The sequence below is a fragment of the Kineococcus siccus genome (genome assembly GCF_009906795.1).
GTDB lineage: Bacteria > Actinomycetota > Actinomycetes > Actinomycetales > Kineococcaceae > Kineococcus > Kineococcus siccus.
The window spans coordinates 1-56,456 of sequence record NZ_JAAALN010000005.1 but is presented as its reverse complement, the minus strand read 5'-3'; the positions used below and the strand labels follow the sequence as shown (position 1 = coordinate 56,456).

The 56,456-nt window shown below is 75.5% G+C and carries 53 protein-coding genes; 18 read left to right on the top strand and 35 right to left on the bottom strand.

Annotated features, from left to right (window positions below):
- Together GTR02_RS01860 and GTR02_RS01855 are read left to right on the top strand one after the other, a co-directional pair.
- Positions 1-956, top strand: a 956-nt coding sequence (locus GTR02_RS01860) for a serine hydrolase domain-containing protein (protein ID WP_166605766.1), incomplete at its 5' end; no start/stop codon positions are given.
- Between the two features lie 46 nt (positions 957-1,002).
- Positions 1,003-1,164, top strand: a complete 162-nt coding sequence (locus GTR02_RS01855; RefSeq protein ID WP_166605765.1) for a hypothetical protein — start codon at positions 1,003-1,005, stop codon at positions 1,162-1,164.
- Between the two features lie 29 nt (positions 1,165-1,193).
- On the opposite strand, the gene GTR02_RS01850 is transcribed toward GTR02_RS01855, so the two are convergent.
- Positions 1,194-1,694 (bottom strand): hypothetical protein, encoded by a 501-nt coding sequence (locus GTR02_RS01850; RefSeq protein ID WP_166605778.1) that lies wholly within the window; start codon positions 1,692-1,694, stop codon positions 1,194-1,196.
- A 402-nt stretch (positions 1,695-2,096) separates the two neighbouring features.
- On the opposite strand from GTR02_RS01850, the gene GTR02_RS01845 reads away from it, so the two are divergent.
- The 4 genes from GTR02_RS01845 (at position 2,097) to GTR02_RS01830 (ending at position 6,518) form a co-directional block, all read left to right on the top strand.
- On the top strand, positions 2,097-3,122 hold the full coding sequence (locus GTR02_RS01845; RefSeq protein WP_338073515.1) for a bile acid:sodium symporter family protein: 1,026 nt from the start codon (positions 2,097-2,099) through the stop codon (positions 3,120-3,122).
- Between the two features lie 86 nt (positions 3,123-3,208).
- Complete coding sequence (locus GTR02_RS01840; RefSeq protein ID WP_166605764.1) at positions 3,209-4,684, top strand: NCS2 family permease; 1,476 nt, start codon at positions 3,209-3,211, stop codon at positions 4,682-4,684.
- A 69-nt stretch (positions 4,685-4,753) separates the two neighbouring features.
- Positions 4,754-5,791, top strand: a complete 1,038-nt coding sequence (locus GTR02_RS01835; protein ID WP_166605763.1) for a molybdopterin-dependent oxidoreductase — start codon at positions 4,754-4,756, stop codon at positions 5,789-5,791.
- A 115-nt stretch (positions 5,792-5,906) separates the two neighbouring features.
- Positions 5,907-6,518, top strand: a complete 612-nt coding sequence (locus GTR02_RS01830; protein ID WP_166605762.1) for a flavin reductase — start codon at positions 5,907-5,909, stop codon at positions 6,516-6,518.
- Here the strand turns inward: GTR02_RS01830 and GTR02_RS01825 are convergent.
- From GTR02_RS01825 to GTR02_RS01805, 5 genes are read right to left on the bottom strand one after another with little or no spacing between them, the layout of a single operon-like run.
- A complete protein-coding gene (locus tag GTR02_RS01825; RefSeq protein ID WP_166605761.1) occupies positions 6,515-7,468 on the bottom strand; it encodes a nucleoside hydrolase in 954 nt (317 codons plus the stop codon). The two genes, GTR02_RS01830 and GTR02_RS01825, sit on opposite strands and share 4 nt — an antisense overlap.
- 35 nt (positions 7,469-7,503) lie before the next feature.
- Positions 7,504-8,274, bottom strand: a complete 771-nt coding sequence (locus GTR02_RS01820) for an aldolase/citrate lyase family protein (protein WP_166605760.1) — start codon at positions 8,272-8,274, stop codon at positions 7,504-7,506.
- Positions 8,271-9,062, bottom strand: coding sequence for a nitroreductase family protein (locus tag GTR02_RS01815; protein WP_166605759.1), 792 nt, complete (start codon positions 9,060-9,062; stop codon positions 8,271-8,273). The genes GTR02_RS01820 and GTR02_RS01815 overlap by 4 nt, the downstream gene beginning before the upstream one ends.
- A gap of 3 nt (positions 9,063-9,065) precedes the next feature.
- Positions 9,066-9,395, bottom strand: coding sequence for a hypothetical protein (locus GTR02_RS01810; protein ID WP_166605758.1), 330 nt, complete (start codon positions 9,393-9,395; stop codon positions 9,066-9,068).
- 51 nt (positions 9,396-9,446) lie between these two features.
- Positions 9,447-10,547 (bottom strand): oxygenase MpaB family protein, encoded by a 1,101-nt coding sequence (locus GTR02_RS01805; protein ID WP_166605757.1) that lies wholly within the window; start codon positions 10,545-10,547, stop codon positions 9,447-9,449.
- Between the two features lie 197 nt (positions 10,548-10,744).
- Here GTR02_RS01805 and GTR02_RS01800 point away from each other — a divergent pair, with 197 nt between their 5' ends.
- A complete protein-coding gene (locus tag GTR02_RS01800) occupies positions 10,745-11,734 on the top strand; it encodes a P1 family peptidase (RefSeq protein ID WP_166605756.1) in 990 nt (329 codons plus the stop codon).
- A 70-nt stretch (positions 11,735-11,804) separates the two neighbouring features.
- On the opposite strand, the gene GTR02_RS01795 is transcribed toward GTR02_RS01800, so the two are convergent.
- Together GTR02_RS01795 and GTR02_RS24105 are read right to left on the bottom strand one after the other, a co-directional pair.
- Positions 11,805-12,914: a TerC/Alx family metal homeostasis membrane protein gene (locus GTR02_RS01795; protein WP_166605755.1), complete on the bottom strand. Its 1,110-nt coding sequence runs from the start codon at positions 12,912-12,914 to the stop codon at positions 11,805-11,807.
- A gap of 146 nt (positions 12,915-13,060) precedes the next feature.
- A complete protein-coding gene (locus tag GTR02_RS24105; RefSeq protein WP_166605754.1) occupies positions 13,061-14,260 on the bottom strand; it encodes a helix-turn-helix domain-containing protein in 1,200 nt (399 codons plus the stop codon).
- A gap of 261 nt (positions 14,261-14,521) precedes the next feature.
- Here GTR02_RS24105 and GTR02_RS01785 point away from each other — a divergent pair, with 261 nt between their 5' ends.
- From GTR02_RS01785 to GTR02_RS01770, 4 genes are all read left to right on the top strand, one after another.
- Positions 14,522-15,838, top strand: a complete 1,317-nt coding sequence (locus GTR02_RS01785; protein WP_166605753.1) for a M15 family metallopeptidase — start codon at positions 14,522-14,524, stop codon at positions 15,836-15,838.
- A 133-nt stretch (positions 15,839-15,971) separates the two neighbouring features.
- A complete protein-coding gene (locus tag GTR02_RS01780) occupies positions 15,972-16,781 on the top strand; it encodes a glycerophosphodiester phosphodiesterase family protein (protein WP_338073514.1) in 810 nt (269 codons plus the stop codon).
- Entirely contained in the window at positions 16,778-18,160 is a 1,383-nt protein-coding gene (locus tag GTR02_RS01775) for an MFS transporter (protein WP_338073513.1), read from the top strand. Before GTR02_RS01780 ends, GTR02_RS01775 begins: the two co-directional genes overlap by 4 nt.
- 199 nt (positions 18,161-18,359) lie before the next feature.
- A complete protein-coding gene (locus GTR02_RS01770; RefSeq protein ID WP_166605752.1) occupies positions 18,360-18,704 on the top strand; it encodes an RNA polymerase-binding protein RbpA in 345 nt (114 codons plus the stop codon).
- A gap of 167 nt (positions 18,705-18,871) precedes the next feature.
- Here the strand turns inward: GTR02_RS01770 and GTR02_RS01765 are convergent, their stop codons facing one another.
- The 4 genes from GTR02_RS01765 to GTR02_RS01750 all read right to left on the bottom strand — a co-directional run bounded on the left by GTR02_RS01765 (position 18,872) and on the right by GTR02_RS01750 (position 24,246).
- Positions 18,872-19,471, bottom strand: coding sequence for an FxsA family protein (locus GTR02_RS01765; RefSeq protein ID WP_166605751.1), 600 nt, complete (start codon positions 19,469-19,471; stop codon positions 18,872-18,874).
- Positions 19,468-21,108 (bottom strand): apolipoprotein N-acyltransferase, encoded by a 1,641-nt coding sequence (lnt, locus tag GTR02_RS01760; RefSeq protein ID WP_338073512.1) that lies wholly within the window; start codon positions 21,106-21,108, stop codon positions 19,468-19,470. Before lnt ends, GTR02_RS01765 begins: the two co-directional genes overlap by 4 nt.
- Positions 21,109-21,613: 505 nt before the next feature.
- Positions 21,614-23,197 carry an amidohydrolase gene (locus tag GTR02_RS01755; protein WP_166605773.1) on the bottom strand — a complete coding sequence of 528 codons (1,584 nt, stop codon included), beginning with the start codon at positions 23,195-23,197 and terminating at the stop codon, positions 21,614-21,616.
- A 161-nt stretch (positions 23,198-23,358) separates the two neighbouring features.
- Positions 23,359-24,246, bottom strand: coding sequence for an SCO4651 family lipoprotein (locus GTR02_RS01750; RefSeq protein WP_166605750.1), 888 nt, complete (start codon positions 24,244-24,246; stop codon positions 23,359-23,361).
- A gap of 214 nt (positions 24,247-24,460) precedes the next feature.
- Here GTR02_RS01750 and GTR02_RS01745 point away from each other — a divergent pair, with 214 nt between their 5' ends.
- A complete protein-coding gene (locus GTR02_RS01745) occupies positions 24,461-25,393 on the top strand; it encodes a 5'-3' exonuclease (RefSeq protein WP_240894888.1) in 933 nt (310 codons plus the stop codon).
- On the opposite strand, the gene GTR02_RS01740 is transcribed toward GTR02_RS01745, so the two are convergent.
- From GTR02_RS01740 to GTR02_RS01705, 8 genes are all read right to left on the bottom strand, one after another.
- Positions 25,386-28,211, bottom strand: coding sequence for a DEAD/DEAH box helicase (locus GTR02_RS01740; protein ID WP_166605749.1), 2,826 nt, complete (start codon positions 28,209-28,211; stop codon positions 25,386-25,388). The genes GTR02_RS01745 and GTR02_RS01740 overlap by 8 nt on opposite strands.
- 94 nt (positions 28,212-28,305) lie before the next feature.
- The gene (locus GTR02_RS01735) at positions 28,306-29,217 is read right to left on the bottom strand and encodes a diacylglycerol kinase family protein (protein ID WP_166605748.1); all 912 of its coding nucleotides are present in this window, start codon (positions 29,215-29,217) and stop codon (positions 28,306-28,308) included.
- 12 nt (positions 29,218-29,229) lie between these two features.
- Entirely contained in the window at positions 29,230-30,051 is an 822-nt protein-coding gene (gene tatC, locus GTR02_RS01730) for a twin-arginine translocase subunit TatC (protein WP_338073510.1), read from the bottom strand.
- A 29-nt stretch (positions 30,052-30,080) separates the two neighbouring features.
- On the bottom strand, positions 30,081-30,356 hold the full coding sequence (gene tatA / locus GTR02_RS01725; protein WP_166605770.1) for a Sec-independent protein translocase subunit TatA: 276 nt from the start codon (positions 30,354-30,356) through the stop codon (positions 30,081-30,083).
- Positions 30,357-30,361: 5 nt separating this feature from the next.
- Positions 30,362-30,691 carry a hypothetical protein gene (locus tag GTR02_RS01720; RefSeq protein WP_166605747.1) on the bottom strand — a complete coding sequence of 110 codons (330 nt, stop codon included), beginning with the start codon at positions 30,689-30,691 and terminating at the stop codon, positions 30,362-30,364.
- Between the two features lie 72 nt (positions 30,692-30,763).
- Positions 30,764-31,102: a hypothetical protein gene (locus tag GTR02_RS01715; protein ID WP_166605746.1), complete on the bottom strand. Its 339-nt coding sequence runs from the start codon at positions 31,100-31,102 to the stop codon at positions 30,764-30,766.
- 219 nt (positions 31,103-31,321) lie between these two features.
- Positions 31,322-32,341, bottom strand: a complete 1,020-nt coding sequence (locus GTR02_RS01710) for a WYL domain-containing protein (protein WP_166605745.1) — start codon at positions 32,339-32,341, stop codon at positions 31,322-31,324.
- A complete protein-coding gene (locus tag GTR02_RS01705; RefSeq protein WP_205708439.1) occupies positions 32,338-33,453 on the bottom strand; it encodes a WYL domain-containing protein in 1,116 nt (371 codons plus the stop codon). The genes GTR02_RS01710 and GTR02_RS01705 overlap by 4 nt, the downstream gene beginning before the upstream one ends.
- Positions 33,454-33,519: 66 nt before the next feature.
- Between GTR02_RS01705 and GTR02_RS01700 the strand changes: the two genes are divergently transcribed.
- Complete coding sequence (locus GTR02_RS01700) at positions 33,520-34,641, top strand: DUF3866 family protein (protein WP_166605744.1); 1,122 nt, start codon at positions 33,520-33,522, stop codon at positions 34,639-34,641.
- A gap of 69 nt (positions 34,642-34,710) precedes the next feature.
- Here GTR02_RS01700 and GTR02_RS01695 read toward each other — a convergent pair whose 3' ends face one another.
- From GTR02_RS01695 to GTR02_RS01655, 10 genes are all read right to left on the bottom strand, one after another.
- Positions 34,711-35,112: an FKBP-type peptidyl-prolyl cis-trans isomerase gene (locus tag GTR02_RS01695; protein WP_166605743.1), complete on the bottom strand. Its 402-nt coding sequence runs from the start codon at positions 35,110-35,112 to the stop codon at positions 34,711-34,713.
- Positions 35,113-35,134: 22 nt separating this feature from the next.
- Positions 35,135-36,148, bottom strand: coding sequence for an FKBP-type peptidyl-prolyl cis-trans isomerase (locus tag GTR02_RS01690; protein ID WP_166605742.1), 1,014 nt, complete (start codon positions 36,146-36,148; stop codon positions 35,135-35,137).
- 62 nt (positions 36,149-36,210) lie between these two features.
- Positions 36,211-37,572, bottom strand: coding sequence for a Pup--protein ligase (gene pafA / locus GTR02_RS01685; protein ID WP_166605741.1), 1,362 nt, complete (start codon positions 37,570-37,572; stop codon positions 36,211-36,213).
- An 85-nt stretch (positions 37,573-37,657) separates the two neighbouring features.
- Positions 37,658-38,395 carry a proteasome subunit alpha gene (prcA, locus tag GTR02_RS01680; RefSeq protein ID WP_166605740.1) on the bottom strand — a complete coding sequence of 246 codons (738 nt, stop codon included), beginning with the start codon at positions 38,393-38,395 and terminating at the stop codon, positions 37,658-37,660.
- Positions 38,392-39,282 (bottom strand): proteasome subunit beta, encoded by an 891-nt coding sequence (gene prcB, locus GTR02_RS01675; RefSeq protein WP_338073509.1) that lies wholly within the window; start codon positions 39,280-39,282, stop codon positions 38,392-38,394. Before prcB ends, prcA begins: the two co-directional genes overlap by 4 nt.
- Before the next feature lie 79 nt (positions 39,283-39,361).
- Entirely contained in the window at positions 39,362-39,559 is a 198-nt protein-coding gene (locus GTR02_RS22290) for a ubiquitin-like protein Pup (protein ID WP_205708438.1), read from the bottom strand.
- A gap of 114 nt (positions 39,560-39,673) precedes the next feature.
- Positions 39,674-41,290, bottom strand: a complete 1,617-nt coding sequence (dop, locus tag GTR02_RS01670) for a depupylase/deamidase Dop (protein ID WP_166605739.1) — start codon at positions 41,288-41,290, stop codon at positions 39,674-39,676.
- Between the two features lie 61 nt (positions 41,291-41,351).
- Entirely contained in the window at positions 41,352-42,548 is a 1,197-nt protein-coding gene (locus tag GTR02_RS01665) for an ABC transporter permease (RefSeq protein ID WP_166605738.1), read from the bottom strand.
- The gene (locus GTR02_RS01660) at positions 42,545-43,345 is read right to left on the bottom strand and encodes an ATP-binding cassette domain-containing protein (RefSeq protein WP_166605737.1); all 801 of its coding nucleotides are present in this window, start codon (positions 43,343-43,345) and stop codon (positions 42,545-42,547) included. The genes GTR02_RS01665 and GTR02_RS01660 overlap by 4 nt, the downstream gene beginning before the upstream one ends.
- Positions 43,342-44,736 carry an efflux RND transporter periplasmic adaptor subunit gene (locus GTR02_RS01655; RefSeq protein WP_166605736.1) on the bottom strand — a complete coding sequence of 465 codons (1,395 nt, stop codon included), beginning with the start codon at positions 44,734-44,736 and terminating at the stop codon, positions 43,342-43,344. Before GTR02_RS01655 ends, GTR02_RS01660 begins: the two co-directional genes overlap by 4 nt.
- Positions 44,737-44,830: 94 nt before the next feature.
- Here GTR02_RS01655 and GTR02_RS01650 point away from each other — a divergent pair, with 94 nt between their 5' ends.
- Positions 44,831-45,370 (top strand): NUDIX domain-containing protein, encoded by a 540-nt coding sequence (locus tag GTR02_RS01650; RefSeq protein WP_166605735.1) that lies wholly within the window; start codon positions 44,831-44,833, stop codon positions 45,368-45,370.
- 28 nt (positions 45,371-45,398) lie between these two features.
- Here GTR02_RS01650 and arc read toward each other — a convergent pair whose 3' ends face one another.
- Positions 45,399-47,081 carry a proteasome ATPase gene (gene arc, locus GTR02_RS01645; protein ID WP_166605734.1) on the bottom strand — a complete coding sequence of 561 codons (1,683 nt, stop codon included), beginning with the start codon at positions 47,079-47,081 and terminating at the stop codon, positions 45,399-45,401.
- A 275-nt stretch (positions 47,082-47,356) separates the two neighbouring features.
- On the opposite strand from arc, the gene GTR02_RS01640 reads away from it, so the two are divergent.
- The 4 genes from GTR02_RS01640 (at position 47,357) to GTR02_RS01625 (ending at position 51,882) form a co-directional block, all read left to right on the top strand.
- Entirely contained in the window at positions 47,357-48,652 is a 1,296-nt protein-coding gene (locus GTR02_RS01640; protein ID WP_166605733.1) for an aminotransferase class V-fold PLP-dependent enzyme, read from the top strand.
- Entirely contained in the window at positions 48,649-49,554 is a 906-nt protein-coding gene (kynA, locus tag GTR02_RS01635) for a tryptophan 2,3-dioxygenase (protein WP_338073507.1), read from the top strand. Before GTR02_RS01640 ends, kynA begins: the two co-directional genes overlap by 4 nt.
- 15 nt (positions 49,555-49,569) lie before the next feature.
- Positions 49,570-50,721 carry an alpha/beta hydrolase gene (locus GTR02_RS01630; protein WP_166605732.1) on the top strand — a complete coding sequence of 384 codons (1,152 nt, stop codon included), beginning with the start codon at positions 49,570-49,572 and terminating at the stop codon, positions 50,719-50,721.
- A 63-nt stretch (positions 50,722-50,784) separates the two neighbouring features.
- On the top strand, positions 50,785-51,882 hold the full coding sequence (locus GTR02_RS01625; protein WP_166605731.1) for a YihY/virulence factor BrkB family protein: 1,098 nt from the start codon (positions 50,785-50,787) through the stop codon (positions 51,880-51,882).
- Between the two features lie 6 nt (positions 51,883-51,888).
- On the opposite strand, the gene GTR02_RS01620 is transcribed toward GTR02_RS01625, so the two are convergent.
- The 4 genes from GTR02_RS01620 to GTR02_RS01605 form a co-directional block, all read right to left on the bottom strand.
- The gene (locus tag GTR02_RS01620; RefSeq protein WP_166605730.1) at positions 51,889-52,881 is read right to left on the bottom strand and encodes a bile acid:sodium symporter; all 993 of its coding nucleotides are present in this window, start codon (positions 52,879-52,881) and stop codon (positions 51,889-51,891) included.
- 4 nt (positions 52,882-52,885) lie between these two features.
- Positions 52,886-53,995, bottom strand: coding sequence for a tRNA (adenine-N1)-methyltransferase (locus GTR02_RS01615; RefSeq protein ID WP_166605729.1), 1,110 nt, complete (start codon positions 53,993-53,995; stop codon positions 52,886-52,888).
- 32 nt (positions 53,996-54,027) lie between these two features.
- On the bottom strand, positions 54,028-55,203 hold the full coding sequence (locus tag GTR02_RS01610) for a site-2 protease family protein (protein WP_166605728.1): 1,176 nt from the start codon (positions 55,201-55,203) through the stop codon (positions 54,028-54,030).
- 606 nt (positions 55,204-55,809) lie between these two features.
- Positions 55,810-56,456: IS3 family transposase (locus GTR02_RS01605; protein WP_166605727.1), on the bottom strand; the 647-nt coding region annotated here is incomplete at its 5' end.

Sequence of the window (56,456 nt, the reverse complement as noted above, 5' to 3'; positions counted from 1 at the left end):
CTTCCCCCGACCCCGGTCCCCTGCACGGTGCGGCCCGCACCGCGGTGCTCGGGTGCAGCGCGGCCGGCCGCCGGACCGTCAGCGCCGTCGGTGACGCCGACGGGTCGTCCCCCTTCCGCATCGCGTCGCTGACCAAGCCCGTGACCGCCGCCGCCACGGTGCGCGCGCTGGACCGCGCGGGGGCGCCGCTCTCGACGCCCGTCCTGGAGGTGCTGCCGGGCCTGGCCCCCGACTGGCGGGCGGACCGGAGCGTGACCGTGGAGCACCTGCTGGCCCAGACGTCGGGCCTGCGCCCGGCGGTCACGGCGGCCGCCGTCGCCGCGCTGGGGGACGGAGCCGAGGTCGCGGGCGAGGTGGCCCGCCTCGTGGTCGCCGCGGGCAGCGCCCGGCCCCCGGGCCGCCGGTGGGAGTACGACAACGGCAACTACTTCCTGGCCGGCGCCGTGCTCGCGGCCCTGCACGGCACCACCTTCGAGCGCGCCGTCCGCGACCTCGTGCTCGACCCGGCGGGGATGTCGCGGACCACGTTCGCGCCGCCGCCGGATCTGGTGCCGGGCCGCGACGCCGGCCGCGAGGTGGCCGCGCCGGACTACCCGCGGGGGCGGCGGCCCAGCGGGGGGCTGTGCTCGACCGTGGACGACCTGCTCGCCTTCGCCGAGCACCTGCTCGCCGACGAGGCGCTGCTGCGCACCACGGCCGCGGTGCGCACCTCGCCCCACGACGTCGTGGACGCCGGGCTCGGCTGGGCCCTGGGACCGTCGGGCCAGCTGTACGTCAACGGTCGCCTGCCCGGCTACCGCGCCGCCGCGGTGCTGGTGCCGCAGCACGCGCTGGCCGGGGTCGTGCTCAGCGACGACACGCAGGCCCTGCCCGCGGCCGCCGCGGTGCTCGGGGCGTGGCAGCGTGCCGCGACGGGGGACGAGCTCACGGACCTCGTCGTGGGCTACGCGGCCTGACGCGACGGCCGGACACCGGCCGCCGGCGGGCAGCAGGATGGCGGGCATGAGCACCCACGACGTCTCCGCCGCCAAGAGCTACGCCGAGCAGGCCTCCGCGAACGCCGAGAAGCTGAAGGCGGGGACGTGGGAGTCGGTGCAGGCGCTGGCGCTCACGTCGATCGCCCACAGCCTCGCCGCCCTGGCGGAGCGCCCGCCGCGCCCCTGACCGCGCTCGAGACCGGCCGCGCCGGCCCCTCAGTGGCTCTCGGTCCCCCGCCGCGACTCCAGCACCGGGTCCACGAGGCGCTCGACGACGAGCCCGGTGGCGACCGCGGCGACCGCGGCGTGCAGGACCTCCACGACGGCCTCGCCGCGGCGCCACGTGCGGGGCGGTGCTCCGGCTCCCGTGGCGTTCTCGAGCGTCTGGTCGAGCAGGATCCTCGTCACCGTCTGCGCCACGTGCCCGCGCACCGCGACGAGCCCGCTGGCCCGCCAGACCCCGCGCAGCGCGCCGAGGGCCACGCTCGTGCCGACCTGCATCGCGACCGTGGCCGCCACCGGCCGCTCGTCGTCGCCGGGTCGACGGCCGAGCAGCAGCAGCAGGGTCCGGCCGGCGACGTAGGAGGCGGGGCGACCCGTGACCGCCCGCTCGACCGCCTGCCCGGCCGCCATCGCGGCCGCACCGGCCAGGCCGCCGACCAGACCGCGGCCCGCCGCCCGCGCGAGGACGGCTCGACGGCCGCCGGTGGTGTCCATCACGGCGCCACCCTCCCCCGCCGGCCGGCGCGCCGCCACCGCGTGGCGGGCCGTCCGCAGCGGCGCGTCCGCCGCACCCGCACCACCCGCACGGGCCGCCGCCGGTGCGCCGGGCGGCGGTCCCCCGTGTCCGACCTCAGGCGTCGACCACCGCCTCGCTCCGCCGGGGGCGTTGCCGCGCAGCGACACCGGTGGCTGCCGATCGTGCGCTCTGCGGCCGGCCGGACGGACCGCGGCACGGTCGCCGGGCGCACCCCGCGAGGGAGGTGACGTCGTCGACGGTCGGTGCGGGTCTCACCTCGACCTCCCCACCCCGACGCCCACCGCGCCGAGCCTGTCCGCCGGCTCCGCGCCGGTCGCCCGGCTGGGACGCGACGCGCAGCCGTGGCACGCTCGACGACCGTGACGCAGACGAGGACGACGACGGAGGTCGGGACGGGCTCGGCCGTGAGCCGGGTCAGCGGGTTCGTCGGGCGGTGGTTCGCGCTGCTCGTGCTGGCCGCCGGGGCCGTCGCCCTGGCGTTCCCGACCGCCTTCGACGGCTGGTCCCCCGCCGTCCCGTGGCTGCTCAGCGTGATCATGCTCGGGATGGGGATGACCATGCGGCCCGCGGACTTCGCGATCATCGGCCGGCGCCCGTGGGCGCTGCTGCTCGGGGTCGCCGCCCAGTACACGATCATGCCGCTGCTGGGCTTCGGCATCGCCCACCTGCTCGGCCTCGGGTCCGTCCTCACCGCCGGGATGATCCTGGTGGGTGCCGCGCCGGGCGGGACGGCGTCCAACGTCATGGTCTACCTCGCCAAGGGAGACACTCCGCTGTCGGTGGCGATGACGTCCGTCTCGACGCTGCTCGCACCGTTCCTGACGCCGGTGCTGGTCCTGGCGCTGGTCGGGGAGTCCCTGCCCGTCAGCGGCTGGGCGCTGTTCCGCTCGATCGTCCAGATCGTGCTCGTCCCGGTGGTCGCGGGACTCCTGCTGCGCCTGCTGGTGCCCCGGGTGGTCGAGCGCTGCCTCGACGTCCTGCCCCTGGTCTCCGTGCTGGGCATCACGGCGGTGGTGCTGGCGGTCGTCGCCGGCAGCGCCCCGACCCTCCTGGAGGTCGGCCTCCTCGTGGTCCTCGCCGTCGTGCTGCACAACGTCGGCGGGCTCGCGCTCGGCTACGGCGTCGGCCGGCTCACCCGCATGCCGGTCGCCAGCCGCCGCGCCATCAGCATCGAGGTGGGGATGCAGAACTCCGGGCTCGCGGCGGCGCTCGCCACGGTCTACTTCGCGCCCGCGGCCGCGCTGCCCGCCGCGATCTTCTCCGTGTGGCACAACGTGTCCGGGTCGATCCTCGCGACGCGCTGGTCACGACGGCCGGTACCCGCCCCGCTGACGGCCGCGGGCGAGGGCGCGCTCGTCGACGACGCGGGGTCCGCTGCTCGCTGACGGCGCCCGCCCCGGGCGTCTGGCAGGATCCGGGGCGGCCTCGACGTCGCGGCCGTCCCCCGCACGCCGACGCACGAGGTGCTCGCATGGCCACCCAGACTCCTCCGCTGCGCTCCCGCGGAGCGCTCGACCGCTTCTTCCAGATCACCGAACGCGGGTCCACCGTGGCCCGCGAGGTCCGCGGCGGGCTCGCGACGTTCTTCACGATGGCGTACATCGTGGTGCTGAACCCGCTCATCATCGGCACGCAGCAGGACGGGACGGGTTCCTTCCTCGGCGGGGGCAGCGCGCCCGATCTGGCGGCCGTGGCCGCGGCCACCGCGCTGGTCGCGGGGGTGATGACGATCCTCATGGGCGTCCTGGCCAACTACCCGCTCGCGCTCGCCACGGGCCTGGGGCTCAACGCCTTCGTCGCCTTCAGCGTCGCCGCGCTGCCGGACATGACGTGGGCCGACGCCATGGGGCTCGTCGTGATCGAGGGCCTGATCATCCTGGTCCTCGTCCTGACCGGTTTCCGGGAGGCGGTGTTCCACGCCGTTCCGGCCCAGCTGAAGACGGCGATCAGCGTCGGCATCGGCCTGTTCATCACGATCGTCGGTCTCGTCGACGCCGGTTTCGTGCGGGCCGGCAGCGGTACGCCCCTGACCCTGGGCATCGGGGGTTTCCTCGCCGGCTGGCCGACGCTCGTCTTCGTCGCGGGGCTGCTGCTGACGGTCGTGCTGATGGCGCGGGGCGTGCGCGGCGCGATCCTGGCGGGGATCGTCGTGGCCACGGTGCTGGCCGTCGTCGTCGAGGCGGTCGCCCGGCTGGGCCCGCGGCTCGGCGCCGACGGCGAGGTGCGCGACCCCCGGGCCTGGGGCCTGAACGTGCCTGCGCTGCCGGACACGTGGATCGCGCGCCCGGACTTCTCGCTGCTCGGCCAGTTCGACCTGCTGGGTTCCTTCAGCCGCATCGGCGCGGTCAGCGTCGTGCTGCTCGTCTTCACGCTCCTGCTCGCCGACTTCTTCGACACGATGGGGACGATGGTCGCGATCGGCAAGGAGGGCGACCTGCTGGACGCCGAGGGCAACCCCCCGCGCATGCGGCGCATCCTGGTCGTCGACTCGATCGCGGCGGCCGCGGGCGGCGCGAGCGGCGTCTCCAGCAACACCAGCTACATCGAGTCCGCCACCGGTGTGGGTGAAGGCGCCCGGACGGGCCTCGCGAGCGTGGTGACGGGCATCGCGTTCCTGCTCGCGACGTTCCTCGCGCCCGTCGTCTCGATCGTGCCGTACGAGGCCGCGACGCCCGCGCTCGTCGTCGTCGGCTTCCTCATGATGACCCAGGTCAAGGGGATCGACTGGGACGACTTCGAGATCGCGCTGCCGGCGTTCCTCACGATCGTCCTCATGCCGTTCACGTACTCCATCAGCGCCGGCATCGGGGCGGGCTTCGTCTCCTACGTCGTGCTCAAGGTCGTCCGCGGCAAGGCCCGCGCCGTCCACCCGATCCTGTGGGTGACGGCGGCCCTCTTCGTCGTCTACTTCGCCATCGACCCGCTGCGGGAGGCCGTCGGCGCCTGACGGCGCACCGGCCTCGTCGGGATCGGGTCCCACGGCCCCGTGCCGGTCGCCGGGGGCGACACTGTCGGGGTGGACGCGCACCGCACGGCCCGGCCGTGGCTCACCCCGCGCGGCACCAACCTCGCGCTGCTCGTGGTCCTGCTCCTGGTCTACGCCACCGGGGCCGCGTCCGAGGCCACGGGAGCCCCCGGCGGGTGGTGGGTGACCTCGGCCCACGGGGTCGCCGCGCTGGCCGTCCTGGCCCTGCTGCCGCACAAGCGGCGCGTGGTCGCGCGGGGGCTGCGCCGGGCGCGGTCGACGCGGTGGCTGTCCCTGGTCATGGCGGCCCTGCTCGCGACCACCCTGCTCACCGGGCTCGCGTCCGCCACCGGCCTCGTCACCGGCGTGGGCAACCTCGGCATCCTGTGGTTGCACATCGCCGGGGCGCTCGTGGTGCTCCCCCTCGTCCACTGGCACGCCCTGGCCCGGCCCACCCGGCCGCGCCGCACCGACCTCTCCCGCCGCACCGCGCTGCGCGCCGGGGTCCTGGGGGCCGTCTCGGTCGCCGGCCTGGGCGGCACGGAGGTCGCCGTCGCCGCGCTCGAGCTGCCGGGGGCCCGGCGTCGGTTCACGGGCTCGGTCGAGACGGGTCGCCTCGTGCCGGCGCTGCTGCCGCCCACGAGCTGGCTCGACGACCGCGCCCCGACCGTCGACGCCGGGCCGTGGCGGCTGGCGGTGGCCGACGCGGCCGGGACCAGCCACCTGGCCCTGGGTGAGCTCGCCGCGTTCTCGACGACCCGGCGGGTCACGCTCGACTGCACCTCGGGCTGGTACTCCGAGCAGGACTGGACCGGCGTCCCCCTGTCCGCGCTGCTGCCGGACCGGGGTTCGGCGCGCAGCGTCCTGGTGACGTCGCGCACGGGCTACTCCGCGCGGCTGCCGCTGACCGACCTCGACCGGCTCCTGCTGGCGACGGCCGTGGGCGGTGCGCCGCTCAGCGCGCTGCACGGCTTCCCGGCGCGGCTCGTGGCCCCCGGACGCCGGGGCTTCTGGTGGGTGAAGTGGGTGGACCGCGTCGAGCTCAGCAGTGCGCCGCCGTGGTGGCGCCCCCCCTTCCCGCTGACGTGAGCGGGCCGTGCGGCCGGCGGGGCCGCCGACCCCGCCGCCGCTGCGCCCGGGACGGTCCCCGAGGATGGGCCCGGGAGGCGGTTGGCGCCGCCCCGGCGAGGACCAGGAGCTGCTCGTGCGCACCGACATCGACCCGCAGACCGTCGGGCCGGCGGCGTTCTACCGCCTCATGACCGCCGCCGTCGTGCCGCGGCCCATCGCGTGGGTCTCGACGCGGTCGGCCGCCGGCGTCGACAACCTGGCGCCGCACTCCTTCTACACCGTGTCCTCGGTCGATCCCCCGGTCCTGCAGTTCACGTCCGTCGGCCGCAAGGACACCCTGCGCAACGTCGAGGAGACCCGCGAGTTCGTCGTGAACCTCGCGCCCGAGGCGCTGTTCGAGCAGGTCAACGCGACCGGGACGGACTTCCCGGCGGGGCTGAGCGAGTTCGACGAGGTCGGCGTGGCGCGCGAGCCGAGCCTGCGGGTGGCGCCGCCGCGCGTCGCCGGGTCCCCGATCGCGTTCGAGTGCGTGCTGCACAGCACGGTCCTGCTCGGTGACAGCACGGTCGTGTTCGGCCGCGTCGTGCACGCGGCGGTCGCCACCGACGTCCTGAGCGACGACGGGCTGCCCGACGTGCGGCGGCTGGAACCCCTGGCCCGGCTCGGCCGGGACCAGTGGAGCCTCGTGGGTGAGCTGCGGGAGATCACCCGCACGCCGTACGCGGACCGGCGGTCCCGGCCCTAGAGCGTCAGCAGGCGGTCGAGCAGGACGTCGCCGAAGTCCTCCGCGATCGACAGGACGACGCGCGCGCCACCGCGCCGCTCCTCGGCGAAGCCCGTGTAGAGGGCCCGCAGGTCCGCGATCGTCTGTCCCCGACCGGGTCCGTCCGTGTGGTCGACGACGACGGGGACCCGCGGCGCCGAGGTGGGTGTCGCGCCCCCGGCGGCGACGGCCACGGCGAGCGGGTCGTGCAGCGCCGCCGACGGCCGCCCGAAGATCGGCGTGTAGAAGGCGAAGTAGAACTCCAGCATCCGCGCCAGTGCCGTGGTCGCGGGAGTTCCCGCGGCGAGCAGCGCCTCCCGGTGCCGCTCCTCGAAGCGGTGCTGCATGGTCACGTCGAGCCCCACCATCGTGAGGTCCCAGCCGGCCGAGAACACCGCGTGCGCGGCCTCGGGGTCGTTCGCGACGTTGGCCTCCGCGACGGGGCTCACGTTGCCGGGGGCCAGGGCCGCACCTCCCATGACGGTGACGTCGCGCACCAGCCTCGGCAGTTCCGGTTCCAGGCGCAGCGCCAGCGCGAGGTTCGTGAAGGGACCGATCGCGAGGACGCGCAGGCGGCCCTCGTGCTCGCGGGCCAGTCGCACCAGCATCTCCGCGGCCGACTCGCCCCGGAGCGGGGTCGGCGACGTGGCGAGCTGGACGTCCCCGATCCCGTTGCGCCCGTGCACGTGCGGGGCGCCGCCCGCGAAGGGGTGGCTGAGGGGGTCGTGCGCACCGACGGCGACGGGCACCTCGGGGCGGCCCAGCAGGTGCAGCAGGTCGCTGGTGTTCCGGGCGCCACCGGCCGCGGACAGGTTCCCGCTCACGGCGCCGACCCCGACGAGGTCCACCCCCGGCGTCGCCACGAGGTAGGCGAGGGCGAGCGAGTCGTCGATGCCGGTGTCGCAGTCGAGGAAGAAGGGGGTGCTGTCCATGCGCCCGATCCTGCCGCACGGCGGCGGTGCCCGGGTCAGCCCCCGGCGGCCCGCGCACCGCGGCGGACGGCCGTCACGACCGACGCGGCGCCCAGCGACAGCGCCGCCGCGTCCGTGGTCACGACCACCGAGGTGAACCCGAGGTCGAGGAGCGCGCTGCTGCGGTCGGCGGTCGCGCCGAACGCCGCCGCCCGCACGCCGGCGCGGGCGCAGGCCGCGACGACCCGGCGCAGGGGCGCGTCGGCCGCCGGGTCCGCGACGAGGTCGTCGACGTCGCGGCCGAGGGTGAGCGAGAGGTCGAAGGGACCCACGAACACCTCGTCGACGCCGGGGGTGGCGGCGATGTCGTCGACCACCGCAAGGGCCGCCGCCGTCTCGACCATCACCGCGACGCTGACGGCCCGGTTCGCCGCGTCCGCCGCCGGGACGGGGCGAGCGTGCAGCCCGCCCAGCGGCCCCCAGCTGCGCCCGCCCAGCGGGGGGTAGCGGCACGCGTGCACCGCGGCGCGCGCGTCGGCCGCGCTGTCGACCATCGGCACGACCACCCCGTCGGCGCCGGCGTCCAGGGCGCGCCCGATCCACGCGGCGTCGTTGGACGGCGGCCGGACCAGGACCCGGACGCCGTCGTGGCGGCGGCTGCAGACGTCCAGCACCGAGGCGTCGTCGTGCTCACCGTGCTGGGCGTCGAGGCAGATCCAGTCGACGCCCGAGGCCGCCAGCAGGGCTGCGACGGCCGGCGACCGGAGCATCGACCACCCCCCGAGCAGCGGTTCGGCCTCCGGAACTCCCGCGGAGATCCCGCTCACTCGTCCCACCCCTCCTGCGCCTGGTCGCACGTCTCGCGGAACACATACTGGGACAGCCGCTTGCGGTGGTGGCTCGACCAGTCGATGGCCGGGCGCCGCTCCTCGGGCGGCACGTAGCCGATCCGGTAGACGGCCATGAGCTCGAGGTCGTCCGGCACGCGGAGCAGGGCCTCGATCCGCGCCCAGGCGCCGGGCACCTCCATGGGGAACGAGACGAACTGGATCCCCAGCCCGACCTCGGTCGTCGTCAGCCACAAGTTCTCCATGGCGGCGCCCATGCTGAACAGCGAGTAGAACGAGGACAGCTCCCCGGGCCGGTACTCGGCGCGGTCGAGCAGGACCCCCAGCAGCAGGGGGGAACCCGCGACGAGCCGCCGGTTCTCCTCCCCCAGGGTCTGCGGGACCCGCAGGGTGTTCACGAGCCGCTGCCCGCTGCGGGTGAACACCTGGCGGGTGAAGGGGCGCAGCGGTGCGGGCAGCCGGTCGAACAGCATGCCCGAGCGGGTCCGCTCCATCTCCGCGGCGCTGAAGCGGAAGTACCGCTTGTAGCGCTCGAAGAACGTCCCGCCCGCCATCGCCTCGGTCATGGCGTCGCCGCTGATCGCGGCCACGGCCCCGATCGTCGCGGGGTCCTCGACGAGCACGAACCGCCACGGCTGGCTGTTCAGCTGCGAGGGGGCCCGGCCCGCGACCTCCACGAGCAGCCGCTGGTGCTCGGCGGAGACGGGGTCGGGCAGGAACGCCCCGTTGGTCGTGCGCCGGCGCCGGATCGCCTCCAGGAGCTCCACGGTTCAGGCCCGCACGGAACGCAGGGTGGCCGCGTACGCGGGAGCCGCGGTCAGCGCCAGGACGACGTGCCCGCGCGTGCGGGCCGACACGTGCGGGATCGCCGCGAGGGGCAGCGCGGCGGGGAGCAGCGTCAGCAGGGCGCGGTCACGGGTGCGCAGCAGCGCCGCCGCCGCCGCGAGCGACAGGGTCACGGTCGCGACGTAGACGGCGTGGTGCACCCAGCGCGCCCGCGACGTGTCCAGGCGGTGGGTGGCGACCGCGAGACCCAGGGCGCAGTTGGCGGTGTAGCTCGCCGAGGCGGCGGTGACGAGGGCCCTGACCACGGGCGTCATTCCACCACGCGGCTCCCGCCGTGCCGGGTGCAGGTACCGCCGGGCGGCGGGTCAGGACGGCGTCTGCGGGACCGCTCGCTCGAACGGGGCCGCGGAGCCCGGGGCCCCGAGGCCGAAGTCCCGGGCGATCGCGATGTTCGCCTCGATCGCGCGGTCCCACGCGCGCGGGCGCCGCCGCTGGACCGCCCGGTACGCGCGGATCGCCGCCACAGCCGGCGGCACCCCCAGCTGGAGCAGGCCCGTGCGGGGGATGCCCAGGACGTCGGCGAGCTCCGGGCCCTGCATGCGCCGCGCGACGGTCCGCACGAGCACCCGCGCGAGCGGGGCGTTGACCAGGCTGATCGAGGGCAGCTCGCCCGAGATGGCCGTCAGGGCGGCGGACGTCAGCCGCCGGGAGTCCTCCGAGGGTGGCCCGAAGGCGCCGTCGACGCGGTGGAGGAGCCGGCGCGCGGAGGCCGCGTCGGTGACGTCGCCGATGAGCCGCGCGTCGACGCCCAGCAGCCGGCCCACGGGCTGCCAGTACCGGTACACCGAGTGCTGCTCCGCCGGCGTCAGGTCCAGCCCGAGGGCCTGGTCCGCCTGCATCGCGACGTAGGTGAAGTCCAGCCAGGTGCGGGCCATCTCGAGCTGGCTGACGGGGAGGTGGTCGGTGGAGGGGTTGCGGCGCAACGCCCCGCGGCGGACGAGGGCGTGCACGACGCGGATGCCCACGGTCGCGACGAACCCCGGCTGCCCGGGGCGCAACCAGCCCGGGACCATGACCTGGCTCACCCAGCGGGCCGTCTCGCGCAGCCGCTCCAGGACGCTCTCCGTCAGCCGTCCGGTGCTCACGAGCAGCTCGGCGCTGCGCGGCGGCCGGTAGGAGTCGATGAGCGCGCCCGTGCCGAGGTCGAACGCGTGGCCCGACAGCGAGATCGTGAAGAAGGGCCGCGAGTCCCGGTCGTGGACCTCGTCGTCCACGCTGCGCACGGCCGCCTCGGACTCCTCGACGAGCGCGCGGACCGCGGCCGACGCCCCGCGCAGCGCCGCGGCGTCACCCCGCAGAGCGGCCTCGAGCTCGCCGCGCGTCGCCGGGCGGGCGGCGACCTCCTCGGCCACGGCGTCCGCCGCCGGGTCGCCCGCCCGCAGGCTGTCGGCGATCAGTCGCTCCACGTGCCCCCGCTCGTCTCCGCCCTGGTCCCGGGACCCCGGAGGTCCCACCGGGCCGAGCCCGCGACGCCGTCCGGTCGGGTGCGACGCCGTCAGTGCCGTCTTACCCGCCGCCCCGGACCGGGCGCAACGTGAGCTGTGGCACCCGCCGTGCCGCGCGGTCGTTGACACCGGCGACCGGCGCGGGGTCGGCTGAGCCCGTGCCCGACTCCCCCAGCACCGCCGACGCCCTCCCGGCCTCGGCCGGCAGCATCACCGACGTCCCGGGCGTGCGGGTGGGGCAGGTCACCCGGCGCGGCGACGGCTGGCTGACGGGCGTGACGGTGGTCCTCCCGCCCCCGGGCACGGTCGGCGGCGTGGACGTGCGGGGCGGCGGTCCCGGCACCCACGAGACCGACGCCCTCGACCCGCGGACGCTCGTCCCGACCGTCGACGCCGTCGTCCTCACGGGGGGCAGCGCCTACGGCCTCGTGACCGCGCACGGCGTCCAGCGCTGGTGCGCCGAGCAGGGCCGCGGGTTCCGCGTCGGCCCCGGTGCGGGGGAGGTCGTCCCGATCGTGCCGGCGGCCGCCGTCTTCGACCTCGGCCGCGGCGGCCGCTTCACCGCCCACCCGGACGAGGCCACGGGCTACGAGGCCGCGGTCGCGGCGGCGTCGCCGGACGGGACCACGGTGCGGCGCGGCGTCGTCGGCGCCGGCACGGGCGCGCTGGTCGGCCGGCGCTTCAAGGGCGGCGTCGGCACCGCGTCCCTGCGCCTGGACGGTGCCGAGGAGGGTGTGGTGGTCGCGGCCCTCGTCGTGGTCAACGCCGCGGGGTTGCCGATGCCGCCGGGCGCGACCGGCCCGTCGCCGCCACTGGGTCGGTCGCCCGCCCTCAACACGACCATCGGGGTCGTCGCCACCGACGCGGGGCTGGACCCGGCAGAGGTCTCGCGGACGGCCACCACCGCGCACGACGGCCTGGCCCGCGCCCTGGACCCCGTCCACACGATGTCCGACGGCGACACGCTGTTCGCCCTGGCGACCGGTGCGCGGGCCCTGCCGTCCGAACGGGCGGCCCGGGTCGCGAGCCTCGTGCGCGTGCAGGCCGCGGCCGCGGAGGTCGTGCGGCGCGCGGTGCTCGACGGCCTGCTCGCCGCGGAGCCGGTGATGGTCGACGGGCTGGAGTTCCCCGTGTGGCCGGGCGGCTGACCCCGGACGCGACGGACGCCGGCCCCCTCGGGAGGGGACCGGCGTCCGTCGTCAGCGGGGGTTCACCCGGTCAGCGGGAGCCGTCCGGGCTGGAGGAGACGGTCGGGCGACCGTCCGTCGGGTCGGAGGCGTCGTCGGTCGCCGAACCGGTACCCGTGGAGGCGGTTGCGGTGGAACCGGTTCCGGTGGGGGCGTCCGGGCCGTCGGCCGGGCCGGCGGTCACCTGCTCGTCGTCGGACCCCCCGGTCACCGGGGCGGGCTTGCGGAGGCTGAACACGATGGCCCAGGTGAGGGCCACGACGATGACGATGAGGCTCATCCAGCTCGGGATGTGCGGGATCGACTCGCTGATGATCTCGTGCCCCGCCTGCAGGAACAGCTTCACGCCGATGAAGGCGAGGATGAAGGCGAGGGCCTTGGACAGCAGGTGGAAGCGCTCGAGCATCCCGGAGAGCAGGAAGTACAGGGCCCGCAGACCCAGGATCGCGAAGGCGTTGCTGGAGTAGACGATGAACGGGTCGGACGTGACCGCGAGGACGGCGGGGACGCTGTCGACGGCGAACACCAGGTCGGCGGCCTCGATGGCCACGACGACCGCGAGCAGCGGGGTGCCGAAGCGCTTGCCGGCCTCCTTGATGAAGAACTTCGTGCCGTGGTACTCGTCCTTCATCGGGATGACGCGGCGCAGCAGGCGGACCGCCAGGCTCTTGCCGGGGTCGACCGACTCGTCGTCGCCCTTGAGCATCTTGAACGCGGACCAGATGAGGATCGCGCCGAAGACGAACAGGACGGCGGTGAAGCGCTCGACGATCGCCACGCCGGCGCCGAGGAAGATGCCGCGGAACACCAGGGCGCCGAGGACACCGAAGAACAGGACGCGGTGCTGGAACTCCCGCGGGACGTTGAAGTACCCGAAGATCAGGGCGAAGACGAACAGGTTGTCGACCGAGAGGCTCTTCTCGAGCAACCAGGCCGTCGTGTAGTCGACGCCGGCCTGCGTGCCGAGCGTCGCGAAGACGACGATGCCGAACGCGATGGCCAGACCCACCCACAGCGCGCTCCACTTGGCCGCCTCGCGGAAGCCGATGACGTGGGCGCCACGGTGGGCGAGGAGGTCGATGGCCAGCATCACGACGATGATGGCGCCGAGCGCCAACCACGCCCAGAGGGGGACGTCCACGGGATCACTCCTGGAGGTCTGTGTTCGCGGGCCTTCCGCCCCCCCATCGTCTCCCGGCGGCGCCGATCCCGCGGGGTCGGTGACAGGAACCGTTCCGTCGGTCTGGTTGCCGGGACCCGGCAACCGGGCGCCTCGCGCCGGTCGCGTCAGTCCTCGTGCGGCGTCGCCCAGCCCAGGGCCCGGGCGGCCAGCACCGCGGCCTGCAGCCCGAAGCGGTCCTGGGGACGGGTCGGGTCCACGCCCGTCAGCCGGCGCACGCGGGCCAGGCGGTAGGTGACCGCCCGCACCGACAGGTGCAGGCGCCGGGCCGTCTCCGTGGCGTTGCCGCCGGTGTCGAAGTAGGTCTCGACGGTGGCCAGGTAGGGCTCGGGCCCGCCGCGGACCTCGCGCAGCGGGGCCAGGACCGACTCGACCAGGTCCCGGGCGGCGGCCCGGTCGCGCAGGAGCACCTCGAAGACCAGGAGGTCGGCGGCGTCGGCGACCGGTTCGCCCAGCCGCAGGCGCTGGCCCAGGTCCAGGGCGCGCCGCGCCTCGTCGTAGGAGCCGACGACCGCACCCGGACCGCTGCCGGGCCGGCCCACGCCGGCCCGCCACCGCCGCTGCTGCGCAGGGCCGAGCACCTCGCGGACGCGCGCGCAGACCTCCGCGACGGCCACGCGGTCGGGTGCCGAGAAGACGACCACGAGGGCGCCGTCCTTCGTCGCGACCAGGGCGTCGGCGTCGGCCGCGCTGCCCTGCAGCCGCCGCTCCACCGTGGTGACGGCCGCCGTACCGTCCGCGAACGGCTCGGCGGCCCGCACCACGAGCACCGCGTGCGGGCCCGACAGGTCGAGGCCGAAGCGCTGGGCCCGGCGCAGCAAGCCGAGGACGTCGGCGGTGCCGGCCAGCAGGTCGTCGACGAACTCCCGGCGGTCGGACTCCTCACGGCGCACGAGCTGGCGACGGGCCAGCTGGTAGCCCTCGGTCAGCGCGGCCACCGCGTCGTCGGTCGCGCGCAGCAGCACCTCCCCGGCCGTGACGACGGCCTGCGGGTCCTCGGCCGCGGCCTGCACGACGGGCAGCCGCCGCCACAGCCGCCACGCGGCGGAGAGGTAGAGGTCCAGCAGGGCCCGCAGGGCGACACCGCCGCCGGCCGCGTCCTCCCCCACCCGCCGGTAGCCCCGGACGCGGCTCGCCGGCAGCCGGCGACCGGCGGCGACGGCCCGCCAGACGGCGTCCAGGAAGTCGTCGAGCAGGCCCGCGTCGATGCCGCCCGCGTCCTGGGCCGCCGCCTTCGCCACGGTGTCGAGCACCTCGCGCGGGGGTTGCTGGGATCCGGCAGTCGCCCCGGCGGCCTGGTCGCTCACACCGTCAGCCTCCCAGCTGCGCGAGGGGCCGCGGTGGCTCCCGGCACGACCCGCGCCTCGTGACTGTGCGTGTGAATCTAGTCACGATTCCTGTCCACAGCTGCATGTCCGGTCGGGATGTGCCGAGGGTGCGGACGGTAGTGTTCCCGCGAGTGCTCAGCACGGCTTCCCCACGGAAGGCGCACGGAGCACCCGGACGCCGAGACGAAGCACCGCAGCCGACCCGGGCGCGAGCCCCCGAACAGTGGACGTGCATCCGCCTTGCTGCTCTCCCCCCGCCTCCGCCGCGCGGTCCTGCTGTCCACCGCAGCCGTGGGGTCGGCCTGCCTGACCCTCGGGGTCGGCGTCAGCGCGCCCCTGGCCTCCGCGGTGCCCGTCTCCCCCGTCGCGAGCGTCGTCCCGGTCACCAGCGTGGCTCCCGCCGCCCTGTCGGCCGCGGTCCCGGGGGCGGTGCCCGTCGCCGACCCGCCGACGCCCGAGGAGGTCGAGCAGGCCCGCCAGGCCGCGGCCGCGGCCGCCGCCGCCGCGACGGCCGCGCAGGCCCAGCTCGACGCCGCCCAGGCCCAGCTGGACGCCCTCGCCACGCAGGCGAACGCCGCGCTCGAGCGCTACCAGGTGGCCAAGGAGGCGCGCGACGCCGCGGTGCAGGAGGAGGCGGCCCAGCGCCAGCGCCTCGCCCAGGCCGAGATCGACCTCGCACAGGGCAAGAAGGACCTCGGGCAGTGGGCTTCGCAGGCCTACCGCGGCGGGGGCACGCTCCAGGAGTACTCCGGCATGGTGACGATGCTGCAGGAGGGGGCCACGGACGACGCGGCCAGCGCCCTGGCGTCGGTCAAGCGCATCGGTGACGGGCGCAGCAACGCCGTCGAGGAGTACGCCGCGGCCCAGCGCATCCAGGCGGACGCCACCACGCGGGCGGCCGACGCCGCCGCGCAGGCCCGCGCCCACGCCGACGAGGCCGTGCTGGCGAAGGAGCAGTCCGACCGCCTGGTCCAGGAGCAGCGCGTCCAGGTCGAGGCGCTCGCGACCCTGCAGGCCAGCCTCACGGGCACCGCGACGTCCGAGCAGCAGAAGGCCTCCAACCTCGCCACGGCCCGCGCCGCCGCGGACTCCATGGCCCGCGCGGCCACCGCGTCGGGGCTCATCGGTGCCGTGGGCGACTGCACGGGCGCGAGCACGACCTCCTACGGCAACGGCCTCATCCCGCGCAGCGCGCTGTGCCCCCTGTGGGGTGCGTCGTCGCACGTGCTGCGCGCCGACGCGGCCAACGGGTTCAACCAGCTGAGCCAGGCCTACGCGCAGCAGTTCGGCGTGCCGATCTCCGTCACCGACTCCTACCGCACGCTCGCCGGGCAGATCGACGTCGCGGCGCGCAAGCCCGGCCTCGCCGCCAAGCCGGGCACCAGCCGGCACGGGCTCGGCATCGCGGTCGACCTCGGCGGCGGCGTGCAGAACTTCGGGTCGCCGCAGTTCCTGTGGCTCAAGCGCAACGCCGCCCTGTACGGCTGGCTGCACCCCGCGTGGGCCGAGGACCGCGGCGGGCAGTTCGAGCCGTGGCACTGGGAGTTCCAGGGCTGACCCGGGGCGTCCCCGCGGGGGGCGGGTCGAGCGGGACGGACGCCGCGGCAGTGGACGCGGTCACGAGGTGGGAGGCAGCGGTGCGCAGCGACCGGCCCGTGGAGGGCGCCCCGCCCGTGTGCCGGCCCGTCGGGTGAGCGCGGACCCGCGGCCACCCTCGCGCCACCCCTTCACCGACCACCCCGGTCCGCTGGCCATGGCCCACCGCGGCTTCTCGCGCGAGGGCCTCGAGAACTCCCTCGCCGCCTTCGCCGCCGCCGTCGACCTCGGCTACCGGTACCTGGAGACCGACGCCCGGGCCACCGCCGACGGGACGCTGATCGCCTTCCACGACGACCGGCTCGACCGCGTCACCGACCGCCGGGGGCTGCTCTCGGAGCTGCCCTGGAGCGAGGTGCGCCGCGCGCGCATCGGCGGCCGGGAGCCGGTACCGTTGCTCGCCGAGGTCCTGGACGCCTTCCCCCGCGCGCGCGTCAACGTCGACGTCAAGGACGAGGCCGCCGTCGCCCCGCTGGCCGAGGTGCTGCGCCGGACCGGAGCCGCCGACCGAGTCCTCGTCACGTCCTTCTCCGACCGCCGCCGCCGCGCGGCCCTGGCCGCAGTCGGCCGGGCGACGGGTGCGCGTCCCGCCACGAGCGCCGGCACGGCGACCCTCGTCGCGGCGCTGAGCGCGGTGCGCGCGCGGACGCCCGCGCTCGTGCGGCGGGCCCTGGCCGGTGTCGACGCCGTCCAGGTCCCCGTGCGCCACGGCTGCCTCGAGATCGTGACCCCGGCGCTCGTCCGGGCGGTGCACGCCGCCGGCGCACAGGTCCACGTCTGGACCGTCGACGACCCCGTGCAGATGCACGCCCTGCTCGACCTCGGGGTCGACGGGCTCATCACCGACCGCGCCGACCTGCTGCGCGACGTCGTGGTGGCCCGCGGGCAGTGGGTGCCGGCGTGAGCGCCCCGCTGCCCGGCACCACCGACCCCGCCGTGCTCCGCCGTGCGCGGCGGAGCTGGTACTTCTACGACTGGGCCAACTCCGGGTACGTGACCACGACGGGCACCGTCCTCTTCGCGCCCTACCTCACGGTCGTGGCCCGCCGGGCCGCCTGCCCCGGCACCACCGGACCGTGCGACCGTGCCCTGTCGGTGCTCGGCCTGCCGATCGCGCCAGGCTCGGTGGCGCTGTACGCCGTGACGCTGGCGACCCTGCTGTCGGCGGTCCTGCTGCCGCTCGTCGGGGCGGTGGCCGACCGGAGCCGGCACCGCCACCGGCTGCTGGGCGCCTTCGCCTGGACGGGCGCCGCGGCGGGGACCGCCATGGTCGGCCTCGGGGGCGACCGCTGGTGGCTGGGCGTGCTGCTCGTCGTCGTCGCGACCGTCTGCCTGACGTCCTCGCTCGTGGTCTACGACGCGCTGCTGTGCGACGTCTCCGCGCCGGCCGAGCGCGACCGCACGTCGTCGCGCGGCTGGGCCCTGGGCTACCTCGGCGGTTTCCTGCTGCTCGCGGCCAACCTGCTCGTCGTCTCCTTCCCCGGTGCGCTGGGGCTCACGGAGGAGCAGGCCGTGCGGGTCTCGCTCGGCTCCGCGGGGCTGTGGTGGGCGGCGTTCACGCTCGTGCCCGTCCTCGGCCTGCGCCGCCTGCCCTCGCGGCCGCTCGGCGTCGCCGGGGTGCCGGCGGGCGCCGGGCTGCTCGCGGGTGTCGCGGCCCCCTTCCGCCAGCTGGCCACGACGCTGCGCGGGGTGCGCCGCTACCCGCAGGTCGTCCGCTTCCTGCTCGCCTACCTCGTGTTCAACGACGGCATCCAGACCGTCGTCTACGCCGCGAGCGTGTACGGCCAGGAGGAGCTCGGCTTCACGTCCTCGCAGCTCATCACGACGATCCTGCTGGTGCAGGCGATCGCCTTCGGTGGCGCGCTGCTGTTCGGCGCGGCCGCCGGCCGCTTCGGCGCCCAGCGCACCGTGCTCGCGGGGCTGGCGCTGTGGATCCTCGTGATCGTCCTGACCTACGGCGTCCCGCGCGGCGCGTTCTCGCGGTGGCTCGTCCTCGCCGTCCTCATCGGCATCGTCCTGGGGGGCACGCAGGCCCTGGCCCGGTCGATGTTCAGCCAGCTCGTGCCCGTGGGCGCGGAGGCGGAGTTCTTCAGCCTGTACCAGGCCGGTGAGCGCGGGACGAGCTGGCTCGGGACGCTGGCCTTCGGCCTGGTCGCCCAGCTGACGGGTTCCTACCGCCCGGCCCTCGCGTTCCTGCTCGTGTTCTTCGTGGTCGGGGGCCTCCTGCTGACCCGGGTGGACCTCGCCGCGGGGGCCCGCCAGGCCCGGGAGAGCGCTCCCTGACGACCGCGGGGCGGCGTCGACACGGTTCGACACCGGACACCACCCTGAGTAGCGTGGTGTGACCAGCTGCACACGACCTCCACACCTCAGCACGGGAACGCGTGGAACAGGGGCCTGAGCTGCCGCGTTGTCAACACCGAGTCCCCTTCCTCCCCCGGCACGCGGGGAGCCTTGAGCGAGGGGAACCTGGGGAGGTCACATGAGCGAGCGAAACCTGCGGGGATCCCGTCTCGGGACGGCGAGTCTCGAGAGCGAGTCCGGCGTCGAGCCGGCGGAGCGTCAGCAGATCACGTACCACTGCCCCAACGGCCACACCGTGACCGTTCCGATGTCGATGGAGGCCGACGTGCCTCCGCTGTGGGAGTGCCGGTGCGGCGCCGAGGCCCTCCGCGCCGACACCGATCAGCCCGAGAAGAAGGTCGGCCGGCCGACGCGCACGCACTGGGACATGCTCCTGGAGCGCCGCACCATCGCCGAGCTGGAGGTCCTGCTCGACGAGCGGCTCGCGCTGCTGCGCAACCGGACGGTCAAGCGCAGCGCCTGACCGTCCTCCGCTGCGCGGGGTCCGCTCCGCGCGGCACGGTCGTCCGCGACCACGGTCGTCCGCGACCACGTTCCGCGCCCTGGGCCGGTCCACCTCCGGGTGGGCCGGCCCTCGTCGTCCCCGGCGGCCTCGGTCGTCCCCGTCGCTCGTCGCAGCCCGCCGGGCCGTCAGCGGACCGGGCCCCGCCCGAGCTGCGGGCGGTCGCCGTCGTCGTCGACGACCTCCCCGTCCACCACGTCCTCGTCCACCGCGCCGTCGCGCACCACCGAGCCGGTCACCGTGGCGCCCTGGGCCTGCCGCACGGCCGCCTCGACTCGCCGGCGCAGCCAGCGCGCCCCCACCCGGCGCAGCAGCGCCCGCGTCGGCGGGAGCAGGCAGAGCACGGCGAGCAGGTCGCTGAGCAGCCCGGGCAGGACGAGCAGGGCGCCCCCCGCACCCGTCAGCAGCGCGTCGCCGACGCCCTCGGCGCTGCGCCGGCCCGCGGGCGAGCCCGACTGCACCCAGCCCGTGCGGCGCAGCGCGTCCAGGGCCCGCCGGCCGGCGCGCCGGAGCACGGCGATGCCCGCCAGGGTCTCGACCGCCAGCAGCGCCGCGACACCCAGCGTGCCGACGAGGTCCGCCAGCTGCACGAGCAGCCAGACCTCCACCACGAGCAGGACCAGCAGGGCGACCGGGACCGTGGCCAGCCAGCGCGGGCGGCGCAGCACCGGGACCGGACCACCCAGCGGGGGCCGGCCCAGCGGCGGAGGGCCCAGCGGCGAGCTCACAGCGACACCGGGCTCTTGGGCGAGGTCGGGGTCCCGGCGTCCTCGCGGCGCGGGTCGCGGCCGCGGCGCCCGCCGCGGGCGCCCGGGCGGGCCAGGAGCAGCAGCAGGACGCCCAGCGCCGTCAGGACGACCTCGGGGGCCGCGCCCACCCGGGTGGCGACGGTCTGGGTCGAGCGCAGCGGCACGTCGGCCTCCAGGACGGCCTGCGTGAACAGGCTCGTCTCCTGGTGGGCCGCCCCGTCCGGCGTGATGATCGCGCTGACGCCGACCGTGGACACGTGCACGACGGAGCGGCCCGACTCCACGGCCCGCAGCCGCGACATCGCGAGCTGCTGCACCGCCTCGTTCGACATCCCGAACGTCGCGTTGTTGGTCTGCACCACCAGGACCTGCGCGCCCGCCCGCACGGTGTCGCGGACGATGCCGTCGAAGTTCACCTCGAAGCAGATGACGTCGCCCACCCGCACGCCCCCCATGTCCAGCAGACCCACGCGGTCGCCGTGCACGAAGTCCCGCGGGACCAGGTCGACCTTGTCGGTGAAGGTGCGGAAGAACGAGCGGTAGGGCATGTACTCCGCGAACGGGGCGGGATGCTGCTTGACGTAGCGCTGGTCCGGGTCGATGCCCGTGCCGGGGTTCACGACGAGCCCCGCGTTGGACAGAGACTCCCCCGGGCCCTGCAGCACCGCGCCGACCAGCGTCGGCGCGCCGACGGCGTCGACGGCGCGGTCGATGACCGCGCGGGCGTCGGGGTTGCGGAACGGGTCGATGTCGCTGGAGTTCTCGGGCCACAGCACCAGGTCGGGCTGCGGGGACGTGCCGTCCTCGATGCGCCGGGCGAGGCCGAGCGTCGCACTGGCGTGGTTGTCGAGGACCGCGCGGCGCTCGGCGTTGAAGTCCAGCCCCTCCTCGGGGGTGTTGCCCTGCACGGCGGCGACCCGCGCCGTCCCGTCCTCGGCGGCCGTCGGCCGCGGCACGAGCGCACCCGCCCCCGTCACGACGGCGGCCAGCGCCACCGCCACCACGGCGGGCCGGGCGCGGCGCGCGGGCCGCGGGGCGCCGGGCGGCGCGGGCACGCGGGCGAGGGCCAGGACGGCCGCGCCGAGCAGCGCACCGGCGAGCGTCACGCCGAAGCTGACCAGGGGCGCCCCCCCGAGCGCGGCGAGGCCGAGCGTGGGGGCGTCGGCCTGGGAGAACGCGAGCTTGCCCCACGGGAAGCCCTCGAACGGCTGGCGCTCGGCCAGCGCCTCCACGGCGATCCACCCGCAGGCCACGGCCAGCGGGCCGAGCCCCCAGCGGGCCCGCTGCAGCCGCGGCAGAGCGAGGCCGAGGACGGTGTAGAACGCCGCGCAGGCGGTGGCCAGGGCCATCCAGGGCAGCACGCCGACGTAGGTCCCGCTCCACGCGACGTGGGGGATGGAGAACGCCCAGCCGAAGGCCAGACCGAGGAGGGCGCCCCGGCGCGCGCGGGCGCCGTAGGTGGCGATGCTCAGGAGCGCGACCGCGACGGGGGCGTTGAACCACCAGCCCGCGTCCGACGCGGATCCGGGGAAGGCCGCCCACGCGGCCAGGCCACCGGCCACCGCGAGGGGCAGCGAGGCGAGCAGCGGCAGGGGGGCCGGCGGTGCGGGTCTCACCGCACGAGGGTACGTGCCGCGGTGGTCCCCGTGGACGCCGACGGCGACCGCTCGCGTGCAGACCCCGTGGAGGTGGTCCGGCTGCGGACCGCCCGCGGCGCACCCACCGGGACGCAGCGCCTCCCGGCGGGCGCGCCCCACGAGAAGCAGGCCGGGCCCGCGCCGCCCGTCGTGCCGTCGCACGCCCCGTCGGCCACGAGGCGCACGCCGTTGTCTAGGGGCGCGCGGACCCGACCTCGCCCACATCCGGCCCGCCCGTCCCCCGTCCCGTCGCAGGTGGTGCGGCTGCGACGGCACCCGGGGGCGCGCTGGTCGGTCTTCCTCGTCGTGGACTGCGCTCCTGAAGCTACTCGGCCGTCCGGAGCTGTCAACCAGCCGCTGACCTGCGTCGACGCTCGTTCGCGCAGGTCACGGCGGTGCCTGGGACACCGTCGTGCGCGCCCGCGACGGCGTGTCGCTCGGCGTGTCGCACCGTGATCAGGTCGTCACCCGGTGTGGGCGGCCGTCACCCGAGACGGTCGTGCAGGACGACCCCGTCGAGCACCGTGCGCAGGCACCGCGGCGCCGGCGTGCCGGGGGTCAGGTCGGGCAGGCCGGGAGTGCCCGACCGCTCGTCGGTGCTCCAGGCCGCGAGCCGGCCGTCCGCCGCCTGCACGACGAGGTCCGCTGCGCCCCAGACGGCGTAGCTCGCGGGCGCCCCGGGGCGCAGGGTCCCGGGGTGCCCCGTGCGCGCGACCCGGTGGCCGCCGCGCGTGTGGGCCAGGAAGGCGGCCCGGACCGACGTCGCGTGCCCGGGTGTCCGGTGGAACGCGGCGGCGCGCACCGCCCCCCACGGGTCCAGCGGCGTGACGGGGCTGTCCGAGCCGAGGGCCAGGGGGACGCCCGCGGCCGCCAGCGCCGCGAAGGGGTGCAGGGCGCGGGCCCGCTCCGGCCCCAGCCGCGCGGCGTAGGCGCCGTCGGCGCCTCCCCAGGCCGCGTCGAACGCGGGCTGCACCGAGGCGGCCACGCCGAGGCGCGCCAGCACGGCGATGGCGTGGGCGTCCACCGCGACCGCGTGCTCGACGCGGTGCCCGGCCGACGCGACGGCCGGGGTGCCGAGGTCGGCCTCGACCTCCTCCAGCGCCGAGCACAGGACGTCCAGGGCCTCGTCGCCGATCGCGTGGAAGCCCGCGGGCACCCCCGCGCGCGTGCAGGCGTGCAGGTGGTCGCGCAGCGCGGCGACGCCGAGCTGGAGGGTGCCGCGGTGTCCCGGCGCGTCGGCGTAGTCCGCCCGCAGGCGTGCGGTGCGCGAGCCCAGCGCACCGTCGACGTTGAGGTCCCCGCCCAGACCCGCCAGCCGGACCCCGTCGGCGGCGGCGGCCGCGACGGCGTCGCGGGCCGCGGCCTCGCTCGTGACGGCCTCCGCGCGGTAGGCGACGACGTCCGGCAGGGGTTCGCGCCCCGCCGCGCGCTCGTCGTCCGCACCGGCGCCGGCCAGGGCCACCAGGGCGGCGAGGTCCCCCGACCCGCTGATGTGCGGCCCGGACATCTCGTGGACGGCGCCCACGCCCACGCCCGCGGCCTGCCGCAGCGCCGCCCGCTGGGCCCGCTCGCGGTCGGCCGGGCCGAGGATCCGCCAGCGCGCGTCGCGCGCCGCGTGGTGGGCGTCGAGGGTGACCCAGCCCTCGGGCGTCCACCCCGTCGTGCCCACGACCCCGGCGGTCGCCGCCAGGGCGCTGGAGACCAGCGCGGAGTGCACGTCGATGCGGGACAGGTACACCGGGGCACCGGCGGCGGCGACGTCGAGCTGCTCGCGGGTGGGCCGTCCGTCCGGCCACGCGGTGTCGTCCCAGCCGTGACCGAGGACGGCCGTGGCGCCCGCGCGCACCGCGGCGGCCACGGCGTCCAGCACCGCACGCCCGCTGCGGGCGGCCGTCAGGTCGAGGCCGGTGAGCAGCAGGCCGGTCTCGGTGGTGTGCACGTGCGCGTCCACGAAGGCGGGCGTCACGAGCGCCCCGTCGAGCTCCACCACCTCGTCACCGTCGCGCGTCCACGGGCCGGCGGCCTCGTCGGCCCCGATCCAGGCGATCGTGGAGCCCTCGACGACCATGGCCGTCGCGAAGGGGTCCGCCGGGCTGTAGATCGCGCCGCCGCGGTAGAGCCGGCGCGCAGGGAGGGTGGCCACCACCGCAGGCTAGGCCGCACCCCCGACGCACGAGGAGCCGCGCCCCCCGTCGGGGACGCGGCTCCTGGGCGGTGCAGGCGCGAGGCTCAGGCGGGAGCGGCGGCCGGGGCCTGGCCCTGGAGGTCGCCCATGGCCGGGAGGTCGGTCACGGTGGCCGGGTCCGGAGCCGCCACGGAGACGTCGGAGCCCCAGTCGTAGAAGTCCATCGACACCTTGACGGTGGAGCCCTGGGCGGTGATCTCCTCGACGATGCGCACGGGGCGGTTCTGGTCGTCGACGTAGAGCGTGAAGGGGATCTGCGTGATCCCGGCGTCGGTGACGGCCTTCTGCGCCTCGGGGGACTTCTGCTCGGGCGGCAGCAGGTCGTAGGCCTTCTGCACGTCGATCGTGCCGGCGTAGCCCTTGGCCTCGACGCCGCGGACGGTGGTCCCCGGGACCTCCTCGACGTCACCCGCCGCGGCGCGCAGCTGCTCGAGCTGCTTGCTCGGGTCCATGGTCGAGGTGTCGAGCCCCTGCTGGGTCAGCATGTCGAGCGGGACCTTGATCCACTGGCCGGCCGCGGTCATCGGGGCGCCGGAGACGTACGCCGTGCCGTCGACCAGCCGCAGCGTCACCGCGGTGCCACCGGCCTGGGCGGGGAGCGTGAGCTTCATCTCGAAGGCCTTCGAGGCGGTGTCGAACGAGCCCTCGCCCGTCAGCGCCAGCGCCTCACCGCCCGCGGTGCCGGACACGTCGAGCGCGAACTTGGCGCTGCCCGCCTCCTGCGACTGCTGGGAGGAGGCCTGGACGACCTCGAACGCGGTGAGCTGGGTGGCCGGGGAGGCGACCGAGGAGGTCCCGGTCGCGGTGTCGTCGCCGCTGCTGCTGCAGGCGCCCAGGCCGAGGGTGAGCACGGCTGCGCCGGCGACGGAGAAGGAGGCGAGCCGTCCCCTGCTCCAGGTCTTCGAGGTCCGGTTCCGGTTCGTGGTCTGCACTGCTGCTCCTCCGTCGGTGCTGTCCGGCTGGCCCGTTGGCAGTCGGCCGGTCGTCGGTTCCCCGACCATGTGACCAGCATGCGCCTGCCGGCGCCTGCCGGTATCCCTCGTTCGGTGGCACCAGCATCGGTGGTGCGACGGACCCTCCGGCACCGGGGTCGGACCCTGCACGAAGGCTCCACGTCTCCCTCGCCCGCCCTGACAGGATCGGCGCATGCCGCGCCTGATGCTCCTGGACTCCGCGTCGCTGTACTTCCGCGCCTTCCACGGGGTCCCGGACTCCCTGACGGCACCCGACGGGACGCCCGTCAACGCGGTCCGGGGCTTCCTCGACTCCGTGGCCCACCTGCTGACCGTGCACCGCCCCACCCACCTCGTGGCGTGCTGGGACGACGACTGGCGGCCCGCCTTCCGCGTCGAGGCGCTGCCGTCGTACAAGGCCCACCGCGTGGCCGCGGACGGCGGCGAGGACGCTCCCGACGCGCTCGGCCCGCAGGTGCCCGTCATCGTCGACCTGCTCGCGGCCCTGGGCCTCGCCCGGGTCGGCTGCCCCGGTTTCGAGGCCGACGACGTGATGGCCACGCTGGCCACGCGGGCCGCCGCGCGGGGCAGCGACGTCGACGTCGTGACCGGCGACCGCGACCTGTTCCAGCTCGTCGAGGACGCCGGCCCGGGCCGGCCCGCCGTGCAGGTCCTCTACGTCGGGCGCGGCGTGCGCCGGCTCGAGGTGGTGGACCTCGCCTGGCTGCGGGCGAAGTACGACGTCGACTCCGGGCAGGCCTACGCCGACATGGCGGTGCTGCGCGGGGACCCCTCCGACGGGCTGCCCGGCGTCGCCGGCGTCGGGGAGAAGACCGCGGTCGGGCTGCTGCGCCGCTTCGGCGACCTCGCCGGGGTGCAGGCCGCCGCGCAGGACCCGGCGAGCGACCTGTCGACCGGGCAGCGGCAGAAGCTGCTCGCCGCCGCCGACTACCTGGCCGCGGCACCGCTCGTGGTGCGCACGGTCCGCGAGGCGCCCGTGCCGGAGGTCGACGACGCCGTGCCGACGGCACCCGCGGACGTCGACGCGCTCGGCGCGCTCGTGCACCGCTGGGGCGTGCAGAGCAGCGTCGAGCGCGTCCTGGTGGCCCTGGCGTCCCTCAGGTGAGCGACGTGTGGGCCACGACCCCGCGGCGCACGCGGTCGACGGCCTCGCGCGCCGCGCGGCGCACCCCGGGGTCGGTGGCCGCGGCCGCGATCTGGTCCAGCAGGTCCACGAGCTGCTTGCAGCGCCGGACGAAGTCGCCGGCCGCGAGGTCGGCGTCGCGCAGCACCTCGTCGAGGCGGTGACCGGACGCCCACCGGTGCACGGCCCACGCCAGCCCGGCGTCGGGCTCACGCGTCACGGGCACCTTGTGGGCCTCCTCGCGGTCGGTGAGGTCGCTCCACCAGCGCACGGTGGCCGCGATCGCGTCCTCGGCGCGGCGGGGGACGCGGTCGGCCTGGCCCCCCTCGTCCCGGCGGGACTCGTTGACGAGCACCGAGACCGCGGCGGCCAGGTTGGCCGCGTCCAGACCGTCCCAGGCGCCGTGGCGCAGGCACTGCGCGACCAGCAGGTCGGTCTCGGCGTTCACCCGGCGCAGCGCGAGCCCCTCGGGCGTGACGGCCAGCCCGTCCGGCGTCAGGTAGCCGAGCTCCGCGAGGAGGTCGCAGACCCGGTCGAAGGTGCGGGCGATGGTGCCGGTGCGGCCCTCGATGCGGTGCTGCAGCTGCTGGGTGTCGCGGCGGAGCTTCTCCTCGCGCACGGCCCAGCGCGCGTGCTCCTCCCGGTCGGAGCAGCCGTGGCACGGGTGCGCCTTGAGGCGCGCGCGCAGGTCGGCGAGCGTGGAGTCGTCGTCGGCGCCGGACGACGGCCGGCGCCGGCGCGGCACGTCCCCGCCGCCCACGTCGGCCAGGGCGTTGCGCAGCGAGGAGACGAGGTCGCGCCGCTCCTGCGGGCTGCGCCAGTTGAAGCCCTTGGGAACCCGCACGCGCGTCACGGGCTCGGTGACGTCGGCGAACTCGCTCGCGGAGATGGTGCGGACCTGGCGGTCCTGCGTCAGCACGCGGGGCGACGGGCCGTCGAAGCCCCTGCCGTCCGCGAGGTCGAGCACGACCGCGAACTGGGCGCGACGGCCGCTGGGGAGGCGGATCACGTCGCCCCCGGAGAGCTTCCCGATCGACTGCGACGCCTCGACGCGCCGCTCGGCGGCCCCGGCGCGGGACAGCTCCCGCTCGCGGTCGCCGATGGCCTGGCGCAGCGCGAAGTACTCCGCGAAGTCGCCCAGGTGGCAGGTCATCGCCTCGCGGTAGCCCGCCAGCGCCTCGTTCTGGTGGCGGATCTGCTGGGCCTGCCCGACGACGGCCCGGTCCGCCTGGAACTGCGCGAAGGACGTCTCGAGGATGTCCCGGGCCGCCTCGCGGCCCACCTGCTCGACGAGGTTGACGGCCATGTTGTACGTCGGCCGGAAGCTCGAGCGCAGGGGGAACGTGCGTCGCGACGCGAGCCCGGCGACGGCCTCGGGGTCGGTGCCGGGCGCCCACAGGACGACCGCGTGGCCCTCGACGTCGATGCCGCGGCGGCCCGCCCGCCCGGTCAGCTGCGTGTACTCCCCCGGCGTCACGTCGACGTGGGTCTGCCCGTTCCACTTCACGAGCCGCTCGAGCACGACGGAGCGCGCGGGCATGTTCACGCCCAGCGCCAGCGTCTCGGTGGCGAAGACGGCCTTGACGAGCCCCGCCGCGAAGAGGTGCTCGACGGTCTCCTTGAAGACGGGCAGCAGGCCCGCGTGGTGCGCGGCGAGACCGCGCTCCAGGCCGTCCAGCCACTCCCAGTAGCCCAGGACCGCGAGGTCGGAGCTCGGGATCTCGGAGCAGCGCTCCTCCGCGAGGGCCCGGATGCGGCGTCCCTCGTCGGTCGTGGTCAGGCGCACGCCCCACGCGAGGCACTGCTGCACGGCGGCGTCGCAGCCCGCGCGGCTGAAGATGAAGGTGATCGCGGGCAGCAGGCCCGCGGCGTCCAGCACGTCGAGGACCTGCGCGCGGCTGGCCGTCCCGCGCTTGGGGCCCTGCAGGCGCGGGCTGCCCGCGCCGCCGCTGTGCGGCCCCCGCTGGTGCGCGCGCACCTCGCCGCGGCGACGGCCGCGACCGGACGTGCTCGCGAGCCGGTCCGCCCGCAGCTGCTGGCGCGACATGGCCACGAGCTCGGGGTTGACGACGGCTCCCGGCACGAGCGAGCCCTCGTTGCCCCCCAGCGGGTCCCCGTCGGGGTCGGTGAACAGGTCGTGCAGCTGGGTGCCGACCATGAGGTGCTGCCACAGCGGGACGGGCCGGTGCTCGGAGACGATGACGTCGGTGTGCCCGCGGACGGTGTCCAGCCAGGCCCCGAACTCCTCGGCGTTGCTCACCGTGGCCGACAGCGAGGCGACGAGGACGTCGGCGGGCAGGTGGATGATCACCTCTTCCCAGACCGCGCCGCGGAAGCGGTCGGCGAGGTAGTGCACCTCGTCCATGACGACGTAGCCGAGGCCCTGCAGCAGCGCGGACCCCGCGTAGAGCATGTTGCGCAGCACCTCGGTCGTCATCACGACGACGGGCGCCTCGCCGTTGACGGAGTTGTCCCCCGTCAGCAGCCCGACGTTCGCGGCGCCGTGGCGCTGCACGAGCTCGTTGTACTTCTGGTTCGACAGCGCCTTGATCGGCGTGGTGTAGAAGGCCTTGCGCCCCGTCTGCAGCGCCAGGTGGACCGCGAACTCCCCGACGACGGTCTTCCCGGCCCCCGTGGGGGCGGCGACCAGCACCCCCCGCCCGGCCTCCAGGGCCTCGCACGACTGGACCTGGAACGGGTCCAGCTCGAAGCCGAGGGTGGCCGCGAAGGCCGCCAGCTGGGTCTGTGACGCCGTGCTGCGACGACGTGCCGCCGCGTAGCGTTCCGCCGGGCTCGCCATGCGGCGACCCTACGTCAGTCGCCGGGGGGCCTGCCTGTCGGCGACCCCACCCCCGCGACCGGGTGTGTCCCCCGTCCGCTCGCGGCCGGTGCGCCTAGGCGAGGACGCGCAGCGCGCCGGGGACGACCTCGCACGTCACGGGCAGGGAGCCCGCCGGCTCGCCGTCGGCGTGCGGGCGGGGGCTCGCGGACCCGCCGCGCACCTCCAGGCGCACCGAGCGCGCCCGGTGCACGTGCACCGCCGGGTGCGACAGGTGGCGGCCGGGGCGCACGAGCGGGAACAGCCGCAGGGCCCGGGCCGCGGGCAGCGCGTCCACCACGACCACGTCGAGCAGGCCGTCGGTCGGGTCCGCGTCGGGCGCCATCCGCAGGCCGCCGCCGTAGGAGCGGGTGTTGGCCACGGCCACCAGCAGGGCGTCCACGTCGAGGACCCGGTCGCCGTCCAGGACGACGCGCAGGGCCACCGACCGCACGCGCGCGAGCTCCGTGATCGCGGCGAGCGTGTACCGCGAGGGGCCCGAGGGCCACCGCCACGCGTTGGCCCGCTCGTTGATCAGGGCGTCGACGCCCGAGGCGAGGATGCTGACGAACCAGCCGTCGCGCTCGGCGGTGCGGACGCGGACGGCGTCCACGGCCCGGGACCGGCCCTCGCGCAGGGCCGCGGAGACGCGCTGCACGGCGAGAGCCGGGTCCCCCAGCTCGAGGTCGAGACCGCGGGCGAGGTCGTTGCCCGTGCCGGCGGGGACGACGCCGAGCGCGGTCGCGGTGCCGGCCACGGCTTCGACGGCGACGTGCACGAGGCCGTCGCCCCCGACGACCACGACCGCGTCGAGCGCGGCCACCTCGGCGTCGAGGTGGGCGCGGGCCTCGGCGAGGTCCCCGCCCGTGAGGTCGACGACCGTGTGACCGAGCTGGCGCAGCTCCCCCAGCGCGCGGAGACCGGCGACACGGCCCGCTCCGCGACCCGCTGTGGGGTTGACGAGCAGGCCGACACGGCCGCGGTGCACGTCGAGGTCAGCTCAGAGGGGACTGGCGGCGTCGTCGGCGAGCTCGGAGTAGTCGTCCTGGGGACGGTTCCTCAGACGCCGCTTGTCGTTGACCACGCAGATGAAGATCGCCACCCCGAACAGCAGGATCATCGGACAGGCCATGACGATCATCGTCAGGGCGTCCGGGGTCGGCGTGAAGACCGCTGAGAAGAGGAAGCACAGGAAGACGACGATGCGCCACTGCTTCAGCACCACGGACCCGGGCAGCAGCCCGATGAAGTTCAGGGCGACCAGCAGCACCGGGACGAGGAAGGCGATGCCGAAGGCCAGCAGCAGGCGCATGACGAACGACAGGTAGCTCGGTGCGTCGATGTAGTTGAACGCGGAGTTCGGCGTGAACTGCTGGATCAGCTTCATCGTCGTCGGGAGGATGTACCAGGCCAGCCCCATGCCCGCGAGGAAGAGGGGCACGCCCACCGACACGAAGCCGACGGCGTAGCCGCGCTCCTTGCGGGTCAGGCCGGGCGTGACGAAGGCCCACAGCTGGTAGATCCAGACGGGGCTGGAGACGATCAGCCCCACCCACAGGGCGCCCTTGACCTGGATGTCCAGCGGGCTGATCGCGCCGGCGAAGTTCAGGCCGCCGCGACCGCCGAGGCTGTTGAACGGCCGCTCCAGCGCGGGCAGCACGACGTTGGGCCACAGCCACCAGCCGGCGGCCGCTCCCACGACCACGCCGATCGCCGCCCGGAACAGCCGCTTGCGGAGCTCCTCGAGGTGCTCGCGCAGCGGCATCCGCCCCTCGGGGTCCTTGGGGGTGCGTCGCCGCCGGAACGTCGTCGTGACAGCCACGGTTCAGACCTCGCGGGGGGTGAGGGGGGTCAGCGGTCGCGGGTGGCGCTGGACGGCTCGCTGTCGTGCGTGCCGTTCACGTGGCCGTTGACGCTGCCGTCGGAGTCGCGACGGACGACCTTGCCGGCGATCGGCTGAGCCGGCTCGTCGACGTCGTCGTCCTTCTGCATCTCCTTGACCTCGCTCTTGAAGATGCGCAGCGAGCGCCCGAGGCCGCGTGCGGCGTCCGGCATCCGCTTCGCGCCGAAGAGCAGCATGAGGACGACGACGAGAACGATGATGTGCCAAGGCTTGAGGGCGCCCATGGTGCTCATACCTCCAGAGGGGGACGTTGCTGCTGCATCGTACGTCCATCCTCCCGGCTCGGGGGGCGGCACGCCCCACTCGGCCAGTCCAGGTAGCGGCGCAGCTCCGACTCCGCGGCGCGCAGGCCCCCGAGGGCGGCGGGGAGGTGCACACCCGGTGTCGGAGAGGTGGCGGCGCGCTCCGAGGCCGCCGCGCTGACGCGGCCGAGCTGCTCGGAGGCCGTGGCCAGGTCCCGCAGGAGCGCGACGACGGCCTTGACGTCGCGCCGGACGAGCAGGCCCAGGACGACCACGGCGGCGGTGCCGAGGACGATCCACACGAGGGCCCAGAGCACGGTCGGGACCCTACCCGTGCGCCGTGGGGTGGTGCGGCCGAGCGGCGCAGCGGGGCTGCGCGGAGGGTGGGGTCAGCGCACCGAGCGCTGGCCGCGACCGGCGAGGGAGGCCAGGTCGTCGCACGAGTCGAGCACCAGGGCGAAGTCGAGGACGTCGTCCCACGCGATCGTGCCGCCCATCTTCTCCTCCATCGCCTCGGCGGGGATGACCCAGCGCTCGACGGAGACGCCGCCGGAGACCAGCAGCGCGACGACGTCCTCGCCGGCCGGCTTGCGGACCTCGTCGGTGCACTGCGGGCAGTCGAAGGCGTAGAAGGAGCGCTCCTTGACGGAGCAGACGACGAGGCGCACCTGCTTGGGGGTGAGCTCGACGTCGCCGCAGCAGGGGCAGGAAGCCTTGATGGTGGTCATCGTCGTGCACCTCTCGTCCGGGTTGGACAGCTGTTCCGCCGTCCGACACCCACTCCTTCGGCACGACTCCCGAGTCCCTTGAACGACTGCGGGGCCTCGTTCCCGACAGCGTGTCACGGCACGGCCACCTACGTCGGGAGGCGCTGCACCCGAACGGGTCCCGCGTCGCCGGGAGCACCCCCGCGCCGCGTCCGGAGCCCGCGCGCTGGGCCGTCCGGGTCACGCTCCGGCGCCGGCCGGCCCCCCGTCGTACGCCGCGAGGGCCGCGAGGGCCGCCTCGCGCACGTCCACCCCCAGCCAGCCGGGGTCGACGACCCGGGCGCCCGCGCCGAGGCGCAGCAGCAGCCGGTGCACCCACCGGGTGTCGGCGGTGCGCAGCCGCACGCGCAGCTGCGCCTCCTCCCACGCGTCCTCCGGGGCCGGCTCGACCGACTCCACGGGGTAGTAGTCGACGACCCACGCGGCCTGCGGCGCGAGGTCGATCGTCACGACCAGGTCGTCGGGGCTCGGCCGGAAGAGGTCGGAGTCGACGTCGCGCCGCTCGGCCTGCGGCGGTGGCGTCCCGTCGACCTCCAGCACCGTCGCCGCCTCGATCCGGTCGACGCGGAACAGCCGCGTGCCCTCGCTGCGGTGGCACCACGCCTCCAGGTACCAGCGCCCGTCCACGCTGAGCAGCCGCATCGGGTCCACGTCGCGCTCGGTGCGCTCGTCGCGCGAGGGCACGAGGTACGTCAGGTGCAGGCGCCGGTGCTCGCGCAGCGCGGTCCGGGCCGCGGCCAGGGCGTCCTCGGAGGCGGCCGCGCCCAGCACCGACCCCGCGACCCGGACGTCCACGGCGACGCTGTCGGCCGCCGCGGACGCCTCCCCCGCCGCCTGGGACAGCTTGGCCAGGGCCCCGTCGAGGGCCTCGCGGTCGTGCAGGCCCGGCACCTCGGCGAGCGTGCGCAGCCCGACGAGCAGCGCCACGGCCTCGTCGACCGCGAGCCGGGACGGACGCGCGATGGCGTCGGCGTTGGACAGGTAGACGTAGCCCGAGTCCCACTGCGCGTCGATGAGGTCGTCGGGCAGGTGGCCGGGCGTGCCGCACACGAACAGCAGCTCGAGGTCGTGCACGAGGTCGTCGGTGGACAGCCCGAAGTGCTCGGCGGCCTCGGTCAGCGGGATGCCCTGGTGGGTCAGCAGGTAGGGGACCTCGGCGAGCAGCCGCGACAGCCGCTCGGTGGACGCGCGGCCGCTCACCGGGCCACCTGCTCGCTCAGCCCGGCCGCGCCGCGCAGCCGCCGCAGCACCGCGGCCCGCAGCTCCGGGGGGTCCAGGACCACGACGTCGGCGCCGTACCCCGCGAGCTCGTCCGCCGACGTCTCGACGTCGGCGACGTCGAGCAGCACCTCGTCGTGGCTGGCGTCCGGGCCGTGGCCGGGCCGCACGCCGGTGGCGCGCCGGCGCAGGGCGAGCCCCGTGCCGCTGCGCACGCGCAGCCGCGCGGGCCGGGACACGGGCGCCCGCACCGACCCGGCCACGACCTCCCGCGCGTCGACGCCCTCGGGCACGGAGTAGGAGCCGGGGCGGCCGTCGCGGCGCACCGCGGAGGACACCCGCGAGAGCCGGAAGACCCGCACGTCGGCGCGGTCGCGGTCGTGGCCGACGAGGTACCAGCGGCCGTGCCAGCTGACGATGGCCCAGGGCTCGACGTGCCGGGTGCCCGGCTCACCACCCGAGCGCCGGTACTCGAACGTCACGGGCGTGCGGTCGCGCGTCGCCGCGTACAGGGGGTCGAAGGCGGGTTCGCTCGTGCGCACGCGCGGCTCCAGGCCGACCAGCGAGCTCTCGTCGGGCTCCACGCCCAGGCTGCGCAGCTTCACCAGGGCGCGCGTCGCGGGGCCCGCGAGGCTCGCCTGCTGCCACACCCGGCTGGCCAGCGACAGCACGGCCAGCTCGCCGGGCGTGAACGTGATCTCGGGCAGCGCGTAGGCGTCCCGGTCGATCTTGTAGCCCGCCTCGTCGTCGAACAGCGGGTCCTCCCCGCCCATGACGAGCGGGACGCCCAGCTCGCGCAGGTCCTCCTTGTCGCGCTCGAACATCCGCTCGAAGGCCTGCGTCGTGGCGCAGTCGGCGTACTGGGGCACGGCCTCGCGGATCTGCTGCTTGGTCAGCCAGCGCCGCGTCGCCGACAGCGCGATGACGAGGTTCAGCAGACGCTCGGTGCGCCGTCCCCCCGCGGCCGCGGCGCTCGCCTTCGCGGCACCGCGCTGCCCCGCCCCGCGGCCGACGCCGCCGGCGGACGACCCCGACACCGACGACCCCGACGCACGGGTGCCCGTCGCCCCGGTCCCTGCGCTCGCACCCTCCACGGTCACCGGACGCTACCCGACAGTTCCGCCCGGTGCGCCGATCACGGACCTGTCTACGCTCCTGGCGTGATCAGGTGGCGCAGGGCGACGGTGACCGCGCTCGGCCGGGCGTGGGCGGGCTCGCAGGAGCTGACCGCGCGGCTCGAGGACGGCGCGGAGGTCCGGGCCCTCGCGCACCCGGACCTCGTGGGCGTCCCCTCTCCCGGTCAGCGCGTCCTGCTCAACACCGCGGCGCAGGCCCGGGCGCTGGGCACGGGCGGCTACGCGCTGGTCGTGGCCCTGCCGGACGCCCTACCCGCGGACCCGCCCCCGGGCCCCGGCCACCTCGTCAAGGCCCGCTACACGCCGCTGCAGGCGATGGTGCTGGGGGTCGACGAGCAGGAGTCGCCCCACCACGAGCTGCTGCGCGACGCCGACGACCTCGCCGGGCTGCCCGTCGTGGTCGCGGACCTGCACTCCGCGCTGCCCGCCGTGGTCGCCGGGCTGCGCGCCGACCGGCCCGGCGTCCGCGTGGCCTACGTCATGACCGACGGCGGGGCCCTGCCCGCGGCGTTCTCCCGCACCGTGGCCGGGTTGCGCGCGGCGGGCTGGCTGAGCGCCTGCATCACGACTGGCCAGGCCTACGGCGGCGACCTCGAGGCCGCCACCGTCCACACCGGGCTGCTCGCGGCCCGCCTCGTCGTGGGCGCGGACGTGGCCGTCGTCGCGCAGGGGCCCGGCAACCTGGGCACCGGCTCGCGCTGGGGCTTCTCGGGCGTCGCGGCGGGCGAGGCCCTCAACGCCGCGGCCGTGCTCGGCGGCCGGCCGGTGGCCGCGCTGCGCGTGTCCGAGGCCGACCCGCGCCCCCGCCACCGCGGCCTGAGCCACCACTCCGCCACCGCCGTCGGGCGCGTCGCCCTGGCGCCGTGCGACGTCCCCGTGCCCGCCGGCGGCGGCCCGTTCGACGCGGGCGTCCGCGAGCAGGCCGCACGGCTGTGCGCCCCCGCCGGACGCCACCGCCTCGTCGCCGTGCCCACGCACGGTCTGGACGCGGCGCTCGCGGCCAGCCCCGTGGGCCTGTCGACGATGGGACGGGGACCGGCCGAGGACCGCGCGTCCTTCCTCGCGGCCGCCGTGGCCGGGCGGCACGCGGCGCACCTGCTGAGCGCGCCGGACGAGGTGCCCCCCGACGACCGCACCCCGCGGTGAGCGCCGGTCGGCGGTCACCGCGGGGTGCGGGGGCGTCGGCCGACCGCGAGGTCGGCCGGCCTTCTCGTCTCAGCTGACGGAGACCAGGTCCACCACGAAGATCAGCGTCTCGCCGCCCTTGATGGCGCCGCCGGCGCCGCGGTCGCCGTAGCCCAGGTGCGGCGGGATGACGAGCTGACGCCGGCCGCCCACGCGCATGCCCTGGATCCCCTGGTCCCAGCCCTGGATCACCCTGCCGGCCCCGAGGGGGAAGTCCAGCGGCTGGCCGCGGTTCCACGACGCGTCGAACTCCTCGCCCGTGGAGAAGGCGACGCCGACGTAGTGGGCGCTGACGGTGTGCCCCGCCTTGGCCTCCTCGCCGTCGCCGACGACGACGTCGGTGACCTGCAGGTCGGTGGGCGGTTCCCCGCCGGGGAAGTCGATCTCGGGCTTGGTGCGGTCGCCGAGCGGCGAACCGGGCTGGGTGCTCACGGGTGTCCTCTGGTCGGAGTGGTCAGTAGGCGTCGAGGATGTCGACGACGAAGACGAGCGCCCCTGCGGGCCGGCCGCCCTCCGGTGCGTCACCGTAGGCCTGCGCGGCCGGGATCACGAGTTCGACGCGGCTGCCGACCGTCTGGCCGACGACGCCCTTGTCCCAGCCCTGGATGACCTGGCCGGTGCCGATGGTCGTCGTGAAGGGCTGCGTCTCCCACGAGCTCTGGAAGACCTTCCCGTCGGTGAGGGTCGCGCCCACGTACTGCATCTTGACGGTCTGCCCCGAGGCCACGACCGGGCCGGCGCCCTTGATCAGCGGCTGCGCGACCGTGTCCGCCGGGGTCTTGTTCGTGGTGTCCGAGACGGTGAAGCCCGTCGGGATGCCGTCCGGGCCGAGCGTGACGGCCGGGAGGTCGGCGGGGGGCGTGACGGCCTCGCCGGTGGCGATGGTGGGCGCGACGTAGGCGTTGACGAGGTCCGCGACCAGCACGAACGTCGTGTCCTGGTCCAGGCCCTCGCCGAAGTTGGCGGCGTTGGCGCCGAAGCCGTCGGCCGGCGAGATGGCGATCGCGACGCGGTCGCCGACGTGGCCCCCGAGCAGGCCCCGGGCGATGCCGCGCGTGATGCCCTTCAGCTCGAAGCGCGCGTTGGTGCCGCCCCAGCTGCTGTCGACCTCGGCCCCCGTGGTCCCGGCGTACAGCGAGTACGCGAACTCCACGGTGTCGTCCTCGGTGATGACCGGGCCGGTGCCCTGCGTGAGGACCTTCTTGGTGGTCTCGGTGACCGACAGCGGCGTGGTGACGGTCACGGTCGGCTTGGTCCCGGGGTCACCCGTCACGGCGACGGCCAGCGCGGGGTCGACCGCCGCGGGCGTGATCTCCGTCGCCGCCTGGGTGGCGGACGAGCTCGCGCTGGAGGCGGTCGCGGCCGGGTCGGGCTCGGGTTCGGAGGCGCAGGAGCTCACGGCCAGGGTCAGCGCCACGGTGACGGCGGCGGGCAGAACGGCGAAGCGGCGGCGCACGAGGGTCCTCACGGTCGGCGGACTGACCGGGCAACCCTAACCGCCGCACCTGTGACGAGCCTGTCCGGTGCCGCTCACATGCTCTCGATGAGCCGTTCCACGCGGTCGTCCACGGCCTTGAACGGGTCCTTGCAGAGCACCGTGCGCTGCGCCTGGTCGTTGAGCTTCAGGTGCACCCAGTCGACGGTGAAGTCGCGGCGCTTCTCCTGCGCCGCGCGGACGAAGTCGCCGCGCAGCTTGGCCCGCGTCGTCTGCGGCGGCACCGACAGGGCCTCGAAGACCTCGATGTCGGCGCACACGCGCTCGGCCATGCCGCGGTTGGCGAGCATGTAGTGCAGGCCGCGGCGCCGGTGGATGTCGTGGTAGGCCAGGTCGAGGCGGGCGATGCGCGAGGACGTCAGCGCCAGGTCGTGCTTGGCCATGTAGCGGTCGAGCAGCTTCTTCTTGATCACCCAGTCCACCTCGCGGTCGACGAGGCCGAAGTCCTGGGTCTCCACGGCGCGCAGCGCCCGCTCCCACAGGTCGAGGACCCGCTTCGTCGTCGGCGTGCGGATCCCCCGGGTCTCGACGAACTCCTTGGCCTTCTCCAGGTACTCCTGCTGGATCTCCAGCGCGCTGGCCTCGCGGCCGTTGGCGAGCCGCACGGGCTTGCGGCCGGTCATGTCGTGGCTGATCTCGCGGATGGCCCGGATCGGGTTCTCCATCGTCATCTCGCGCAGGAGGACGCCCTCCTCGACCATGCGCAGCACGAGGTCGGTGGCGCCGACCTTGAGCATCGTCGTGGTCTCGGACATGTTGGAGTCGCCGACGATGACGTGCAGGCGGCGGTAGCGCTCGGCGTCGGCGTGCGGCTCGTCGCGCGTGTTGATGATGGGGCGGCTGCGGGTCGTGGCGCTCGAGACGCCCTCCCAGATGTGGTCCGCGCGCTGCGACAGCGAGTAGACGGCCCCGCGCGGCGTCTGGACGACCTTGCCCGCGCCGCAGATGAGCTGCCGGCTGACGAGGAAGGGGATGAGGACGTCGGAGAGCCGGCCGAACTCGCCGTGGCGGGAGACCAGGTAGTTCTCGTGGCAGCCGTAGGAGTTGCCCGCGGAGTCGGTGTTGTTCTTGAAGAGGTAGACCTCCCCCGCGATGCCCTCCTCCTCCAGGCGCCGCTCGGCGTCGACGAGCAGGCCCTCGAGGGTCCGCTCACCCGCGCGGTCGTGCACGACGAGCTGGCGCACGTCGTCGCACTCGGGGGTGGCGTACTCGGGGTGCGACCCCACGTCGAGGTAGAGCCGCGCGCCGTTCTTGAGGAAGACGTTGCTCGAGCGCCCCCACGAGACGACCTTGCGGAAGAGGTAGCGGGCCACCTCGTCCGGGGACAGCTTGCGCTGACCCTCGAACGCACAGGTGACGCCGAACTCGGTCTCTAGCCCGAAGATCCGGCGGTCCATCTCCCCACCATAGGCACACCGCGGCGCGGGAGCGCAGTGAAACGCGGCACGCCGGGCCCTCGCGGGGACCGGCGGGCCGCGCGGCTCAGTCCGCCGCGTCCCCGGCCGCGGGGGTGGCCGGCGCCAGCAGGGACACCAGCACGGGCGCCGGCAGCCGGCGGAACAGCCGGCGCGAGCGGGTGCGGTCCAGGACCGCCACCTCCAGCTGCTCGGGGTCGATCGACCGGGGCCCGCGTCCCGCGGCCTCGGCGGCCGCGTCGCTGCCCAGCGCCTCGACCGCCAGCGCGAGGGCCTCTTCCAGCGTCAGGCCCGCCGACCAGCGCTCGGCCAGCTTCGCGGTGATCTGCTCGGCGGAGCCGCCCATGGCCACGAAGCCGTGCTCGTCGGCCACGGAGCCGTCGTACGTCAGGCGGTAGATCTGGTCCGCGGCCGGGTCCGCGCCGACCTCGGCGACGACGAGCTCGACCTCGTACGGCTTGGACTCCGTCGTGAAGATCGTCCCGAGGGTCTGCGCGTAGGCGTTGGCCAGGCCGCGGGCGGTGACGTCGCTGCGGTCGTAGGAGTAGCCGCGCAGGTCGGCGTAGCGGACGCCGGCCACCCGCAGGTTCTCGAACTCGTTGTACTTGCCGACCGCGGCGAAGGCCACGCGGTCGTAGATCTCGGAGATCTTGTGCAGGGCCCGCGAGGAGTTCTCCGAGGCGAAGACGATGCCGCCCGCGTAGGCGACGACCACGACGGCCCGGCCGCGCGCGATGCCCTTGCGCGCGTAGTCCGCCTTGTCCTTCATGACCTGCTCGGGCGAGACGTAGAACGGCATGCTCATGCGCTGGTCCCTCCCTCGGTGCCCGCGTCGGGCCGCCCGCCCGGGTTGCCGCGGCGGCCGGCCACGACCGCCTCGACGACGGCCCGGAGCTCGGCGTCGCCGAGACGCTGGTAGCCCTCGGCCGTCACCACGGCCACGACGGGCCAGATGCCGCGCAGGAGGTCGGGACCGCCCGTGGCGGAGTCGTCGTCGGCCGCGTCCCACAGGGCCTCGACGGCGACGCGGACCGACTGCGCGGCGCTCATGCCCGGGCGGAAGAGCTTCTTCAGGGCGCCCCGGGCGAAGACGCTGCCGGAGCCGACCGCGTGGTGGTCGACCTCCTCGTAGCGACCGCCCGTCACGTCGTAGCTGACGATGCGCCCGCGGCCCGCCTCGAGGTCGTAGCCCGCGAACACCGGGACGACCGCGAGGCCCTGCATGGCGAGGCCGAGGTTGCCGCGGATCATGGTCGACAGGCGGTTCGCCTTGCCCTCGAAGGACATCAGCGCCCCCTCGAGCTTCTCGAAGTGCTCGAGCTCGACCTGGAACAGGCGGACCATCTCCAGCGCCAGGCCCGCCGTGCCGGCGATGCCGACGCAGGAGTGGTCGTCGGCCGGGAAGACCTTCTCGATGTCGCGCTGGGCGATCATGTTGCCGGCCGTGGCGCGGCGGTCCCCGGCGACCACGACCCCCGCGGCGCAGACGATCGCCACGATGGTCGTGGCGGAGGGCGGTTGCCCGCCCCCGGGGCCGCCCGGCACCGAGACCGTGCCCGCCGGCAGCCGGCGGGAACCGGGCAGCACGTCGGGCGCGTGGTCGCGGACGAAGTCGGTGAAGGACGCGGAACCCGGCACGGTGAACGCCGCCGGGAGCCGTCCGCTGGGGTCGGGACCCCTCTGCTGGCTCACCCCGGCGACCCTACCGGCCCACCCGCGACGCGCCCCGTCGACCTGCGACGCCCCGGGCGACGGCGCGGCCGCGGTGCGGCTACTGGCCGCCCTTCTGCACGAAGCCGCGCACGAACTCCTCGGAGTTGGACTCGAGGACCTCGTCGATCTCGTCGAGCAGCGAGTCCACGTCGGCGTCGGTGTCGGCGGTCCTCGCGGTGGCCTGGGCGGGCACCACGGGCGTCTCGTCGGGCTCGTCCTCGCGGCGGCTCGGTCGCTGCTGCTCGTGTCCAGGCATTGCTGGCCCCCTGACGGCTGGCGGGCGGGTCGGCCGGGCCCCGCGGGCCCGGCTGGTCCGAATGTAACCCGCGGCCGCGCCGTGCGCTGGTCGCCCGGCGGTGCGGGGCCGGCCTCAGCCGCCGGTGAGCGCCGCGACGAGCTCCTCGGCCGTCGTGCAGCGGTCCAGCAGGGCGCCCACGTGCTCGCGGGTCCCGCGCAGCGGCTCCAGCGTCGGCACCCGCTGCAGGGCGCCGCGCCCGGCGACGTCGAAGATCACGGAGTCCCAGCTGGCGGCGGCCACCCGCGGCCCGTAGCGCGCCAGGCACTCGCCGCGGAAGTACGCGCGGGTGTCCTCGGGCGGGTGGTCGACGGCGTGCCGGACGTGCTCCTCGGCGACGAGCGTCTCGACCTCGCCGCGCTGCGCGAGCTTGTGGTGCAGGCCCTTCTCGGGGCGCACGTCGGACCACTGCAGGTCCACGGCCTGCAGCCGGGCGTGGTCCCACGCGAGGCCGTCGCGCGAGCGGTAGGCCTCCAGCAGCCGCAGCTTCGCGACCCAGTCCAGCTCGCGGGCGCACAGGAAGGGGTCGCGCTCCAGGCGCGTCAGGACGGACTCCCAGCGCTCGAGGACCTCGCGCGTGTCCGCGTCGGTGTCGGCGCCCGTGCGGTCGGCCACGAAGGCGGCGGCGGCCTCGAAGTAGGCCCACTGCAGCTGCACCGCGGTGAGCCTGCGCCCGTCGCGCAGGCGCACGAGGTGGGTGAGCGAGGGGTCGTGGGAGACCTCGTGCAGGGCCCGCACGGGTTCGGCCAGCAGCAGCCCGGCCGCGGGGCCGGCGTCCAGCGCGCCCGCCTCGAGCGCGTCGAGCACGAGGGAGGTGGTCCCCACCTTCAGCAGGGTCGCGACCTCGCACATCGTCGCGTCGCCGATGATGACGTGCAGGCGCCGGTACTTGTCGGCCGTCGCGTGCGGCTCGTCGCGCGTGTTGATGATGGGCCGCTTCATGGTCGTCTCCAGCCCGACCTCGACCTCGAAGAAGTCGGCGCGCTGGGAGACCTGGAAGCCCGCGGTGGCGGAGTCCTGGCCCAGGCCCACGCGCCCCGCGCCCGCGACGACCTGCCGCGAGACGAAGAACGGCGTCAGGTGGCGGACCACGTCGGCGAACGGGGTCGCGCGGTCCATGAGGTAGTTCTCGTGCGTGCCGTACGAGGCGCCCTTGCCGTCGGTGTTGTTCTTGTAGATCGTGACGGCCGCGAGCCCCGGGGTGGCCCCGACGCGACGCAGGGCCTCGAGCACGATCCGCTCGCCCGCCTTGTCCCAGCGGACCGCGTCGCGCGGCGTGAGGACCTCCGGGGAGGAGTACTCCGGGTGCGCGTGGTCGACGTAGAACCGCGCCCCGTTGGTGAGGATGACGTTCGCCATGGTCGGGTCGTCGGTCTCGGCCGCCACGACGTCGGAGGCGTTGGGCGCCGAGCGCCGCCCGCCCGAGCGGGCCCGTGCGGCGTCACCGCGGCCGTCGGTCAGCTGCGAGGGGTGGGCGCGCGCGCGGTCCACCTCGAAGCCGCGCGCGTCGCGCAGCGGCGCCTCGTCCTCGTAGTCCCAGCGGGCCCGCAGGGCCTTCGACATCGTCCCCGCCGCGGGGGCCGCGTAGGCGTTGACGACCTGCGCGGACAGCAGCACCGGGTTCGCGCCCGGGTCGCCGGGGACGGAGATGCCGAACTCGGTCTCGAGGCCGGTGACTCTGCGGACGCTCACCCGGCGACCCTACGCGGTGGCCCGCGACGGGCCGGCGGCAGTCGGTGGGCCCGTCGGTGGGTCAGTCGGTGCGCAGCGCCACGACCGGGTCGAGCCGGCCCGCGCGGCGGGCGGGGAACACGCCGAAGAAGATGCCGACGGCCGCGGAGACCACGAACGCGACCACGGGCGACCACCACTCGACCTTGGCCGGCAGTGGTGAGAGCGAGTTCACGAGCAGCGACCCGCCGACGCCGACGACGATCCCGATCACGCCGCCCACGCTGGTGAGCAGCACGGCCTCGACGAGGAACTGCGTGAGGACGTCGCGCTGCCGGGCGCCCAGCGCCTTGCGCAGCCCGATCTCCTTGGTGCGCTCGCGGACGGACACCAGCATGATGTTCGACACCCCGACGCCGCCGACGAGCAGCGAGATCCCCGCGATCGCCGCCAGCACCGCGGTGAGCAGGCCGAGGATGTCGCCGATCACCCCGAGGATCTGCGTCTGGGTGACCGCGCTGAACTCCTGGTCGGGGTACTCCTCGCGCAGCGCCTGCCGCAGGCCGCGGGACAGCGCCGGGACGTCGGCCGCGCTGGGCGCCTTGACGGCGAACGCGTCGACGCGGTCGATGCCGAAGAGGCGCTGCGCCGTCGTGATGGGGATGTGCACCTCGTTGTCCTGGCTCACCCCGAACGACTCGCCCTGCTCGGCGAGGACGCCCACGACGCGGAACCGCGTGCCCGCGAGCGTGATCTGGCGTCCGACGGGATCGGCTCCCGCGAACAGGTTCGCGGACGTCGCCGACCCCAGGACCGCCACCCGCTGCCGCGTCTCGACGTCGCCCTGGGTGAAGAACTCGCCCTGGTCGACGGGGCGGGTGAACACGTAGGGCAGGTTCTGGTCCGAGCCCTGCACGGTGACGTAGCCCTCGCGGCTGCCCGCCCGGACCTGCGCCGCCGAGGACACGCGCGCCGTGACCGCGCCGTCGTCGCCGACGACGGCACCGAGCACGGCCGCGTCCGACAGCTGCATGGGCGAGGCGGCCGCGGCGCCCTGGCCGGGGTTCGCCGTGTCCAGCTGGCCGGGCACCACGAGGACGAGGTTGGACCCGAGCCCCTCGACCTGGGACTCGATCTGCTCCCGCGCGCCCGCACCGATCGAGACGACGACGATGACGGCCGCGATGCCGATGATGATGCCCAGCATCGTCAGGAGGCTGCGCAGCCGGTTGCCGCGCAGCGCGTCGAAGGCCACGCGGAACGCCTCGAGACCCTTCACGCCCCCTGCTCCGCGGCGGCGTGGCGGGCGGTGGCCGTCACCCGGGGTGTCCCGGGCGGCTCCAGGGCGGTGTCGCGCTCGACGAGGCCGTCGCGCACGCGGACCTGCCGGCGGGCACGGCCCGCGACCTCGTCGTCGTGCGTCACGAGGACGACCGCGACGCCCTGCTCGGCGTTCAGCTCCTCGAGGATCCGCATCACCTCGGCGCCGTTGCGCGTGTCCAGGTTCCCGGTCGGCTCGTCGGCCAGGAGGATGCGCGGGCTGCCGACCAGGGCGCGCGCGATGGCGACGCGCTGCTGCTCCCCGCCGGACATCTGGTTCGGGCGGTGGGTGAGCCGGTGACCCAGGCCGACCGCGCGCAGCGAGGCCTCCGCGAGCTCGCGCCGCTCGGAGCGCCGGGTCCCCCGGTACAGCAGCGGCAGCCCGACGTTGTCGAGCGCGGTCGAGCGCGGCAGCAGCTGGAAGGACTGGAAGACGAAGCCGATCTCCCGGTTGCGCAGGTCGGCGAGCTCCGCGTCGTCGAGCTCCAGCACGTCGCGGCCGCCGACGCGCAGGACGCCCGAGCTCGGCCGGTCCAGGCAGCCGAGCAGGTGCATGAGCGTCGACTTGCCGGAGCCGCTGGGCCCGACGATGGCGGCGTACTCGCCCTCCGCCACGACGAAGCTGACACCCTGCAGCGCGTCGACGACGGTGCCGCCGAGGTCGTAGCTGCGGGTGACGTCGACGGCCTCGATCGCCGGGCCGCGGCCCGGCCCGCCCGTGGTGCCGGTGCTGCCCTCGGTGTCCGCGGCCGTCACGGCAGCTGCTCGCCCTGGGTGACGTCGTCGACGCCCTGCACGACGACCGTCTCCCCCGTGCGCAACCCCTCGGTGACCTCGACGTCGTCCTCGCCGCGGGCGCCGATCGTGATGTCGCGCCGCTCCGCGCGCCCTCCGGTCCCGACGACCCAGACGGCGTCCCTGCGCCCGTCCTGCCCGCGCAGCACGGCGGCCGCGGGCACCTCGACGACGCCCGGTGCCTCCTTCACGCGCAGCGACACCTCGGCGGTCATGCCGGGCAGCGGGGCGGGTGCGGGGGAGCCCGCGGTGGTCGTCCCGCCGTCGAAGCTCATCCGCGCCGTGTAGGTGACGGCACCGCCACCGGCCGAGGAGGCCGACGGGTCCACGCTCGTGACCGTCGCCCCGTACGTCGACCCCTGCACGGCGGAGATCGACAGGTCGGCCTTCACGCCCGGCACGACCTGCAGGACGTCGCTCTCGTCGATGTCCGCGGTGACCGTGAGCACGGAGGCGTCGATGACGGTCAGCAGCGGCGACCCGGACGCCACGGCCGCGCCCTGCGCCAGGACGGGCGCGCCGGCCGCGGGAGCGGCACCACCACCGGCCCCCGACAGCGCCCCCTGCGGCAGCGTGATGCCGCTGGACTGCAGCAGCCCCTCGGCGCCCGCGGGCAGCGCGGCCCCGCCCCCGCCGCCACCCGTCGCGGCGAGGGAGACCCGGCCCGAGATGGGCGCCTTCACCGTCAACGCCTCGACGGTGGCCTGCGCGGCGCTCACCGCAGCCCGGGTCTGCAGGCGCTGCGCCTGCCCGAGGGACGCGACGGCCCCGCCGAGGTCACCCAGACCGGACTGCACCTGCTGCAGCAGGGCCCGGGTCTGCTGGGTCAGCAGGTCGTACTGGGTCTTCGACGTCTGCACGGCGGCGAGGGCCTGCGCCCGCGCCGCCGGGTCGGTCAGCGCTTCGGCCGCGGCCTGCGCGTCGGCGAAGCGGGCCTGCGCCTCGCGGTCGGCCGTGGCCTGCGAGGCCGCCAGCCGGCGGGCGTCGGCGGTGGAGCCGCCGGCCGGCGAGGACGAGGCCGCGGCGTCGCGGTCGGCCTGCTCCGCCTGCTCCAGCGTGGCCCGCGCCTGCGGGGAGTCGATGGTCATGAGGACCTGCCCCGCCTGCACCTCCTGCCCGTCGCCGACCAGCAGGGTCGCGACCGTGCCCGACGCGGGGGCCGAGACGGCGGACGAGGCCCGCGGCTGGACGGTGCCCGGCGCCTCGACGACCTCGGTCACGTCACCGCGCTGGACCGCGGCGGTCCGGACGGTCGGGGCCTCGTCGGAACTGCACCCCGCGAGCAGCAGGGTGGCTGCGGCGAGCCCTCCCAGGAGAGCCCGCGGACGGACGGGGACGGGTTCGGCGCGCACGCCGTCAATGTAAGCGTTCGTGCGGGCGCGACCGGTCCGGCGTTCGGTGCCGCCCGTGTCCACCCTCCGGTGGAGGCGCGTCGTAGCGTGCGGTGTGACCGATCCCACGCAGCAGGCCGCCGCGGAACTCGTCGACGTCCGCGACCCCGACGACCTCGCGGGCCGCGTCGTCGGGGTCGCCACCCGGGAACGCGTGCGCGCGGGCAACCTCCCGCACGCGGCCACGGGGGTCCTGCTGCGCGACGACGCCGGACGCGTCCTGGTGCACCGGCGCACGAGGACGAAGGACGTCTACCCCGGCGCCCACGACTGCTTCGCGGGCGGGGTCCTCGCGGCCGGGGAGGAGCCCGACGAGGCGGCCGCGCGGGAACTCGCCGAGGAGCTCGGGGTCCGCGGCGTCCCCCTGCGGCCCGTGCTGCGCCGCTGGTACCGCGACGAGCACACCCACTACCTGGCCCACGTCTACGAGGCGCGGTGGGACGGCCGGCCGTTCACGCTGCAGCCCAGCGAGGTGGAGGCGGCGTGGTGGACGACGCCGGCCGAGCTGCGGGCGGCGCTCGCCGACCCGGGCTGGCCGTTCGTCCCCGACACCCGGGCCCTGCTCGCGCAGTGGCCCGGGTGGGCGACGGGCTGACGACCCGGTCGCGGACGACGCGGCGGGCCTAGAGGTACTGCCCCGTGTTGGCGACCGTGTCGATCGACCGGCCGGCCTCGGTGCCCTTCTTGCCCTGGAACAGGGTGCGGATGAAGACGATCCGCTCCCCCTTCTTGCCGGAGATCCGGGCCCAGTCGTCGGGGTTGGTCGTGTTCGGGAGGTCCTCGTTCTCCTTGAACTCGTCCACGCAGGCCGCGAGGAGGTGGTCGACGCGCAGACCGCGCTGCTGCAGCTGCAGCAGGTCCTTGATCGCCATCTTCTTGGCGCGGTCCACGATGTTCTGGATCATCGCGCCGGAGTTGAAGTCCTTGAAGTACAGGACCTCCTTGTCGCCGCCCGCGTACGTCACCTCGAGGAACTCGTTCTCCTCGCTCTCGGTGTACATCCGCTCCACGGTCGCCTGGATCATGGCGTCCACCGCGGCCTGCGGCACCCCGCCGTTGACCGCCACGTCGTCGGGGTGCAGCGGGAGCCCGGTGGTGAGGTACTTCGCGAAGATCTCGCGAGCGCTCTCGGCGTCCGGGCGCTCGATCTTGATCTTCACGTCGAGGCGGCCCGGGCGCAGGATGGCCGGGTCGATCATGTCCTCGCGGTTGGAGGCGCCGATGACGATGACGTTCTCCAGCAGCTCGACGCCGTCGAGCTCGGACAGCAGCTGCGGCACGATCGTCGTCTCGACGTCGGAGCTGACGCCCGACCCGCGGGTGCGGAACAGCGACTCCATCTCGTCGAAGAACACGATGACGGGCGTGCCCTGGCTGGCCTTCTCCCGCGCGCGGGCGAAGATCAGCCGGATGTGGCGCTCGGTCTCGCCGACGTACTTGTTGAGCAGCTCCGGGCCCTTGATGTTGAGGAAGTAGCTCTTCGCCTGGCTCTCCCCGCGCAGCGCCGCGGCCTTCTTGGCGAGGGAGTTGGCGACGGCCTTGGCGATGAGCGTCTTGCCGCAGCCGGGCGGGCCGTACAGCAGGATCCCCTTCGGCGGGCGCAGGCCGTGCTCGCGGAACAGGTCGGCGTGCAGGAAGGGCAGCTCGACGGCGTCGCGGATCTGCTCGATCTGCGGGCCCAGGCCCCCGATGTCGGTGTAGTCGATGTCGGGCACCTCCTCCAGGACGAGGTCCTCGACCTCGGCCTTGGGGATGCGCTCGAAGGCGAAGCCCGAGCGGGTGTCGATGGTCAGGGAGTCGCCGATGCGCAGCGGGCCGTCCATGAGCGGCCCGGCCAGGCGCACGACGCGCTCCTCGTCGGCGCGGGCCAGGACGAGCGCGCGCCCGTCGGGCAGCACCTCCTTGACCGAGGCCAGCTCACCGACGCGCTCGTAGGCGCACGCCGCGACGATGTTCATGGCCTCGTTGACCATGACGTCCTGCCCCGGGCGCAGCGCGGCGAGGTCGACGGCGGGGCTGACGGCGACGCGCATCCGGCGCCCCGAGCTCATGACGTCGGCCGTGGAGTCCTCCAGCGCCTCCAGGAAGGTTGCGTACTGGGCGGGGGGCTGGCCGAGGCGGTCCACCTCGGACTTCAGCGACACGATCTGGTCGCGCGCCTCGCGCAGCGTGCCGGCCAGGCGGTCGTTCTGCGCGCTCACCTGGGCGAGGCGCGTGCGGGCAGCGGCGAGCTGCTCCTCCAGCAGGGCCGTCTGGCGGGCGTCCCGCTCGGCACCGCCGCCGAAGCGGCGCTGAGGCTCCGTCATGGCGCATCTCCCGTCGTCGCCGCTCCCGGCCCCCGGTCCCCCGTGCGAACCGGGCCGCGGTGAGCGGTGGATGCCCTCGACACTAACCCGAGCACGCCACCCCGCACGGTGGATGCGACCGGCGCGTCAGGCCCCGCGCCGCGGCGGTCACGGGGCGGGCCGGGTGCGATGACGGGCCGGGCCGGGCGCGGTGACGGGCCGGGCCGCGGACGCCGGGCGGGCGGTAGCGTGCCGCGAGGAGGGCGGCCCCCGCCCTCCCGAACAGGAGGGCCCCCGTGAGCGCCGCACCGCCCGCAGACTCCCGCTGGCGCGAGCGCGCCGACGCGCTGGACGCCGCCGACCCGCTCGCCGGCCTGCGCGGTGAGTTCCTGCTGGACGCGGACCCCGGGGTCGTCGCCTACCTCGACGGCAACTCCCTCGGCCGGCCGCTGCGCGCCGCGGCCGAGGCGATCGGGGACTTCGTCTCGACGGCCTGGGCCGGGCGCCTGATCCGCGGCTGGAGCGAGGGCTGGATGCAGTGGCCCGAGGTCGTCGGCGACCAGCTGGGCCGCGTCGTGCTGGGCGCCGCGCCGGGCCAGACCGTCGTGGCCGACTCCACGACCGTGCTGTTCTACAAGCTGGCCCGCGCCGCGGTCGACGCCGCGGGCCCCGGCCGCACGGAGATCGTCACCGACACCGACAACTTCCCGACCGACCGCTACGTGCTCGAGGGCATCGCGGCCGAGCGGGGCCTGACGGTGCGCTGGATCGAGACCGACCCCGCGGCGGGGATCACCGTCGAGCAGGTCCGCGCGGCCGTCGGGCCCGCGACGGCCCTGGCCACCTTCAGCCACGTGGCCTACCGCTCCGGCCACGTCGCCGACGCCGCCGCGATCACCCGCGCCGTGCACGACGCCGGCGCCGTCGTCCTGTTCGACCTGAGCCACTCCGCCGGCTCGGTCGAGCTCGAGCTCGACGCCTGGGGCGTCGACCTCGCCGTCGGCTGCACCTACAAGTACCTGTGCGGCGGTCCGGGCTCCCCCGCCTTCGGCTACCTCGCCACGCGCCACCACGGGGTCCTGCAGCAGCCCGTGCAGGGCTGGATGGGCCACGCCGACCCGTTCCGGATGGGCCCCGGCTACACGCCCGCGGCGGGCGCCCGCGGGCTGGTCAGCGGGACCCCGCCGATCCTCGGGATGGTGCCGCTGCGCTGCGGGCTCGACCTCGTCGAGCGCGCCGGCATGCCCGCCGTCCGCGCCAAGTCCCTGCAGCTGACCGGCTTCGTCCTCGACGTGGTCGACGACTGGTTCGCGGGCTCGGGCGTCCGGGTCGCCTCCCCGCGCGACCCTGCGCACCGCGGCGGCCACGTGACGCTGGCGCGCAGCGACTTCCGCGAGGTCACCGCGGCGCTGTGGGAGCGGGGCGTCCTTCCCGACTACCGCGACCCCGGCGGCCTGCGGATCGGCCTCGCCCCGCTCAGCACGAGCTTCCGCGAGGTCCACGACGGCCTCGTCGTGCTGCGCGAGGTCCTCGCGGAGGGTCCGCCGCGAGCCGACGACCGCACGAGCGCCGCCGTGGGCGCCACGTCGTGACCGCCGACGCCACGGCCGGTGGGGACGGGGCGGCCGGTGGGAGCGGGGCGGCCGGTGGGGGCAACACCCGCGCGGTCGAGGACGGGGTCGTCACCGACTTCACCCGCGAGATGTCCTACGGCGAGTACCTGCACCTCGGCGAGCTGCTCGCGGCCCAGCACCCGCTCTCGCAGCCGCAGCACCACGACGAGATGCTCTTCATCGTCCAGCACCAGACCTCGGAGCTCTGGCTCAAGCTCGTCCTGCACGAACTGCGCTCCGCCGCAGCGCACCTGGCCGCGGACGAGCTGCGGCCCGCGCTCAAGGAGCTCGCGCGCGTCAAGCACATCCAGCGCACCCTGACCGAGCAGTGGTCGGTGCTGGCGACCCTCACGCCGACCGAGTACGCGCAGTTCCGCGGGTTCCTCGCCAACTCCTCGGGCTTCCAGTCCCACCAGTACCGGGCCGTCGAGTTCGTGCTGGGCAACAAGAACGCCGCGATGCTGGACGTCTTCCGCCACGACCCCGCCGAGCACGGCCTGCTGCAGGATCTCCTGCACGCCCCCAGCCTCTACGACGAGTTCCTGCGCCTGCTGCACCGCCGCGGGCACCCCGTCCCGGCCGCGCTGCTCGAGCGCGACGTCACGCTCGCGCACGTCCACACCCCCGAGCTCGTCGGCGTCTTCCGCGGCGTCTACGAGGACGCCGAGGCGCACTGGGAGGAGTACGAGGCCTGCGAGGAGCTCGTCGACCTGGAGGAGAACTTCCAGCTGTGGCGCTTCCGCCACCTCAAGACCGTCGAGCGCACCATCGGGTTCAAGCGCGGCACCGGCGGCTCCACGGGCGTCGGCTTCCTCGCCCGCGCCCTCGACCTCACCTTCTTCCCCGAGCTGTACGCCGTGCGCACCGAGATCGGCCGCTGACCCCGGAGGACACCCATGACCGCCGACCCGCTCACCGTCGTCGTCGCGCCCGGCGTCCTGACCGACGACCGCACGGCCGGCGAGGTCCTCGCGGCGGCCCTCGCGGCCCGCGACCTGGCCGGGACCCTGCGCACCACCGCCACCGCCGAGGAGCTCACCGCGGCGACCTCGGAGGCGGCCCCGGGCGCGCTCCTGGTCGTCGCCGCCACCCCGGAGCCGCTCGCACAGCTGCTCCCCGCCCTGCCCGCCGGCGCCGCGGTCCGCGTCGACCTCGGCCCCGGCCCGCTCGACACCTCCCCCGCCGTGACCCGGCACGTGCGAGGGCGCGGCCTCGCGGGTCTGCGCGCGGGCGTCGAGGCGTGGTTCCACGACACCACCGCCCCACCGGCCGTGGTCGCCGTCGGCGCGCACCCCGACCAGCACCTGGAGGTGCGGCTGCCCGCGGGCCCCGGGCCGCACCCCGTCGCCGTCCTCGTCCACGGCGGGTACTGGCGCTCGCGGTGGGCGTGCGACCTCATGGACGCCCTCGCCGTCGACCTCGCCGGGCGCGGGTTCGCGGCCGTGAACCTCGAGTACCGCCGCCCCGACGAGCACGGGTGGGCCGCCACGACGGCCGACGTGGCCGACGGACTGCAGGCGCTCTCGGCGGCCGCCGCGACCGGGACGCCCCTGGACCTGGACCGCGTCGCCCTCCTCGGCCACTCCGCGGGCGGCCAGCTGGTCGTCCGGCTCGCCGCCGACCTCGCGGGCACGGACGCCGCCGTTCGGCCGGCGCTCACGGTGTCCCTCGCGGGCGTCCTCGACCTCGCCGCGGCGGACCGGCGCTGGCTCAGCGAGGGCGCCGTCGCGCGGGCGCTGGGCGGCCGCGCCGACGAGGTCCCGGACGTCTACGCCACCGCCTCGCCGCTGGCCCGCGTCCCCGTCCGCGCGCCCCTCGCGGTCGTCTGCGGGCGCGACGACGACCTCGACCTGCTGGACGCGAGCCGGACCTTCGCCGCCGCGGCCGTCGCGGCGGGCGACGACGTCGTGGTGCTCGAGGACGCGGGCGACCACTTCGCCGTCATCGACCCCGCCTCGGCGCTCTGGGCGCGGGTCGCGGACCTCCTGGCCACCCGGCTGGGCGCGGCGGGTCCCTCCGCCCGCGCGGGCGCGGCACCCGTACCCTGATCGCCTGCGCGGACCCGCCCGGGGCGCGTCCCCGGCCGTGCGGCCGTTCGTCGGAGGGTTCGCATGTCGGTCGTGTCGGGGGTCGACGGCTTCCAGCGCCGGCACGCCGTCCTCGGCTACCCCCTCGCCGTCGTCTACAAGTTCTTCGACGACCAGGGCGTCTACCTCGCCGCGATCATCACCATCTACGCGTTCCTGTCGCTCTTCCCGCTGCTGCTGCTGCTCTCGACCGTCCTCGGGTACACGCTCGAGGGGGATCCCGAGCTGCAGCAGCGGATCATCGAGTCCGCCCTGGGGCAGTTCCCCGTCATCAAGGACTCGCTGCGGGACACCGGCCGCCTGGGCGGCGGCACCGTCGGCCTGACCGTCGGCATCGTGGGCGCGCTGTACGGCTCCCTGGGCGTCGGTCTCGCGCTGCAGAACGCGGTGAACATCGCGTGGTCGATCCCGCGCAACGAGCGCCCGAACCCGGTCAAGGCACGCCTGCGCAGCCTGCTGCTCATCGCCACGGCCGGGATGTTCGTCATCGGCACCACGGTGATCTCCACGGTCGGCGCGGACCTGGCCGGGTGGCTCGGCGCCTCCGAGAGCCTCGGGCAGGCGCTCACCTCCGGCTGGGTGTTCCGCGCCGGCGTCGTCGTGCTGAACATCCTGGGTTTCGCCGCGGCCTTCCGGCTGGCCGCGGCCTACCCCCCGCGGCTGCGCACGATCCTGCCGGGGGCCGTCGCCGCGGGCCTCGTCTGGCAGGCCCTGCAGAACTACGGGGCAGGCCTGGTCAGCGGGGTGATCAGCCGGGCCAGCGCGACCAACGCGGTGTTCGCCGTCGTCATCGGGCTCATCGCGTTCCTGTTCGTCGCCTCGATCGCGATCGTGCTGTGCATCGAGGCCGACATCGTCCGGGTGCGCCGGCTGTACCCGCGGGCGCTGCTGACGCCGTTCACCGACCGCGTCGACCTCACCGAGGCCGACAAGCGCGCCTACGCCGGCATGGTGCGGGCCCAGGGCCTCAAGGGCTTCCAGCAGGTGGCGGTGACGTTCGAGAAGGAGGTCGCCATGCGGGAGACCACCCCCGAGGCCGGGGCGGTCGCGGCACCCGAGGCGTCGCGGCACGCGGCCCCGGCGACGGGGCGCGCGGGGCTGCCGGCCCGCCCCGAGCGCTGACCGCCTTCAGCCGGCGGGGACCGGCCGGCGCGCGAGACGCGTCGCGAGCATCGAGCACACCGTGATCTGCAGCGGGTGGTAGAGGATCACGGGCAGCGCCACCAGACCCACGACGTGCGGCGGGAAGAGCACCGTGGCCATCGGCAGGCCCGTCGCGAGCGACTTGTTGGAGCCGCAGAACAGGATCGCCGTGCGGTCCGCCCGGCTCGCGCGCCACGTGCGCGGGACCCACCACGTCAGCAGCAGCGCCGAGCCGAGCAGGACGGCGCAGCAGCCGAGGACGACGGCCACCTCGCCGGGGGTCACGACGTCCCACACCCCGGCGCGCACGCCGCGGCCGAAGGCCGTGTAGACGACCGCGACGATCACGCCGCGGTCGAGCAGGGTGAGGGCCCGGCGGTGGTGGCGGACCCAGGGGCCCACCCACCGGCCGAGCGCGAGGCCCACGAGGAACGGCACGAGCAGCTGCGCGACGATGCGGCCGACCGCGGCCGCGTCGGGACCCGCGCCGCCCGCGCCGCCGGCGACCAGCAGCGCGACCAGCAGGGGCGTGAGTCCGATCCCGGCGAGGTTCGACGTCGTGGCGCCGACGACGGCCCCGGGCACGTTGCCGCGGGCCACCGCGGTGAACACGACGCACGACTGCACCGTCGAGGGCAGCACCCCGAGGAAGAGCAGGCCCGCGACGAGGCCGTCGTCGAGGAAGGACCCGACGGCCACCGCCACTGCCACCGCGAGCAGCGGGAGGACGACGAACGTCGCGACCGCCACCGACGCCTGCAGCCGCCAGTCCCGCAGCCCGGCGAGGGCCTCGGCAGGGGACAGCCGGGCGCCGTAGAGGAGGAACAGGCCGCCGACGCCCACCGTGGTCGCCACGGTGAGTCCGTCCGCGACCGCCCCGCCCGCGGGCAGCACGGCGGCGACGCCGACCGCGGCGAGGACGGCCACGACGAAGGGGTCGGGCCGTCCGGGCGCCCGCCGGCGGGCGGACCGGGGCACGGGGCTACTCGCCGGACGCGTCCGCCGGCTCCTCCGCCGCGTCCCCCGGCTCGTCGGCGGCCTCCGGGGCGCGGTTCGCGGCCGCCCCGGCGAGGGCGATCCGCGCGGCCTTGCGCACCTTCTTGTCCGAGACCGGCCGCACGCCGTAGGCCGCCGGGTCGTCGTCGGTCACCTCGGGGGCGTCCGGGGCGGCGTCCTCGGCGTCGACGACCGGGTAGGCGCCGGGCGCGGGCCGGCGCTTGCGCAGCGGCGGCTTCACGCCGTCGGCGAGGCGGCGGGTGGTGACGAGGAAGCCGGTGTGGCCGACCATCCGGTGCTCCGGGCGCACGGCGAGGCCCTCGAGGTGCCAGCCGCGGACCATGGACTCCCAGGCCTCCGGTTCGGTCCACCGGCCGGAGCCCCGCACGGCCTCCGCGACGCGGGAGAGCTGCGTCGCGGTCGCGACGTAGCAGATCAGCACCCCGCCGGGCACGAGCGCGTCGGCGACCGCGTCCAGGCACTCCCACGGGGCGAGCATGTCGAGGACGGCGCGGTCGGCGCCCGTGCCGCGGGCGCTGGAGAGCCCGCTGCCGGGCAGCGACTCGACGAGGTCGCCGACCTGCAGCGTCCACGCGGGGTGCGGGGCGCCGAAGAAGGTCTCGACGTTGCCCCGGGCGACCGCGGCGAAGTCCTCCCGGCGCTCGAAGGAGTGCACGCGGCCGAGGTCGCCGACGGCCCGCAGCAGCGACATCGTCAGCGCCCCCGAGCCGACGCCGGCCTCGATGACCGTCGCGCCCGGGAAGACGTCCGCCATCTGCACGATCTGGCCGGAGTCCTTGGGGTACACCACGGCGGCGCCGCGCGGCATCGACAGGACGAAGTCCGCGAGCAGGGGCCGCAGCACCAGGTACTCGATGCCCGCCGTGTTCGTGACGACGGTCCCGTCGGAGCGGCCGATGAGGTCGTCGTGCGTGAACCGGCCGCGGTGGGTGTGGAACTCCGCACCCGCGGTCAGGGTGATGGTGTGCATGCGACCGCGGGGGTCGGTCAGCTGCACGCGCTCCCCCTCGCGCAGGGGCCCGCGGCGGGAGGTGGCCCCCGTCGGCGGGGCGGTCGTCGGGACGTCGGTGCTCACGGGGGGTCCTCCGGGGTGGTTCGGGTGGTCGGTCAGCGCGACGTCACGGCGGCGACGACGTCGCCGGTGTGCAGCAGGCCGACGACGCGGCCCGTGCGGTCGACGACGACGTGCTCGCCCGGGCGGGCGGACACGGCGGAGAGCAGGTCCTCACCGGCGAGGTCGTCGGGCAGCCAGGCCCGCGGCGGCAGGGCGCGGGCGGTGGCGCCGGCCTGCAGGGAGCTGCGGCGGTCCTCCGGGACCTGGCGCAGCGCGGTGGTGTCCACGACGGCGACGGGCACGCCGTCGTCGGTCACGAGCACCACCTCGAGGTCGCGCGCGCTGTCCCGCGCGGCCCCGGCGTCGATGGCGGCGCGGGCCGAGCGGACGACCTCGTCGACCGTGGCGCGGGCGGGCACGGCGATGGCCGGGCGCAGGAGGCCGCGCATGGACAGGGCCGGCACGCGGCGCCGCTGGGTGGCGTACCGCAGGGCCTGCGAGGCGCCCTGCCACAGCAGCGCGCCGACGAGACCGCCCCAGACGACGTTCGTCAGCGAGGTCTCCCCACCCAGCAGGCGGGGCACGACGACGGCGGCGAGCAGCACCGCGACGGCCAGCACGCGCCCGACCCAGCCCGCCGCGACGGTCCCGGCCAGCCGGTCGCCCCGCACCTTCCAGACGACGGCCTCGAGGGCGTGCCCGCCGTCCAGCGGCAGGCCGGGCAGGACGTTGAAGACGGCGATGAGGGCGTTGGACAGGGCCAGGGCGCCGAGCAGCAGGCCGCCGACGCCCGCGCCGCCGGGCTGCTCCGCGAGCAGCCGCCCGGCCTGCCACGCCAGCGCCGCGACGACGGCGTTGGCGACGGGGCCGACGATGGCGACGTAGAAGCTGCGGCCGGGCCCCGCGGCCTCCTCGCGGAAGGACGTGTGGCCGCCCCAGACGTTCAGCACGATCCCCGTGACGCGCATCCCCACCGACCGGGCCGCGGCGGCGTGGGCGATCTCGTGCACGAGCACGGACACCAGCAGGAGCAGCGCGTAGGAGAAGGCGATGACGTAGGCCGCCGGGCCGGCGACCTGCCGGGCGACGATCGGGCCGAAGAAGTAGACGATGACCGCGGCGAAGAGGAACCAGGACGGCGCGAGCAGCAGCGGGACGCCGAAGGGCCGGCCCAGCCTGATGCCCCCCGCGGTCACCGGGGTGTCGTCGGTCTGCTGGGCGGGGGACACCACCTGATCCTAGGAGGCGCCCGGGCGAGGACCCGCCGCGCACCACCCGGCCGGGCCCGCGCGCACGGTCGGCCGTGTCGGACCTCACGCCGACATCGCCCGCCCCGCGGCCGTGACGTGCGGTGAGACAGGTCGCGCGACACGGCCGGCGGCCACGACCGTGACCACGTCACCGGCTGGTCGCGGGGGTCGGACGGCCAGGCAGGGTGATCGACATGACGTGGCCAGCGTCCACCTCTGCCCGGCACCCTCGAGTGGGGAGGCAGGGTGCGACAGGACCAGCTCGACGACCTCAGGCGGGGGTTCGACACCGCCGCGGCCGTTACCGGCTCACGGCTGGAACCGGCCCAGCGGGTGGTGGCCGACCGGCTGGCCCGGTTGGGCGCTGGCGTCCGGCACCAGCGGGCGCGAGGACGTCGAGGCGGGTCCCGGCGGCTGCCCCCGAGGGGGCCCTGCGCCTGCACGCCTACGACGCGGCTCGGCTCGGCGACTGCAGACCCGCATCGCCGCACCGTCCAGACCCCCGGGGCCGATGTAGCGCTGGACCTCCCAGCGAGAGCACCTCGTCAAGGCCCGGGTTCGATGGAGGGCGTGAGGCCACGCCGGTCAGGCACCAGCCGCGACGGGGTGAGTGCTGAACCGGGCCTCGTACTCCACGGGAGGGACCGTCCCGAGCTCCCCGTGCAGCCGGCGGTGGTTGTACCAGTCGATGTACTCGGCGACGGCGATCTCGACGTCGTCGATGCCGCGCCACGGACCGTCGCGGCCGGGTAGGTGAGGATTGCGGATGCACTCGGCCTTGAACAACGAGTTGAACGCTTCGGCCATCGCGTTGTCGTAGGAATCACCGGTTGAGCCGACCGACGCGACCGCACCCTCGGCGGCGAGTCGCTCGCTGTACTTCACCGCAACGTATTGAACTCCCTCATCCGAGTGATGCGTCAATCCGGTCAGGTCGACGCCCTCGCGGCCGCGGCCCCAGAACGCCATCTGCAGAGCGTCCAGGGCCAGTTCCGTGCGCAGGTGGGTCGCGACCTGCCAGCCCACGACCCGGCGGGTGCACACGTCGGTCACGAACGCGGCGTACACCCACCCCGAGCAGGTCCGGATGTAGGTGATGTCCGCGACCCACAACCGGTCGGGCCGCTCGGCGCGGAAGTGGCGCTCGACCAAGTCGGGGCGGTGGTCCGGTGGTCCGGGGATCGTCGTACGCGGCGGCTTGCCGTTACGGCGCACACCGTGCAGACCAGCCG

Excerpts from the sequence above, each read along its gene's own strand:
- GTR02_RS22290 (WP_205708438.1), bottom strand. The coding sequence starts at position 39,559 with ATGCCTGGACACGAGCAGCAGCGACCGAGCCGCCGCGAGGACGAGCCC.
- arc (WP_166605734.1), bottom strand. The coding sequence starts at position 47,081 with ATGACGGAGCCTCAGCGCCGCTTCGGCGGCGGTGCCGAGCGGGACGCC.
- prcA (WP_166605740.1), bottom strand. The coding sequence starts at position 38,395 with ATGAGCATGCCGTTCTACGTCTCGCCCGAGCAGGTCATGAAGGACAAG.
- GTR02_RS01825 (WP_166605761.1), bottom strand. The coding sequence starts at position 7,468 with ATGGACAGCACCCCCTTCTTCCTCGACTGCGACACCGGCATCGACGAC.
- GTR02_RS01625 (WP_166605731.1), top strand. The coding sequence starts at position 50,785 with ATGTCGGTCGTGTCGGGGGTCGACGGCTTCCAGCGCCGGCACGCCGTC.
- tatA (WP_166605770.1), bottom strand. The coding sequence starts at position 30,356 with ATGGGCGCCCTCAAGCCTTGGCACATCATCGTTCTCGTCGTCGTCCTC.
- GTR02_RS01745 (WP_240894888.1), top strand. The coding sequence starts at position 24,461 with ATGCCGCGCCTGATGCTCCTGGACTCCGCGTCGCTGTACTTCCGCGCC.
- GTR02_RS01810 (WP_166605758.1), bottom strand. The coding sequence starts at position 9,395 with ATGACGCCCGTGGTCAGGGCCCTCGTCACCGCCGCCTCGGCGAGCTAC.
- GTR02_RS01840 (WP_166605764.1), top strand. The coding sequence starts at position 3,209 with ATGGCCACCCAGACTCCTCCGCTGCGCTCCCGCGGAGCGCTCGACCGC.
- GTR02_RS01630 (WP_166605732.1), top strand. The coding sequence starts at position 49,570 with ATGACCGCCGACCCGCTCACCGTCGTCGTCGCGCCCGGCGTCCTGACC.
- pafA (WP_166605741.1), bottom strand. The coding sequence starts at position 37,572 with ATGGACCGCCGGATCTTCGGGCTAGAGACCGAGTTCGGCGTCACCTGT.
- GTR02_RS01770 (WP_166605752.1), top strand. The coding sequence starts at position 18,360 with ATGAGCGAGCGAAACCTGCGGGGATCCCGTCTCGGGACGGCGAGTCTC.
- GTR02_RS01855 (WP_166605765.1), top strand. The coding sequence starts at position 1,003 with ATGAGCACCCACGACGTCTCCGCCGCCAAGAGCTACGCCGAGCAGGCC.
- GTR02_RS01715 (WP_166605746.1), bottom strand. The coding sequence starts at position 31,102 with ATGACCACCATCAAGGCTTCCTGCCCCTGCTGCGGCGACGTCGAGCTC.
- GTR02_RS01740 (WP_166605749.1), bottom strand. The coding sequence starts at position 28,211 with ATGGCGAGCCCGGCGGAACGCTACGCGGCGGCACGTCGTCGCAGCACG.
- GTR02_RS01755 (WP_166605773.1), bottom strand. The coding sequence starts at position 23,197 with ATGGTCGTCGAGGGCTCCACGATCGCCTGGATCGGGGCCGACGAGGCC.
- GTR02_RS01850 (WP_166605778.1), bottom strand. The coding sequence starts at position 1,694 with ATGGACACCACCGGCGGCCGTCGAGCCGTCCTCGCGCGGGCGGCGGGC.